At 49.2% G+C, this 57,671-nt stretch carries 51 protein-coding genes (2 of these 51 running past the window's edge); 16 read left to right on the forward strand and 35 right to left on the reverse strand.

What is annotated here, in order from left to right; all coding sequences use genetic code 11:
* Window positions 1–315 carry the start of an LCP family glycopolymer transferase gene (locus AC3RCI_RS28360; protein ID WP_318284052.1) on the reverse strand. 732 nt of this gene lie to the left of the window's left edge, so the window shows 315 of its 1,047 coding nt (coding positions 1–315); its start codon is at window positions 313–315; the stop codon falls past the left edge of the window.
* 112 nt (window positions 316–427) lie between these two features.
* Here AC3RCI_RS28360 and AC3RCI_RS28365 point away from each other — a divergent pair, with 112 nt between their 5' ends.
* The gene (locus AC3RCI_RS28365; protein ID WP_492527164.1) at window positions 428–1,402 is read left to right on the forward strand and encodes an aldo/keto reductase; all 975 of its coding nucleotides are present in this window, start codon (window positions 428–430) and stop codon (window positions 1,400–1,402) included.
* A gap of 142 nt (window positions 1,403–1,544) precedes the next feature.
* On the opposite strand, the gene AC3RCI_RS28370 is transcribed toward AC3RCI_RS28365, so the two are convergent.
* The 3 genes from AC3RCI_RS28370 to AC3RCI_RS28380 all read right to left on the reverse strand — a co-directional run bounded on the left by AC3RCI_RS28370 (window position 1,545) and on the right by AC3RCI_RS28380 (window position 3,155).
* The gene (locus AC3RCI_RS28370) at window positions 1,545–2,000 is read right to left on the reverse strand and encodes a MarR family winged helix-turn-helix transcriptional regulator (protein ID WP_336782457.1); all 456 of its coding nucleotides are present in this window, start codon (window positions 1,998–2,000) and stop codon (window positions 1,545–1,547) included.
* Between the two features lie 82 nt (window positions 2,001–2,082).
* A complete protein-coding gene (locus AC3RCI_RS28375) occupies window positions 2,083–2,760 on the reverse strand; it encodes a TIGR00266 family protein (RefSeq protein ID WP_153980388.1) in 678 nt (225 codons plus the stop codon).
* Window positions 2,757–3,155 (reverse strand): winged helix-turn-helix transcriptional regulator, encoded by a 399-nt coding sequence (locus AC3RCI_RS28380; protein WP_095290738.1) that lies wholly within the window; start codon window positions 3,153–3,155, stop codon window positions 2,757–2,759. The genes AC3RCI_RS28375 and AC3RCI_RS28380 overlap by 4 nt, the downstream gene beginning before the upstream one ends.
* A 167-nt stretch (window positions 3,156–3,322) precedes the next feature.
* Between AC3RCI_RS28380 and AC3RCI_RS28385 the strand changes: the two genes are divergently transcribed.
* Together AC3RCI_RS28385 and AC3RCI_RS28390 are read left to right on the forward strand one after the other, a co-directional pair.
* The gene (locus AC3RCI_RS28385) at window positions 3,323–4,510 is read left to right on the forward strand and encodes an MFS transporter (protein ID WP_336782460.1); all 1,188 of its coding nucleotides are present in this window, start codon (window positions 3,323–3,325) and stop codon (window positions 4,508–4,510) included.
* Between the two features lie 223 nt (window positions 4,511–4,733).
* Window positions 4,734–5,579, forward strand: coding sequence for an aldo/keto reductase (locus AC3RCI_RS28390; RefSeq protein WP_492527165.1), 846 nt, complete (start codon window positions 4,734–4,736; stop codon window positions 5,577–5,579).
* A gap of 149 nt (window positions 5,580–5,728) precedes the next feature.
* Here AC3RCI_RS28390 and AC3RCI_RS28395 read toward each other — a convergent pair whose 3' ends face one another.
* From AC3RCI_RS28395 to AC3RCI_RS28405, 3 genes are all read right to left on the reverse strand, one after another.
* Window positions 5,729–7,831, reverse strand: a complete 2,103-nt coding sequence (locus tag AC3RCI_RS28395) for a glycosyl hydrolase family 18 protein (RefSeq protein WP_492527166.1) — start codon at window positions 7,829–7,831, stop codon at window positions 5,729–5,731.
* Window positions 7,831–9,408, reverse strand: a complete 1,578-nt coding sequence (locus AC3RCI_RS28400) for a chitinase (protein ID WP_336782463.1) — start codon at window positions 9,406–9,408, stop codon at window positions 7,831–7,833. The genes AC3RCI_RS28395 and AC3RCI_RS28400 overlap by 1 nt, the downstream gene beginning before the upstream one ends.
* A gap of 393 nt (window positions 9,409–9,801) precedes the next feature.
* The gene (locus tag AC3RCI_RS28405) at window positions 9,802–10,836 is read right to left on the reverse strand and encodes a pectinesterase family protein (protein ID WP_336782464.1); all 1,035 of its coding nucleotides are present in this window, start codon (window positions 10,834–10,836) and stop codon (window positions 9,802–9,804) included.
* A gap of 167 nt (window positions 10,837–11,003) precedes the next feature.
* Here AC3RCI_RS28405 and AC3RCI_RS28410 point away from each other — a divergent pair, with 167 nt between their 5' ends.
* The gene (locus AC3RCI_RS28410) at window positions 11,004–11,783 is read left to right on the forward strand and encodes an ATP-binding cassette domain-containing protein (protein WP_154894523.1); all 780 of its coding nucleotides are present in this window, start codon (window positions 11,004–11,006) and stop codon (window positions 11,781–11,783) included.
* Window positions 11,784–11,895: 112 nt separating this feature from the next.
* On the opposite strand, the gene AC3RCI_RS28415 is transcribed toward AC3RCI_RS28410, so the two are convergent.
* From AC3RCI_RS28415 to AC3RCI_RS28440, 6 genes are all read right to left on the reverse strand, one after another.
* A complete protein-coding gene (locus AC3RCI_RS28415) occupies window positions 11,896–12,645 on the reverse strand; it encodes a class I SAM-dependent DNA methyltransferase (RefSeq protein WP_492527167.1) in 750 nt (249 codons plus the stop codon).
* A 98-nt stretch (window positions 12,646–12,743) separates the two neighbouring features.
* A complete protein-coding gene (locus AC3RCI_RS28420) occupies window positions 12,744–14,039 on the reverse strand; it encodes a glycosyltransferase family 2 protein (RefSeq protein WP_492471179.1) in 1,296 nt (431 codons plus the stop codon).
* A complete protein-coding gene (locus AC3RCI_RS28425; protein ID WP_492471178.1) occupies window positions 14,032–14,175 on the reverse strand; it encodes a hypothetical protein in 144 nt (47 codons plus the stop codon). Before AC3RCI_RS28425 ends, AC3RCI_RS28420 begins: the two co-directional genes overlap by 8 nt.
* Before the next feature lie 22 nt (window positions 14,176–14,197).
* A complete protein-coding gene (locus tag AC3RCI_RS28430; RefSeq protein WP_095360227.1) occupies window positions 14,198–15,073 on the reverse strand; it encodes a diguanylate cyclase domain-containing protein in 876 nt (291 codons plus the stop codon).
* A 113-nt stretch (window positions 15,074–15,186) separates the two neighbouring features.
* Window positions 15,187–16,305 carry a glycosyl hydrolase family 8 gene (locus AC3RCI_RS28435; RefSeq protein ID WP_492527168.1) on the reverse strand — a complete coding sequence of 373 codons (1,119 nt, stop codon included), beginning with the start codon at window positions 16,303–16,305 and terminating at the stop codon, window positions 15,187–15,189.
* Between the two features lie 101 nt (window positions 16,306–16,406).
* A complete protein-coding gene (locus AC3RCI_RS28440) occupies window positions 16,407–16,883 on the reverse strand; it encodes a MarR family winged helix-turn-helix transcriptional regulator (protein ID WP_492527169.1) in 477 nt (158 codons plus the stop codon).
* 176 nt (window positions 16,884–17,059) lie between these two features.
* Here AC3RCI_RS28440 and AC3RCI_RS28445 point away from each other — a divergent pair, with 176 nt between their 5' ends.
* On the forward strand, window positions 17,060–17,500 hold the full coding sequence (locus AC3RCI_RS28445; RefSeq protein WP_492471176.1) for a GNAT family N-acetyltransferase: 441 nt from the start codon (window positions 17,060–17,062) through the stop codon (window positions 17,498–17,500).
* Window positions 17,501–17,599: 99 nt separating this feature from the next.
* On the opposite strand, the gene rlmN is transcribed toward AC3RCI_RS28445, so the two are convergent.
* From rlmN to greA, 3 genes are all read right to left on the reverse strand, one after another.
* Window positions 17,600–18,694 (reverse strand): dual-specificity RNA methyltransferase RlmN, encoded by a 1,095-nt coding sequence (gene rlmN / locus AC3RCI_RS28450; protein WP_095360231.1) that lies wholly within the window; start codon window positions 18,692–18,694, stop codon window positions 17,600–17,602.
* Window positions 18,695–18,871: 177 nt separating this feature from the next.
* Entirely contained in the window at window positions 18,872–20,227 is a 1,356-nt protein-coding gene (locus AC3RCI_RS28455) for a sodium-dependent transporter (protein WP_095360232.1), read from the reverse strand.
* A 297-nt stretch (window positions 20,228–20,524) separates the two neighbouring features.
* Window positions 20,525–21,004 (reverse strand): transcription elongation factor GreA, encoded by a 480-nt coding sequence (greA, locus tag AC3RCI_RS28460; protein WP_095290722.1) that lies wholly within the window; start codon window positions 21,002–21,004, stop codon window positions 20,525–20,527.
* A gap of 235 nt (window positions 21,005–21,239) precedes the next feature.
* Here greA and AC3RCI_RS28465 point away from each other — a divergent pair, with 235 nt between their 5' ends.
* The 3 genes from AC3RCI_RS28465 (at window position 21,240) to AC3RCI_RS28475 (ending at window position 23,417) form a co-directional block, all read left to right on the forward strand.
* On the forward strand, window positions 21,240–22,109 hold the full coding sequence (locus AC3RCI_RS28465; protein ID WP_492471175.1) for an arylamine N-acetyltransferase family protein: 870 nt from the start codon (window positions 21,240–21,242) through the stop codon (window positions 22,107–22,109).
* Window positions 22,110–22,194: 85 nt separating this feature from the next.
* Complete coding sequence (locus AC3RCI_RS28470) at window positions 22,195–22,881, forward strand: 4'-phosphopantetheinyl transferase family protein (protein WP_492527170.1); 687 nt, start codon at window positions 22,195–22,197, stop codon at window positions 22,879–22,881.
* 221 nt (window positions 22,882–23,102) lie between these two features.
* Complete coding sequence (locus AC3RCI_RS28475; RefSeq protein ID WP_492527171.1) at window positions 23,103–23,417, forward strand: DUF2628 domain-containing protein; 315 nt, start codon at window positions 23,103–23,105, stop codon at window positions 23,415–23,417.
* Window positions 23,418–23,575: 158 nt separating this feature from the next.
* Here the strand turns inward: AC3RCI_RS28475 and AC3RCI_RS28480 are convergent, their stop codons facing one another.
* The 12 genes from AC3RCI_RS28480 to AC3RCI_RS28535 form a co-directional block, all read right to left on the reverse strand.
* On the reverse strand, window positions 23,576–23,812 hold the full coding sequence (locus AC3RCI_RS28480; RefSeq protein WP_095290719.1) for an MbtH family protein: 237 nt from the start codon (window positions 23,810–23,812) through the stop codon (window positions 23,576–23,578).
* Window positions 23,813–23,824: 12 nt separating this feature from the next.
* On the reverse strand, window positions 23,825–31,021 hold the full coding sequence (locus AC3RCI_RS28485) for an amino acid adenylation domain-containing protein (protein ID WP_492530043.1): 7,197 nt from the start codon (window positions 31,019–31,021) through the stop codon (window positions 23,825–23,827).
* Between the two features lie 44 nt (window positions 31,022–31,065).
* Window positions 31,066–32,061: an isochorismatase family protein gene (locus AC3RCI_RS28490; RefSeq protein WP_492527172.1), complete on the reverse strand. Its 996-nt coding sequence runs from the start codon at window positions 32,059–32,061 to the stop codon at window positions 31,066–31,068.
* 64 nt (window positions 32,062–32,125) lie between these two features.
* On the reverse strand, window positions 32,126–33,739 hold the full coding sequence (locus AC3RCI_RS28495; RefSeq protein ID WP_492527173.1) for a (2,3-dihydroxybenzoyl)adenylate synthase: 1,614 nt from the start codon (window positions 33,737–33,739) through the stop codon (window positions 32,126–32,128).
* A gap of 4 nt (window positions 33,740–33,743) precedes the next feature.
* A complete protein-coding gene (gene dhbC, locus AC3RCI_RS28500; protein WP_492527174.1) occupies window positions 33,744–35,078 on the reverse strand; it encodes an isochorismate synthase DhbC in 1,335 nt (444 codons plus the stop codon).
* Between the two features lie 23 nt (window positions 35,079–35,101).
* The gene (locus AC3RCI_RS28505) at window positions 35,102–35,887 is read right to left on the reverse strand and encodes a 2,3-dihydro-2,3-dihydroxybenzoate dehydrogenase (protein ID WP_492527175.1); all 786 of its coding nucleotides are present in this window, start codon (window positions 35,885–35,887) and stop codon (window positions 35,102–35,104) included.
* 141 nt (window positions 35,888–36,028) lie between these two features.
* Window positions 36,029–36,889 (reverse strand): alpha/beta hydrolase, encoded by an 861-nt coding sequence (locus AC3RCI_RS28510; RefSeq protein ID WP_492527176.1) that lies wholly within the window; start codon window positions 36,887–36,889, stop codon window positions 36,029–36,031.
* Window positions 36,890–37,167: 278 nt separating this feature from the next.
* Complete coding sequence (locus tag AC3RCI_RS28515; RefSeq protein WP_492527177.1) at window positions 37,168–38,220, reverse strand: ABC transporter substrate-binding protein; 1,053 nt, start codon at window positions 38,218–38,220, stop codon at window positions 37,168–37,170.
* Window positions 38,221–38,269: 49 nt separating this feature from the next.
* Window positions 38,270–39,484, reverse strand: a complete 1,215-nt coding sequence (locus AC3RCI_RS28520; RefSeq protein ID WP_492527178.1) for an AraC family transcriptional regulator — start codon at window positions 39,482–39,484, stop codon at window positions 38,270–38,272.
* A 276-nt stretch (window positions 39,485–39,760) separates the two neighbouring features.
* Window positions 39,761–40,510 (reverse strand): Bax inhibitor-1/YccA family protein, encoded by a 750-nt coding sequence (locus tag AC3RCI_RS28525; RefSeq protein WP_492527179.1) that lies wholly within the window; start codon window positions 40,508–40,510, stop codon window positions 39,761–39,763.
* A gap of 265 nt (window positions 40,511–40,775) precedes the next feature.
* Window positions 40,776–41,132 (reverse strand): nucleotide excision repair endonuclease, encoded by a 357-nt coding sequence (locus AC3RCI_RS28530; protein ID WP_095360246.1) that lies wholly within the window; start codon window positions 41,130–41,132, stop codon window positions 40,776–40,778.
* 856 nt (window positions 41,133–41,988) lie between these two features.
* A complete protein-coding gene (locus tag AC3RCI_RS28535; protein ID WP_154894509.1) occupies window positions 41,989–43,224 on the reverse strand; it encodes an MFS transporter in 1,236 nt (411 codons plus the stop codon).
* Between the two features lie 247 nt (window positions 43,225–43,471).
* Here AC3RCI_RS28535 and pdxR point away from each other — a divergent pair, with 247 nt between their 5' ends.
* Genes pdxR through AC3RCI_RS28550 form a run of 3 tightly spaced genes read left to right on the forward strand, consistent with a single transcriptional unit; the run spans window position 43,472 to window position 46,331 of the window.
* Window positions 43,472–44,923 carry a MocR-like pyridoxine biosynthesis transcription factor PdxR gene (gene pdxR / locus AC3RCI_RS28540; RefSeq protein ID WP_492527180.1) on the forward strand — a complete coding sequence of 484 codons (1,452 nt, stop codon included), beginning with the start codon at window positions 43,472–43,474 and terminating at the stop codon, window positions 44,921–44,923.
* Between the two features lie 32 nt (window positions 44,924–44,955).
* Window positions 44,956–45,876 (forward strand): D-alanine--D-alanine ligase, encoded by a 921-nt coding sequence (locus AC3RCI_RS28545; RefSeq protein ID WP_492527181.1) that lies wholly within the window; start codon window positions 44,956–44,958, stop codon window positions 45,874–45,876.
* Window positions 45,873–46,331, forward strand: coding sequence for a GNAT family N-acetyltransferase (locus AC3RCI_RS28550; RefSeq protein WP_492527182.1), 459 nt, complete (start codon window positions 45,873–45,875; stop codon window positions 46,329–46,331). The genes AC3RCI_RS28545 and AC3RCI_RS28550 overlap by 4 nt, the downstream gene beginning before the upstream one ends.
* Window positions 46,332–46,471: 140 nt before the next feature.
* On the opposite strand, the gene AC3RCI_RS28555 is transcribed toward AC3RCI_RS28550, so the two are convergent.
* The 3 genes from AC3RCI_RS28555 to AC3RCI_RS28565 form a co-directional block, all read right to left on the reverse strand.
* On the reverse strand, window positions 46,472–47,920 hold the full coding sequence (locus AC3RCI_RS28555) for a copper amine oxidase N-terminal domain-containing protein (RefSeq protein ID WP_492527183.1): 1,449 nt from the start codon (window positions 47,918–47,920) through the stop codon (window positions 46,472–46,474).
* A gap of 236 nt (window positions 47,921–48,156) precedes the next feature.
* Complete coding sequence (locus AC3RCI_RS28560; RefSeq protein WP_492527184.1) at window positions 48,157–48,282, reverse strand: hypothetical protein; 126 nt, start codon at window positions 48,280–48,282, stop codon at window positions 48,157–48,159.
* Between the two features lie 120 nt (window positions 48,283–48,402).
* Window positions 48,403–48,870: a YfbM family protein gene (locus AC3RCI_RS28565; protein WP_492527185.1), complete on the reverse strand. Its 468-nt coding sequence runs from the start codon at window positions 48,868–48,870 to the stop codon at window positions 48,403–48,405.
* 160 nt (window positions 48,871–49,030) lie between these two features.
* Between AC3RCI_RS28565 and AC3RCI_RS28570 the strand changes: the two genes are divergently transcribed.
* The 3 genes from AC3RCI_RS28570 (at window position 49,031) to AC3RCI_RS28580 (ending at window position 51,913) form a co-directional block, all read left to right on the forward strand.
* Window positions 49,031–49,495: a DUF4385 domain-containing protein gene (locus tag AC3RCI_RS28570; RefSeq protein ID WP_127537517.1), complete on the forward strand. Its 465-nt coding sequence runs from the start codon at window positions 49,031–49,033 to the stop codon at window positions 49,493–49,495.
* A 111-nt stretch (window positions 49,496–49,606) separates the two neighbouring features.
* Window positions 49,607–51,367 (forward strand): cellulase family glycosylhydrolase, encoded by a 1,761-nt coding sequence (locus tag AC3RCI_RS28575; protein ID WP_492527186.1) that lies wholly within the window; start codon window positions 49,607–49,609, stop codon window positions 51,365–51,367.
* Window positions 51,368–51,451: 84 nt separating this feature from the next.
* On the forward strand, window positions 51,452–51,913 hold the full coding sequence (locus tag AC3RCI_RS28580) for a hypothetical protein (protein ID WP_492527187.1): 462 nt from the start codon (window positions 51,452–51,454) through the stop codon (window positions 51,911–51,913).
* Window positions 51,914–51,979: 66 nt separating this feature from the next.
* Here the strand turns inward: AC3RCI_RS28580 and AC3RCI_RS28585 are convergent, their stop codons facing one another.
* The gene (locus AC3RCI_RS28585) at window positions 51,980–52,774 is read right to left on the reverse strand and encodes an SDR family NAD(P)-dependent oxidoreductase (RefSeq protein WP_492527188.1); all 795 of its coding nucleotides are present in this window, start codon (window positions 52,772–52,774) and stop codon (window positions 51,980–51,982) included.
* Between the two features lie 193 nt (window positions 52,775–52,967).
* Here AC3RCI_RS28585 and AC3RCI_RS28590 point away from each other — a divergent pair, with 193 nt between their 5' ends.
* On the forward strand, window positions 52,968–53,627 hold the full coding sequence (locus AC3RCI_RS28590; RefSeq protein ID WP_492527189.1) for a TetR/AcrR family transcriptional regulator: 660 nt from the start codon (window positions 52,968–52,970) through the stop codon (window positions 53,625–53,627).
* 117 nt (window positions 53,628–53,744) lie between these two features.
* Here AC3RCI_RS28590 and AC3RCI_RS28595 read toward each other — a convergent pair whose 3' ends face one another.
* The 3 genes from AC3RCI_RS28595 to AC3RCI_RS28605 all read right to left on the reverse strand — a co-directional run bounded on the left by AC3RCI_RS28595 (window position 53,745) and on the right by AC3RCI_RS28605 (window position 56,611).
* Entirely contained in the window at window positions 53,745–54,806 is a 1,062-nt protein-coding gene (locus AC3RCI_RS28595; RefSeq protein WP_492527190.1) for an LLM class flavin-dependent oxidoreductase, read from the reverse strand.
* A 174-nt stretch (window positions 54,807–54,980) separates the two neighbouring features.
* Window positions 54,981–55,793, reverse strand: coding sequence for a class I SAM-dependent methyltransferase (locus AC3RCI_RS28600; protein WP_492527191.1), 813 nt, complete (start codon window positions 55,791–55,793; stop codon window positions 54,981–54,983).
* Window positions 55,794–56,269: 476 nt separating this feature from the next.
* Entirely contained in the window at window positions 56,270–56,611 is a 342-nt protein-coding gene (locus tag AC3RCI_RS28605) for a zinc ribbon domain-containing protein YjdM (RefSeq protein ID WP_154894499.1), read from the reverse strand.
* A gap of 307 nt (window positions 56,612–56,918) precedes the next feature.
* Between AC3RCI_RS28605 and AC3RCI_RS28610 the strand changes: the two genes are divergently transcribed.
* Window positions 56,919–57,671: the 5' portion of a VanZ family protein gene (locus AC3RCI_RS28610; protein WP_492527192.1), read on the forward strand. It continues 414 nt past the right edge of the window; the window shows 753 of its 1,167 coding nt (coding positions 1–753); its start codon is at window positions 56,919–56,921; the stop codon falls past the right edge of the window.

The raw sequence follows: 57,671 nt of genomic DNA on the forward strand, positions 1-57,671 counted from the left end.
TGTATCCGAACGGCTTGGTTCATTATCCCGTTGATCAATCCCCAGCAGGAGTAGCGAGAAAGGGTCCGTGTGTTGTACCACAGGGACTTCTGCGTTCTGATCTCCAACCGGCTTGTAGGAATCATCAAGTGCTTCCTTCACCGTACCGGAGGCAAATAGGTTAAATGCCAGCAGTACAAGTTGTTTTTGGTAGACATATCCGAGTCCTCCCAGCACGATCAGCACGCTTAGGGTAATGATTAGAGGTTTCTTCCATCTCTTCTTCGGTTTCTTCGGCTTCCGGCGGGTTAAATGTGCAGCACTGTTTTCCATCATATCTCCTTTAATAACGGGTTCTTAGAATCATTTAACTATATTAATAACACGTTTTCAATAGATTACGTTATAATCTGCTATACAAGAACTGACACAGAAGGAGCGATGATGAATGGAATATCGACGTTTGGGCAACAGCGGCTTGCGTGTATCTGCACTTGGGCTCGGCACGAATGCTTTTGGTAAACGTGCAGATGACGCGGCTTCAACCCGCATTATTCATGCAGCACTTGATCAGGGAATCAACTTTATCGATACCGCCAACATCTACGCCGGAACCGAATCGGAACGGATTATTGGACAGGCCCTGCAGGGGCGAAGGGAAAACGCTGTGCTTGCAACCAAGGCCGGACTTCCCCGGCATGATGGACCGCATGGGTGGGGTTCCTCCCGCTATCATTTGCAGCAAGAACTGGAACAGAGCCTCCGGCGTCTGCAGACGGACTACGTGGATCTGTATCAGATCCACACGTTTGATCCGCACACTCCGCTGGAGGAAACCTTGCGAACGCTGGACGATATGGTGTCCTCCGGTAAAGTTCGTTATATCGGGGCCTCCAACTATGCAGCCTGGGAACTCATGAAAGCTCTCGGCATCAGCGAACTGAAAGGTCATGTGCGCTATATTTCCACTCAAACCAGCTACTCCCTGGCAGACCGCACCCCAGAGCTGGAACTTGTTCCAATGTGTCTTGATCAAGGCGTCGGAATCATTCCCTATTTCCCACTTGCGGGTGGCATTCTGACTGGCAAATATAATGGACAAGCAGGTATTCCTTCGGGCTCCCGAGCGGATACGGATCCATCCTTCAACCGGTTCCTGCTCGAGCACAATGTCAGATTAGGAGAGCAGATAAGTGAGAAAGCATTAGAATACGGCTGCTCTCCAAGTGTTCTGTCACTTGCCTGGTTGCTGGCTCGGCCAGCTGTTTCAACGGTTATCGTTGGGGCCACGCGTACTGAGCAGCTGGAGCATAACCTGGCTAGTTTAAGCCTGGAGCTTACTCCAGACATGATCACAGAGCTGGATCAACTCAGTGACTCGTTCCGTCATGGTGAGCCGTTCGCCTCGTACCGGCTCGAATAGAAGCTATTAAAAACCTCCCCGATTCACGCTCGGGGAGGTTTTCATTGTCTGTATGTAGAAGGCCAGGTGCCAACTCATCTTACCTTGCTTCGATGGGTATATCATCTATGAGTTCAATAAATGGTGGGATGCCATAGAGCGACTACTCCGATTTATGTTTGATAAGCTCCCGCATAATTTCCATATACTCTTCCTTATGATCGCTTACCAGGTCAAAGAACTGTCTGTCAGCCTCTTCAACTAGCTCGATTCCCCGATTGGCCAGTTCCGTGCCTTCCGGCGTTGTAGTAATGATGTTTGCACGGGTATCTGTTTGATGGCGACTGCGATGGATCAATCCCCGTTTTTCAAGCGCTCGAAGAACCTGAGAGGTCACATTCACATCCACGTTGGCAAAATGCGCAAGCTGAACCTGCGTTACGCCTTTCCCTTCCGTATCTCTCTCATTCAGCCATAAGCAGCCATGCAGAAGTACAAATTGCGGCGGGGTTAATCCCAAGGGATCAAGCACCCTGCGCACTTCCTTCTGCCACATCGTTGTAACCTGCCACAGCAGGTGTCCTGGACTTTCATGTGCGTTTTTATACTGTGAACTCATCTCATTTATTCCTCCATCACTGATGCCTTGGGACTTGTTGTATGCCGTGCATTGCAGAGATATTCGGATGGCTGACTGATCGTCAGCGGGAAGGGATGAATTGCTTCACCCATTGTCCAAATCCCTGCGGATTGCGGCTCTGGATCAGGACTGTGCCCTCACCTCTGAATCGGCATACCAGTCCTTCACCACTGGTCACACTGGATAACCAGCCCTGCGATGCTTTTTCGATATGATACTCCATATATTGAGGCCAGGCAACCAGATGCGCGTTATCCACAATGACTTCTTCTCCCGCTGCCAGATGAATGGCGTGAATTGCACCATAAGAAGACAGGAATACCGTGCCTCTTCCGCTGATCTCAATAATGAAGAAACCCTCCCCCGAGAAGAGGCCCTTCTTCAGGTTTTGCATTTTACTATTTACCTGGATGCCTTCCGTCCCGGCCAAAAAGCCATCCTTCTGCACATACAGCGAATAGGAACCATCCAGTTCAACAGCCTCCACACCGCCCATGGTGGAAGGTGACAGCAAAATCTCTGCAGGTCCTCCTGCAGCGGTTAACTCTTGAAAGAAGAACTTCTCCCCGCTGATCATTCTTCCAATTCCGGCAAACATGCCACCCTCCGCAGATCCCTTTAGCTGAACCGTCGGCGTCATGGATACCATGGCACCGCTCTCAGCCTTGAATCGCTCTCCGCGCTGTAAACGAACCTTGAGCATGGCAAAAGCACCTTCATGCAAAATCTCGTAATTCATTGCTTGATCAGCTCCTTGTTCTCATCCGAATCAAAATGGTTCAGCCCATTATCCTCGAGCATTGCTGATTTGTCTCCGTACTCCTTCACGATGTGCTGCTCTCCCCAATTGCATAGTGCATTCAGAATCGGCTCCAGACTCCAGCCATATTCACTGAGCTCATACTCTACCTTGGGCGGGACCTGATTATAGACGATCCGGTTCACGATTCCGTCATCCTCCAGCTCACGAAGCTGCTGGGTTAACATCTTTTGGGTAATGGCGGGCATAATACGCTTAAGATCACTGGTGCGTTTTTTGCCATGTGTGAGATGACAGAGAATGACACACTTCCACTTACCGCCGATCACCTCCAGCGTAGCCTCGACCGAGATATTGTATTTTTTTCTGTTCATTATATGCTTCCTCCCCTAATCATCTGATGAACTTGCCAAGCTTATCTATATAGGCACCAAAAAGTACGTATGGTACTAAAAAGTACGTACTATTCATTTTATACCGAATAATTCATAATAGCATTTGCCGGTACGTAAATCTACATTCGGGGAGTTGAACAAGAAACATGGTACAAGATTCAAAACGCAGCACCTGGGCCCTGCTCGCACTGGCCATTAGTGCGTTTGCCATCGGCACCACTGAGTTTATCAGTGTTGGACTGCTGCCACTCATTGCGGGTGACCTGGGCATTTCCGTAACTACAGCGGGACTGACCGTTACTTTATATGCGCTCGGTGTAACCTTCGGGGCGCCCATCCTGACCTCATTAACCTCAACCGTGTCACGCAAGACGCTGTTGATGGCCATCATGGTTGTTTTCATTGCAGGCAATACGATGGCCGCGCTATCAAGTGGCATCACCATGCTGCTTATAGCCCGGATTATTTCAGCCCTGTCACATGGGGTGTTTATGTCCATTGGTTCCACCATTGCAGCTGACCTCGTGCCAGCAAACCGTCGGGCCAGTGCCATTGCCATTATGTTCTCGGGCCTGACCATCGCTACAGTGACCGGCGTGCCTCTGGGTACGCTGATCGGGCAACATTTAGGCTGGCGTGCTGCCTTTATTCTCATTGTTATTGTCGGCATCATTGCCTTTATTGGTAATATGGTACTTGTTCCTTCCACCCTGCAGCGCGGAACACGCACAGCATTCCGGGACCAATTGAAGCTTGTAACAGGAGGAAGGCTGCTGCTGGCGTTTGCAATCACAGCGGTCGGGTATGGAGGCACATTCGTCGTTTTCACGTACCTGTCTCCGCTTCTGCATGATATCAGCGGATATTCCGAGAAAACCGTGGCAGCCATTCTGTTGTTATACGGAATCGCCATCGCGATCGGCAATATCATTGGGGGCAAAGCCGCCAACCGTAATCCGTTGAAGGCATTATTTTATATGTTTATCGTTCAGACCATCATTCTGGGCATACTGTACTTTACCGTACCATTCAAGCTGGCAGCACTGCTCACCATTCTCGGCATGGGTCTGCTTGCCTTCATGAATGTACCCGGACTTCAGATGTATGTCGTCACACTTGCAGAACGCTATGCGCCACAGGCTAAGGATGTGGCTTCTGCCTTCAACATCGCTGCCTTTAACGCGGGTATTGCCATAGGCGCCTACCTGGGCGGGGTCATTACGGACTCCATTGGGCTCGTGCATACGACTTGGGTTGGTGCAATTATGGTTCTTGCCGCCGTTCTTCTTACAGGATGGGCCAGAGTACTTGAACGCAGATCATCAGCTGTATAAGCATTCGATATAAGAACAGGCTGCACCTGAAAAAATTGAGTTCCCAGACTAATCACGTTCAGTGACTCATGAAGCCCTTATTTAAAGGAACCGGTTTCGCATGGTATAGTATTATAGTACGTTGGACCCTATTTAATCTACCCTCATTTAATTTTGGGGGATTGGATTGAACGATTCGAGAGTTACTTTCTGTGAATTACGAACACACTTAGGAGGACATCACATGACAGCACAACACTTACAATCTACAGTAGCTTTGCATAACGGCGTTCAAATGCCTTGGTTTGGACTAGGGGTATTTAAGGTAGAAGAAGGCGCAGAATTGATCGAAGCGGTCAAAAAAGCAATCCAGCATGGCTACCGCAGCATTGATACTGCCGCTATATACGGTAACGAGTCCGGTGTTGGACAGGCGATTGCCGAAGCGTTGAAAGAAAACAACCTGAAGCGCGAAGAACTGTTTGTTACATCCAAAGCCTGGACTGCAGACCTTGGATATGAAGAGACTCTTGCAGCCTTCGATACAACTTTGAACAAGCTCGGTCTGGAATATCTGGATCTGTACCTGATTCACTGGCCAAAAGCAGGCAAATACAAAGGTGCATGGAAAGCGATGGAAGAGCTCTATTCTGCAGGCCGAATCAAAGCGATTGGTGTAAGCAACTTCCAGATCCATCACCTCGAAGACCTGATGCAGGATGCCAAAGTGAAACCGATGGTTAACCAAGTTGAGTATCATCCTCGCCTTACTCAGGTTGAACTGAAAGCCTTCTGCGAGAAACATGGTATTCAGCTTGAAGCCTGGTCCCCGCTCATGCAAGGTCAACTGCTGGACAACCCGGTGCTTACCGAGATTGCTTCTGCCAAAGGCAAATCCGTGGCACAAGTCATCCTGCGCTGGGATCTGCAGAACGGTGTTATCACCATTCCGAAGTCCACTAAGGAAAATCGGATCATTGAGAACTCTTCTATCTTCGACTTTGAATTGTCCAACGATGAGATGGATCGGATTAGCGCCCTCAACGAAGATGTTCGTGTGGGACCAGACCCGGACAACTTTGATTTCTAATTTAAATGAAGCAAAAAGCCTCCATTCCCTCGCTATATGCGGGGTATGGGGGCTTTTGTGTGTTGCGGTATGGAATCCTTCGGGTATGATGGAAGGCTTATTACATAGAAGACGCTCCCAAGTTTATCAGGAGTGTCCTCTTTTACAGGTTACGATTGAAGCTGCCACAATGCAGCCACATTGGAAGGCTCCCACCCCGTTAAGGAGGTATGGGATTGCAGGCATTTATACGTTTTTCCATTATACGTAACCAGCTGCCCTACGACATAAGCCGTATTTGCCTGCCAAGCGGAAAGGCCAGGATTCGTCGTACCCACTTCTGTTTTCACCGTCAAGGCACCGCTCGCAGCAGACAGGTTGCCTGCCGCATCCTTCGCTTTTACTGTGAACGTATAAGAGGTGTCTGCCGCCAGGCCTGTAACAGTCGCCGATGTTCCACTAACGGTTGTCACCAAAGCGGTTCCGTTGTATACCTCATATCCGGTTACACCAACGTTGTCCGTGGAGGCTGCCCAGCTAAGGGTGATCGTGGATGAGGTTTTTGCAGTTGATGTGAGGTTCGTCGGCACGGTTGGTGCTTGGGTATCTCCCCCCGGCTGAACAGTAGTGCTTACTGTAACGCTATTACTAGCTGCGGATAGATTGCCTGCGGTATCCTTTGCTTTTACTGTGAAGGTATAGGAAGTACCTGGTGCAAGCCCGCTAATTGTTGCGGTTGTTCCAGTAACGGAAGTCACAAGATTAGTGCCATTGTAGACGTTATAACCGGTAACGCCAACGTTATCCGTCGAAGCATTCCAGGCCAAGGTTACCGAGCTTGCCGTTACTCCTGTCGAACGGGCATTGCCCGGCACACTTGGTGACGTCGTATCCGCAGGAGGCGTTGTACCCCCGGTCGACAGATCCGATTTCAACTTGTTTTGGAGTGTCTTGTTGCGGTCCCCACTGAGCTCCCAGAACATCGCTCCGCCAAGCCCTTTGCTCTTGATATATGCGGTTTTGTGTCCGATGGAATCCGCATCGTCATAGCTGATGAAGCGCTTGTTGGAGGCGTTATACAGAAACGGTACCTTGGCTGTATCGTTCCAATAGCGTGTGTATCCATTTTTATTAATGTAGTTGGCTTCCAGATCATAAAAGTCAAAGGAACCTGCCTCCCAAGTTCCTATAGAAGAACCACCCGAACACGTTTGATACTGGCCGTTATTCGCCTGTGCGCATCCATCCCAGCCTCGACCGTAAAATGGAACACCCAGCACGAGCTTGGCAGCCGGTACTCCTGCATTCAGATGCCCTTGTGCTCCGGCAGCCACATTAAAAGTATTGCTATCCGGTACCCCTGCACTTGAAGCGGCAGGATCCGCATTCAGCGGTGCATTGTGTGCACTGATTTTCTGCCAGGCTCCGTTAAAATCGTAGGTCATGATGTTAATCCAGTCAACAATGGAAGCAATGTTCGCAAGCTCCGTATTGGCAGCATAGGTTGGAGATGCTCCGCTTGCAATCGTAAGCAGGTACTCTTTGCCGGAGGCGGCTTCCGCCGCATCCAGCTTCTCGCGGATTTTGCTCAGGAGAAGGGTATAATTTTGCTTATCTTCAGGACGTTTACTGTTACCGTCCAACCCGCCTGATACCGGGTATTCCCAGTCGAGATCCACCCCGTCAAAGTTGTATTTCCGCAGGAAATCGACGGCAGAGTTGGCAAAGACCTCACGGGTAGCTGATGTTGCGGCTACATCAGAGAAACGGTTGGACCACGTCCATCCTCCAACGGAGATGATTGTTTTCAGATTCGGATTGATCTGCTTCAGCTTGTTGAGCTGATTGATATTCCCTGCATAGGGCTGATCCCAGGTGTCCCCTGCAAATTGTTTGCCTGTGTCGATCCAGGGGTCTCCAAGAACAATCGTTCCATTCGGTACGTTGATTGTCTGGCTCTTCTCATTCTGGCAGCTCCAAGTCACCGGATTGGGACCAGAAGGATCTGGATTTCCATGAATGCCGTTCCAGCAAATATCGGCAAAGGCATAGTTGATATGTGTCACCTTGGTGGGATCAATATCCGTTACATTGTAGTTTCGTCCGTATGCTGCCCAGGCAGGATAGTAACCGACAATTTTATAGGCATCTGCTGCTTCGGCCGTTCGAGATTGAAGTGTAAAAGAAGGGATGATGACAGATAAGAACAGGACCAGACCGAGGAGAACCTTACCGACTTTTTTGAAATCCATGTGTATGGTTTTATATGACATTAGTACACAACCTCCTTCGTTGTTTGCGTGCTGAGCCCGTTCAGATACGACCGATGTGCGTTTGAAAATTGATGGTTCGTATATGCATCCCAGTTAATGGACCAGGTCATGATGCCCTTAAGGCCCGGATACCCCGCGGGTTGGTGCAAGGTATAAGAACCGCCGTAGGATACACCCTTGATCAAGTAATTCAATGCCTTCTGCAGCTCGGCAGGTGATGTATAGCCCCCACCGGCTGCCTGCTGGGATGCCGGTACACCGATCGCAATCTGATCCGGACGCAATGGACTGAAGAATGAACCCGAGCTTCCACCTACTTGAAAGCCCTGAAGCAGCATCTCGGCCATGGCTACATGGAAATCTGCTGTGCCCTGAGCATAGGAGCGCCCGTCCAGCCCGACCATGGAGCCACTGTTGTAGTGCTGCACGTGGAGCAGCGTCAGGTCATTACGCAAGGCATGAATAACAGGCAAATATGCTCCCCAGGGACCGCCATAGGACAGATAACCACCTTGGACATAGGCCGTCTCCGGTGCTGCTGTAAGTATGAACTCACTGCCAAAGTGTGACTTGACCGCCTTGACACCCTGGATGAGATTAACAATCTTGGGTGTCGTCGGATTACGGAAATCGGTATCCCCTGCATTCAGGGAGAGGGAGCTTCCTTCTAGGTCGATATCCAGACCATTGAAACCGTAAGTTGAAATAATGGATTTCAGTGACTCCTCGAACTGCTGCCTCTTGCCTGCATCGGTAAGCTCAATCGTTCCATTGGCTCCTCCCATGGACAGCAGTACTTTTTTTCCCTGACTCTGAAGATAGGCAATATCCGATTTGAATTCGGCTGTTGTTGCGTTATATGGAGTAAAAGCGAGCGTGCCGCTGCCGTGCGAAACCGGTTCGGCAAAGGAGACATTAATGATGTCGTAGGCTGTGGACACGTTGCGAAGTCTGATATTGGTAGAGCCATTGTCGAAGTTGTGCCAGTAACCGATCAGCCATTTGTTACCGATTGGCCCCGGATTCGGAGTTCCAGTGGAAGTTGTTACACTCAGGGGATTGCTTGCAGCAGACACATTGCCTGCAGCATCTTTTGCTTTTACTGTAAAAACATAAGCCGTGCCGCTGGTTAGCCCACTTATTGTCGTTGTTACAGCTGAGGTACTCGTCACAAGAGCCCCATTTTGATACACGTCGTATCCGGTCACCCCCACATTATCCGTGGATGCGTTCCAGGTAAGCTGGACTGAGGTCCCCGTGATCGAGGATGAGGCTAAGCCTGCAGGAATGGAGGGTGGGGTTGTATCCGGAACAGGTGTCTCTCCTCCTTCCCCGGGACCATCCCCTACATAAGTCCACAGTGCAGGAACTAGAGGAGGCTCCCAGCCATTCAAAGCCGTATGGGACTGAATGCATTCATAATTCTTGTTTTGATATGTTACGAGGTCTCCTTTCTTGTATGCGGTGCCGGCCTGCCACTGGGCAGCGGCGTCTGCTCTTGGTGCAAACCACGAAATGATCAGAAGAAATGCCAAAGCGACTATGATAACCGGGCGGACTCGAACAGCTTGATTCAAGCAAAATCCCTCCTGTACTCAGCTTGTTTTCACCTTGCAAAAGCTTCTCCGTGCACTGGCATGTGATCTGCGACGATAGGAATTTAATTCGTGATCCAGATTTGCGTTTGCAGCTTCCCCCTCTCTCTTCGACATCGGATCTGCCCTCCATTTACGTTTAAGATTAATGACATCCAGATTTTACAGGGAATTTACAGATCCTCATCTGTATTTAATCAGTAAACTGCAAATGAGATAAGGGATAAATTATTCTTTTGGAGGGTGAAAATTGAATATGCTGCAAAAAAAAGACTGTCTGCCAAGCCCCTAACGGACTTGAAAGACAGCCTTGCATAAGCTCCTGCAAACAGGCAGTAAAACGTTGCCCCCTGAGGCACTAGGGATTGTTAAGCTTCAGCCAAAGGGTTGCCATTCATCCTCTCCGAATAGCACGCGAGATAATGAATATTCCTCTGCCTGCTGTTCATTCAGAATGGTTGCCCACGGCACTCGCCCCGCCCCGCTCCCTGCTCCCGGACCCTTATTGTTATATTCGGCGAACACCACGCTGGCCTCTGCATCAGGTTTGTTCCAGTTATGCCAGCCCTCCTGCTTCACATGAGCACCCATCCAGCAATGCAGGAAACATACTTTGGCGTGATTTCTCCACGGCCTGCCGAGGTATACCGATTGCGGAGGTGCATCGCTGGTCAGGGAACAGTCGATGAACACATAGCCGTACCGGACATCTTCCGGTGTAGAAGCCGCAGTGATCCAGCCATGAACTTCCTCTGCAGAGGCAGTAGTGTCATCAAATGAGCGTTTCTTCGCAAAAATCTCACAACCCTTGAATACGGCTGTAGCCGAGCCGAAAATGAAATCGATATCCCCCTCAATATAACAGTCTTCATAATATTGGCGCAGCTTCCGCCTCTCTGCCCCGTCACGCGGACCACCGAAGGAACTTCTGTCGATCGGCTGTTCCGGGAGCGGCCCGGTGAAGATCGTATCCTGATGTCCGATGAAACGACATTTGCGAAAAGCGGCCCGGTCCCCATCCACATACACGGCAAGAGCCTGCCCAACATCCTTGCCGGGACCGGCCGAATTTACAAAGGAAAGCCCCTCTGCAGTGAAATCATCCGCGCCAACGAAGGCTGAATACGAATGAAATGTATGATAGGGCTCCCCGTTAGGGAACGTCTTGAGTGCATAGTCGTCATATTTAACAATGGTCTGTTCTGCTCCCTCACCGATGAGATGAACCCATGGCTTCTCGATATGCAGCTTCTCAACATAGACACCTTGTCTAATACGAATAATGAATGTCTCGGTACAAGGTTCCGGTATGGCGTCGATTGCAGCCTGGATAGTGGGGAAATCACCGCTCCCATCGAGTGAAACCGTATATAAGCGATTGTTCTTATCCTTGGATATCGGCACTTTCATGACCATCGGCCTCCTTATTTTTTAAGGTCCGTACACTTCACATTGAATGCGTTCACAACAAATTTGTCCCATCTTAGCAGAGTCCACTTGGCTTGACAATATTAAAATATCTGTGACTACAATACTAATAGGATATACAAGCGGAAAACAGAAGGAAGGAATACGACATGATTATTGATGTACAACACGTGACTTGGAAAAGGGGACCGATCACCCTGCTGAACGATGTCAGCTGGCGGGTTAATGATGGAGAACACTGGGCACTGCTTGGCCTCAATGGCTCCGGCAAGACCACGCTGCTTAACATGATCACCGGTTACCTCTGGCCTACCGAAGGCTCGATTTCGGTGCTTGGACATCCGTATGGAGAGGTCGACCTGCGTGAACTGCGTAAAACCATCGGTTGGGTTAGTTCTTCCCTCCAGGAGAAATTACATGGGACGGATCGTACTCAGTATGTCGTCATTAGCGGCAAGCATGCCACGATCGGTTTATATGATAAGTTATCCGATGAGGATCTGGATCAGGCCCGGGAACTGATGACCACTCTTGGCTGTCAGCACTTGTGGGATCGCGAATATCGAACCTGCTCCCAGGGCGAGAAGCAGAAGCTTCTTATTGCCAGAGCCCTAATGGCGAATCCGCGTATTCTTATTTTGGACGAGCCCTGCAATGGGCTTGACCTGTTCTCCCGTGAGCGGCTGCTGGAGAGTATCAGTGAATTATCACAAAGACCAGACTCACCTTCTCTAATTTACGTAACCCACCATACCGAAGAGATTCTGCCCGTATTCAGTCACAGTCTCCTGCTTCGGCGAGGTGAGGTTGTGAGCAGTGGGTTAACCTCTGAGGTGATGAACACCGAAGTGTTGAGCGATTTTTTTGAAGCGCCTGTAGATGTGGAACATCATGGGGATCGTGTCTATGTGAGGGCTGCCGATAAATAAACAGCTCCTCTGCACACAGCCTGAGTACTTAAAAAGCCAAGAAACTTATCCACATGTGGATAGGTTTCTTGGCTGCTTTAGGTTATTCCATCTATCCACAGCATGCTGTGTGTTATTTGCTAGCCGAGAGGAACAAAAACAGCGGAATTCGCTGTCTGCGCAGATAGGTTTCCTCATTCACGAAATATCGGCGCTGAGGGTTGGACTCTCGCAGATGCTGTACCTGAAAGCCCGCCTTCTGCAAGGCCATATAGTACGATTCAATGGAGCGATGCATCTTTTTCACTGAACCTCCCAGCCATTGCTGCTCACGATATCCCTCCACAAAATACTGATCGACAATCCAGTTGGTTCGCATCCCGGATGGCTGCAGTGTGGATGTAATCACCGGGTGTTCCACCGAAAATATGAATCGACCGTTCTCCTTCAACGTGTTATGTACGTTGTGAAACAATAGGTCCGCATCCTCTACATAATGAATAGCCAGTCTGGATATGACCACATCATACTGATTCGGCGGGTACGTCCAGTCTTCCATAAATGCCTGTTCAATCTGTGCATTTTGGCCCTTAACGGTCTCTACGGCTGTACGGAACATATTGTCCGATCCCTCAATCCCCGTGTAATCCGAAGCGCGATGCTCAGGACCAAGTAAATCAGCCCCGAATCTCGCATCGCCACAGCCCAGATCCAGGATGCTTTTGCCTGCAACGTCTCCCAACAGCTCCAGCATAACGGGTTTTTCCAGCGTATCATTGGCATTCTCCTGCCACTGGCGACGTTCCATATATTTTGCAAAGTTGGCGTTATTGTCATAAAAATCGGATCCATGTTCGCTCACTGCACAGCCCTCCGTTTCCATTCTCCGAAAGATTATACCTATTGTACGAGTAATCTTCCATAACAAAAAGACTGCCTCTGAACAGATCAGAAACAGTCCTTATCATAGTATGAATGGACTCAGCCGAATCGCTGCGTTTTATACCATTTACTCTCCCGCCTCTTAATCTTATCCATTATTAGCGAGTAGAATGCCTTAAGCGATATGAGAATAAAGAGCTGTGCATAGGTGAAGTAGGAGACACAAGCATAGATGAAATTAAGTGTATTACTCTGCCCAATATCAGCCGCAAGGGCAAGATTGATCTGAAGAACATAAATATAATACATGAATGCCCAGCCAATCACGAGATACACATATGCATCTCCAGCGAACTGGAATGGCGAACTCACCTCAGGTTTGAATATGGCGATGATCTGATAGACCAAATTAACGAGAAAGATAATATCCGAAACAATGATTGCTAGCATGAACCAGAAATAACTGACCGCATAATAAACAACGAGAAGTTTGTTACGCCAACTGGAGCGGTTAAACAGGTTATGAATATTATCCAACACAACCTGATAGTTTCCTTTCGCCCACCGTTCACGCTGTTTCATATATACACTGAGCTTCTCAGGTTCTTGCTGATAAGCTTCTGCTTGCGGGGCAAGAGCTACGAATTGCCCCCGATTTAAAATTTCAAACGATAACGCTGTATCCTCGGTGATGGCTGTAACGTCCCAACCGCCAATATCACGAATTAATGCCGTTTTAATAATATAATTGGTTCCAGGGATGGAACCCAGCTTGAACAGTTCCCATAGGCCCGTGTGGTAAACACGCTGTGAAGTGATAATCTCTAAATTGATACATTTGGACAGGAAATTTTGTCCTCGGTTCCGTGCCTTATTTCTTCCGAAAACAACACCATATTGCTCCGGATTCTCCAAAGACTTCTGAGCCAAAAACATAAGAGAGTTTCGTTCAGGAGCTGCATCTGCATCGAATATACAGATCCACTCCCCCGTAGCCATTTCCAAACCATCATTCAATGCCCCAGACTTACCGCCCGTACCTTTACGTTCCATTACAGTCACATTACGATGGGCGTAACTGGTTTTTCCAAGAAACGCATGAAGCTTCTCTGCCGTATCATCTGTACAGTTATCCGCAATGACAATGACTTGAACCTTATCCTCAGGATAATTTAAGCGTAAAATATGCTCCACTGTAGCTACAATAACCAAGCCTTCATTATGAGCAGGCACCATGACAGTCACCGTCGGGTAATGATCCATATTTTCAGGAATCTGAATTCCCTGCTGTTCCTGTCTATGAATAAACCGAACAGCACCAGCCATGATAACAATAGACTCAAAAACGGCAATCCAGATACTAAATATGGATAGTAGCAATAAAAAGTCAGCCACTTAGCTTCCTCCGATCATACTTCCGATTGACTCTGGATCGGAATCGTAGGGTCGCAATCGTCAAGAGAATCGTAAACACTGCAAATATGCAGCTAACGGCAATGCAGATCGGGATAAACCAAGTTAAATAATTCACCGGACTATGCCTCCTCCTGCATCTAGATGTATTCTCCAATGAGATCTGTCTCTGTATTCCGTTCGAGCGCAGCAATTACAGCATCGATATCCTCATACTTACTGAACTGTTCCTTTTGAAAAACAAGTGCCCCGGAGCGAATAACCGTCTGCAGCTCGTTTCCCTTTTTATCGATAAATTGCAGATCCATCATGGCCTTTTTGATCCGTGCTGTAAGCACAGGCAAATATTCCACATTGGTCATCGGACAGAGAATGACGAACCGTCCCCGGTCTACAAAAAATTTATAATCTTCGAACCGAATTTGCTTCTGAATGGTGTTCGACAGTTCAAGCAGGAACTGTGCATACCGAACGGATCCGAGTGATTCAAGGACCAGCGGCAGAAATTCAATCTTGAACATAGCCATGCTGAACCCATATTGCTCCGAGTATCTTCTTGCCAGGTTACTCTGCTTGATAACCGTATCTGCAAGGGCCTCCTTATTGCCGAGGGTGGTGTCCAGATCCAGCTCCGGATTGCGGTCCTGCAGTTCCTGCAGCCGCTCCATCACACGTGCGCTTCGAACCAGACTGGCTTTAATAAAGGCAGCAACTGCCACATTGGCCGGAATCAGCAGCCACCATGAGAACGTCAGTACATCCACGTTCGCGTAGGTCACAAGCCATACAAAATAAGAAACCAGGTATACAAACCCGGCAACAACAGACACTCCGACAGGTATCACAAAACCAAGGACCAGCGCGCCAAGCGACACAATGCTGAATATGACATCAAGCGTGGTAAAACTCTGATTCATGTAGATTTTGAGATAAATGACGAGCTGCTGAATAACAGCTAATCCAATCAGACTGGCATATCCCCATGCGATACGTTGGATAGGTGCTTTGTTTCTCATAGTTTCCTTCTCTCCGATGGTTTAAATTATGTCTTTTCGTAATCCGCCAATTTATGACATCATTAGACAATGGTATCCTACCATATCTATACCCAAATAAGAATACAAATCTATTACTTTTTAAGGAACTTCTGTAATTCAGTTTCTCCTAGCAAAGGGAACAGATTATCAAACATATGGGTGTTTCCATCAAACACATATCCTCCCGGATAAGCCACATCCTGACCACGCATCGTAATCATATGGTTATACAGCTGTTTGGCCCATTTTGGATCACCGGTGCGCACGGCAAGCAAGATGGCGAGTCCATATACGGAAGGCGATTCATAGTTTACCGCAGGTGTACGATTGTTACGAACATACTGTCCGGGCAGCTGATGACGGTCTTTGAATTCCTTTTTCAAAAAAGAAATCAGCTTGTCCGGTTTCCGACTGGTCTGGGCAAGGTGATTCGCTACGATGAGCTGATCGATCAGGTTTACTTTGTCATCATATGTATACTCCTTGGTTACAACGTTGAATGTTTTGGGATAAAACACTCCGTCACCTGGCATGTTTTGAAGCAAATGCTCATACTTGGCGTATGTTCCAGGCTGCAGCATCTCGTGCTTTTCCATCTGCTCGAGTGCCGGCAAGTCCACATATACCAAGCTCAACGTTTCCGGGGAATACCCTCCTGCAAAGTCATGAAAATCAACAAAATATCCTTCATTCTGTACAGATTGGCTCAAGGTACGGGAGATCTCGGCAGCCGTGGTCAACTTCGCATCTCTGCCCTGCTGCCATTGATCCGCAGCTTTCAATAAGGCGTCTACAATTCGAAAATCATCACCAAGTGCATTCGTCGTTACGTGGGACTTGCCTTCCTTGTCCAGTTTCCAGGCAATATACTTTTGAGGCATTAGAAAATAAGTCTTCAGCAGTTCGTAGCTCTGTTCAAACAATGACTGATCGTTCTTGGCCACCGCATATTGCATCCACAAACCCAGTGATTCCGACAATGCCTCCCTGCCGGCAACAATGTCTGCCTGCTCTGAAGCAGCATCCTGCAAATAGGAAGCCAGCGTGCCATTCGGATTGGTCATATGGTTCTGGACAAATGCCGCCGTCGGGGACACCTCGTTCATCACAAACCTCTCCTTCATGTACAGAAATGACAAGGCAATAATACTGACTGCAATAACGGATAGTGCCACCAGCCACGTCAGTCTTCTACGCTTGATGCTCTTCATGATTGCCTCCTGTGCGATTAATCCTGTGGAATGTTGATTCTTTTCCTTGAAATAAACTCGGCTATGGTCTGGGATGTAAGGATCAAGGATAGGGGCTCTGCTCATTCGGACTCGTTCATGTAGGCCCGGCGGCCGCCTTTTTTGACAAACTTCCAATCGACTTCGATATTATGGCGCATCCGCCGCAGAAGGCCGACCGCCAGCTCAATCTCTTCCTCTGTCAGTCCTTCCAGGGTTACCTGGTCAGAATGCACTCCCTCTTTTTGAATAAAAGCCCAGGCATCCAGTCCGGCCTCTGTTGGATATAATTGCTTGTTCTTTTTATTACCCAATGCTGACTTCTTGACGATAAACCCGTCTGCTTCCAACTTGCTGATCGCTCTGGCTGCCGTGGTACGGTCCACTTTGATCATCTCAGCCAGCTGGTTAGGAATGATGCCAGGGTTCTCGCATATGCGATACAGATATAAATACTGTCCACGAGAGAGGTTCAAATGTTGAAATTCAACATTGCTGATGGAATCCAAACAACGTGCGATCATGCCGATCTCGCGCAGCACTTCTTTTTTCTCAGTCATTGTACGCACACCCTCTTATCATTTTGTTGCATTCGCAACATAATTAGTGATATAACTAAAATTAACTCATCTTAAAAGTGAACGATGAAATTTTGCTTCTTTTGAGAATCTTATTTGCTTTTGTATCAGTTTACCATGCCAGAATGACATTACTATCGGCCAAAGGAGAAACATTCATGAATACCACTATTGTAGAAGTTGATAATCAGGAACTGCTCGATGCCTGCTTCACCATTCGAACCGCGATCTTTGTGGAAGAGCAAGGGGTTCCTGCCGAAGATGAATTCGACGCCTATGATGCGCTAGGCACTGAAGCCCGTCATATTCTCCTCTACGTGGACGGCGTACCTGCCGCTTCCTCCAGATTGCGTATTGTGGAGAATGTCGCCAAGCTGGAACGGATCTGTGTGATGATGGATTACCGCAAACATGGCCTCGGCCGTGTGCTGATCGATAAACTCGAGCAAATGGCTCTGGATCAAGGGCTGAAGAAGGCCAAGCTGCATGCGCAGGTTCAAGCTTCCGGGTTCTATGAACGTCTTGGATATGCCGCAGCCTCCGATGTGTTTATGGAGGATGGCATTCCCCATCTGTTAATGACCAAACAGCTCAAATAGATATTAAAAAACGCCTCTGTACTCACTTTTTCAGTGAGATACGGAGGCGTTTTGCCTACGTGCACTATTACGATGCCGCACCAATCATCTCAAGGGGAGTTACCCCATAGCCAGGCGGTCTGGCTGTGATTCAGCGGCATTATTTTTCATCTGTTTACTGCGCAGTTGACCGCAGGCAGCATCGATGTCGGTACCGTGTTCCATACGTACCGTGGAGTTGATGTTATTTTTCTTAAGTGTGTCATAGAAGCCCAGAATCGATTCTTCCGTACTCCGCTGATACTGACTATGCTCATCAACCGGATTGTATGGAATCAGATTGACGCTAACCATGCTCTTACGGCTGGACAACAGTTCAGCCAGCTCGGCTGCATGCTCCCGTTGATCGTTAACATCCCGAAGCAAAATATATTCAAACATGATGCGTTTGTTCGTGGTAGCCAAATAATAATCCACTGCATCCATCAGCTGCTCAATCGGGAAGGCCCGGTTGATCTTCATGATGTGTGTACGCAGTTCGTTATTCGGCGCATGCAAGGAGATTGCCAGATTAACCTGCAAACTGCTGTCTGCAAATTCCTTAATCTTGTCAGGCAGTCCACTTGTGGATACGGTAATACGCTTGGCAGCAAGGGCTAGCCCCTTGCGATCCTTGATCACTTCGATGAAATTACTCATGTTCTCGAAATTATCAAACGGTTCACCAATCCCCATCACGACAACGTTGGTTACCCGCTCGCCTTGACCCGCTGCATCCAGGTGCCGCTGTACATGCATGATCTGTTCCACAATCTCTCCTGCGGAAAGGTCACGGCTTTTCTTAATCAATCCGCTCGCGCAGAAGCTGCAGCCAATATTACAGCCCACTTGGGTCGTTACACAGACGGTAAGACCGTATTTTTGACGCATCAATACCGTCTCAATCAGGTTGCCGTCCTGCATCCGCAGCAGAAACTTCACCGTACCGTCTGCCGACTCCTGCTTCACGTGTTCACTCATCGAGTTCATCGTGAAGTGTTCGGAGAGAACATCCAGACATTCCTGACGCACATCGTTCATCTCGGGAAAATCATGTACGCGCTCTTGATATAACCATTCCCAGATCCGGGAAGCACGGGATTTCTTCTGCCCATGCTCCGGTAACCAGGAACGAAGCTGCTCTAATGTTAATCCATAAATGGATGATTTGTTCATTGTATAGTCCTCTTTTCGCAAAAAGCATATGGCTTATCGGTCCTACCAAAAAACCTCTACTCTGTATTGTCCCAAAATTATCGAGGGAACACAAGGGCTTTTGCATTTCTTCCAAGAGGTTTTAGCTATGGCAAATCTGCACAATGCACATCGTTTCCCCTTACCCGGTCTTCACGATTAGAAGTGAATGATACCGGATGTGTGCAGCAGCACGAGAACGACGAGAATGGGTGCCACATAACGCAGCATGAACAACCAAATCCGGAACCAGCCTGCATTCAGACCTGAAGCCTCTGCAGCCTTTTTCCAGAAGTAACCCGCAAAGATCGTCACAAGCAATCCGCCGATAGGCAGCAGAATGTTGGACGCTACAAAATCCATCCAGTCGAACACACTCTTCGAACCAATGGTCCATTCAGGCAGCAAGCCCAGCGACAGTACGGAAGGCAAGCCAACGATGAAAACAGCCAGTGAGATCACCCATACGGCACGGTTTCTGCTCCAGGACAACCGTTCCATGAAGTATTTCACCGGAACTTCAAGCAAGGATACGGCTGAGGTCAGTGCTGCGATTGCCAGCAGGATGAAGAATAGTCCACCAAACAGGAACCCGAGCGGCATAGCCGAGAACGCAGCTGGAAGAGCTACGAAAATAAGCGAAGGCCCTTGGTCCGGTGCAATACCAAACGAAAATGTTGTTGGAAAGATGATCAGACCAGCAATAAATGCATAGATCAGGTCACCCGCGCCTACAGCGACAGTTGCCGCACCCAGCGATTGATTTTTATCTACATAGGAACCATAAGTCACCAGGATACCCATTCCGAGCGACAGGGAGAAAAAGGCATGTCCAAGCGCTACCAGCGCTGATTCAGTCGTGAGCTGCGAGAAATCGGGATTCAGGAAAAAGGAAACTCCCGCACCAGCTCCAGGTAGAGTCACTGCCCGAATCATCAGGATAATGAGCAGAACCAGCATGGCTGGGATCAGCACCTTGTTGAATTTCTCGATCCCGTTGGAAACCCCTTTGGCTACGATCCAGCCCGTAATCAATACTGCAAGCAGTTGCCACATGATCGGCAGATATCCGCCTACAAAGGAACCAAACTGCCCGGCATAATCCGGATTGTCGAACAACCTACCGCTAAACGTGGTCACAGCATAGTGCAGCGTCCACCCTGCAATAATAACGTAGAAGGAAAGGATGATAAACGGTGTCAGTACTTGCAGTAAACCTGCCGCAAGCCAGCCCTTATGTCCACCAGCCTTGATAAATGCCGTAGCGGCGCTGCCTCTGCCACTGCGTCCGATGGCAAGCTCTGCAAGCAGAACGGGCAGACCAATAAGCAATAGACAGACGATGAAGAGCAGGAAAAACGCAGCTCCCCCATTTTCCCCCGTAATATAAGGGAATTTCCACATGTTGCCCAGACCAACCGAACTACCGATCGCGGCTAGGATAAACCCGGCGCGTGAGAAGCGCTCACCTTTGCCAGTATTGTCTTGCTCCAGGTTTGACTTACTAAAATTCATCGTATCTACTCCATCACTTTAAAGTTTTCCCGTAATTATATAACACTCCTCGTGTCAGGTCATTCGAAAATCGAAATTTATCGAAATGTTATTTATTTACATTCGAGAGAGAGCTTATTTTTATTACATATTCCCCTACTTATCAGTATGGGATAAATTCATACACTCCAACCCCTTGCATTATATTACACATCATGAAGACTTCCGATAACCTTTTAAATGACTGTTTTTGGGCACAAAAAAAGGATTGCGCCCGCCATTCACATGGCAGCAACGTAATCCTTATTTGATCAGTTGTTAGTTCGATCTGATCTCAAGCAACTCATATTTGATAACACCCATCGGTGCATTAACATGAATGACGCTGCCTACTTCTTTGCCCATAATCTCCTTGCCGAGTGGGCTTTCGTAGGAAATTTTGTTATTTGCCACATCGGCTTCGGCTGGACCAACCAGTTGATATTCAATCTTTTCTGCAAATTCAATATCATTCAGCAGCACGATTGAGCCAATGCTCACCTTGTTGGAGTCGATATTATCCGAACTAATCACTCTTGCCTTGGTCAGCATCTTCTCCAGAATCAAAATGCGGGTTTCCATAAATGCCTGATCATCTTTGGCTGAATGATACTCACTATTTTCCTTCAGGTCACCGTAACTGATCGCAAGCTTCAGACGCTCGGCCAACTCTTTACGCTTCACCGTCTTCAATTCCCTCAGTTCGTCCTCCAGCTTTTCCAAGCCTTCCTGTGTCAAAATTACTTCATCATTAGCCATTTTTCCATCTCCTAATCCTGCTTTCTATCTATATTCTAACCTATATCCACTCCAAACGGTTAACATACCCCCGAAAAAGAATTTCATCCTCGACTAAACATATATGCTGTCTCAATTGTACCGGTACAATCCGAGTAAACCTGAGTATCCATTTTAACTGTTCACTCCTACAATAAAATCATGGCCTTTTGCTTCCTTTAAGAATGGCCGACTAACCGATTTGAGGTGATTCCGCTTGAACACATTGACAGATTCAGAACTGAAGTCCTATCTGAAACGGATCTACATTGATGATATTAAACCGGCAACATTGGAATTTTTGTCAGAACTCCATCGTGCACATGTACAATACCTTTCATGGCAAACGATAGATATTTTTACAGGACGCCCAGAGGCAATCGATCTTGCCAATTCAGTCCAACTTGTCCTGCAAGGACGCAGCGGGTACTGCTTCCATCTCAATGGCGCATTTAGCATCCTGCTTCGTTCTCTCGGCTATGAAGTACAGTGGCATCGCGCGGGAGTGCAGCCCCATGGAGAGCAGCCACGTGTGAATTCGTTCCATCTTGGGCTGTCCGTACTCCTACCTGAAGCTGGACCTGAGACCGAACGCTGGATCGTCGATGTTGGCCTGGGTGGCATGCCCTTCGAGCCTCTGCCACTTCGTTATGAGGTTTATGGAGAGGCTCCTTTCACCTACAACTTAACCTCATCCAGCGTTGCTTTTGAGGGATGGCGACTTGAATACGAACCTCATGGACCCAGTGAGGGCGTAGACTATGCTCCAGAGGTGCTTCTTACCCTGGATGAGTTTATCCCCAAACATCACTTCTACAGTCAATCGGCCGAATCGCCCTGGCATAATGTTTTCCTGCTTCGCCAGCGGAATGCTGTAGCCAGCAACGAGCTGCGTGGATGCATGCTGCGAACCCATACTGCTAAAGGCATTCATAAAACCGAAATACAGAGCTATACCGATTGGAGAGAGTTGTTGGACGAAGTCTTTCATGAACCGTTAGTACGCTACAGTGAACTGGAGCGCGTGGAAATGTGGGAACGCATTCGAGCTGGACATGAGGAGTGGAAAAGAACTAAGCAGGTGTAAAAGCAGGCGATAACTCGTTTGGAGAACGAAGGAATATAAAGGGAATTCTGCTGAACATGCCGAATATCTCGTCAGGTGATAAATCATGATAAACATTCAAGTTCTGCGCATTCCTGCAGAAATCCCCAATGAAGTTTGGCATTCGCTCCTCGCGCTCGTCTCGGCTGAGCGGCGGCAGCAAGCGGCACGTTTTGTCCATCAGGCCGATGCCTATCGTTCAGTGCTTGGGGAGGCGCTGGCTCGTGTGACACTCAGCAAGTGGACTGGTGCGAGACCGGGCGATCTTGCCTTTATCCGCAATACATACGGTAAGCCTTCACTTATCAGCCATCCTGACCTGCCCTTCAATGTATCCCATTCCGGTGATTGGGTTACCGTCATTTCAGGAGGTCACGCTCCACTCGGTGTGGATGTAGAGAAAATATCCCCCATCGATATGGCGATTGCCGAGCGTTTCTTCTCTCCATTGGAGAGCCGAAATCTGGCAGCAGAGCCCGCGGATCAGCAGCTGGAAACCTTCTATCAGCTGTGGACGCTGAAAGAAAGTTATATCAAGGCCATCGGAATGGGGCTATCCATGCCGCTAGACTCCTTTTCCATGCTGCGTGGCATGGGCGGTCACTGGTATTGTCCCGAAGCACCGACGTATCAATTCTTCAGCCAGCGTCTGGATGAGGGCCATATGCTGGCAGCCACCGGTTCCGCGGCAATGGAGCTCCCAACCCAGCCTGATGTGATTACGATTGGGGAGTTATATTCATTCATACTGTGAAGGAGGGAATTTTCATTCCTTCCTTCTTTTTTTATTTTCACCTTTTAACACATAAATTTTCAAAAAAATGATTACACCTTGTCCAATTAATGGTACTATAGAACCACTTGGACGAGAAATAGGAAAAACAGATCAGGCTTTTATAACTAGATTATACCTTACATACTTTTGTCGATCCCCGATTCTCTCTCCGATTCATTATTTTAGAAGGAAGTGGACAAATGCATATCTTTTTGCAAAACAGTGCCGGTGTAACCAAAAACGTCAAAGTTGGTTTCAGCTGGACAACATTATTTTTCGGGTTTCTCCCTGCTCTGTTCCGTGGTGATTTGAAATGGGCTGTTATTATGTTTCTAATCGCTGCAGCTATCGGAGCCTTCACTTTTGGTATTGGGGCTTGGGTTAGCGGAATCGTATTCTCGTTCGTCTACAACAAAATTTATATTAAAGAATTGCTCGAAAAAGGCTACCGCCCCGCAAATGCTGAATCTCAAGCCGTTCTTGAGAGAACTCAAATTGTTGCCCCGGCAGCCTAATCTATCCTTTAAAAGAAGCTTAGCAATACCATTTTTCTAGACTCAACTTGTAGATAGTAGAAAGTAGATATGTAGAAACACCAAAATCCCTGGCAAATAAGCCAGGGATTTTTGATATTTATTGATACTGACAATGGCCTTGGGATGCAGCCGGAGTCTCATCCGCCAGCCTCTTGGACCACACCGGGCATCCCCGTTTCATCACAGAGGCTTAGTGGCTTCAGGTCCGTCCACTGTTCCGCAATATAATCAAGGCACACCCGGCGTTTGGCCTTGCCCAGCATCTGGGTCCAGCCTGCAGGGACTGGAATGGATGCAGGCCAGAGCGAATACTGCCCTTCCTCATTTATTAATACCAGATAATTGCTGTCTTCCTGTTCAAAAGGGTTGCTCATCGGCTTATCCTCCTATTTAAGATGAACTTGACGCTGATTCAGCATCTCCAGCTTGGCCGTCAGCGTCCGGCATATTTCAGCCAGTGGTCCAGGCTGGCAGAGATCCTTGTGGCGGCAGGCAATATCATGCCTTTCCATTTGGCCTCCAATATAGGCATTCCACATCTCTGGTTCAATGGGGTCAAACCAGTCCGGAATGACAGTAGAACGGAAGAAAATCAGATCCCCTTCGAATCGGGAAGGCGTGTATGCTCCCAAGATCCGCACGGAATTTTCATATGTTTTCCGCAGTTTCATGATCGTCTCCTCATCCAGACTGGCCAGCGCACTTCCTTCACTGCGCAGAATACGCATGGCTGCAGCCATATCCAGCGGACCTTCCCCAATACTGTCCGGATCATATCCACCAAGGGCAAGTAAGGCGGTCAGCGCCTCTTCCTCATCCGGTTCCCCGCGAATCGGAAGATAATGACTCGGATAGGCGTCCAGCATGGCAAGAAACTCTACCTCTTCCCCTTCCGACTGAAGCTGTACAGCCATGGCCTGAGCTACATTGCCTCCAAGAGACCAGCCCAGCAATCGGTAAGGTCCCTTAGGCTGTATCGAGCGAATATGACGAATATAATCTGCTGTCATGTCCTCCAGCGTAGCTGGAAGATCCTCGTACTGGGCAATGCCGCGAGCCTGTAATCCATAAATCGGGTATTCCATACCCAGATGCTTCATCAACCCGGCATAACACCAGCTTAATCCTCCGGCAGGATGAACACAGAACAGCGGGAGGTGGGCTCCGTGAGTCCGAAGAGGCAGCAGCACTTGCAGCGAACCTGTTCCCGTATCCGAATCCATTTCAAGCCGTTCGGCCAGTCCGGCAACCGTTGCCGTTTCAAACAAAATGCCAATCCCCGGTTCCTTGCCCATAGCCTCCCGTATTCGGCTCATCAAACGAACAGCGAGCAGGGAATGTCCACCAAGGTCAAAGAACCCATCATCGATGCTAACACTTCGCAATCCCAGCACTTCGGCAAACAGATCACACAAAATCTGCTCTTGCGGATTACGCGGTGCCCGGCCACCGGAAGTCAGCTGCATTTCCGGTACAGGCAAAGCCTTACGGTCCAGCTTGCCATTGGCCGTTAGTGGTATAGCCTCCATGGTGACCACCGCTGATGGAACCATGTAATCAGGCAGACTCGCTGAAGCATGACGACGAAGCATAGCCGATTCCGGTTCGTGCCCCATCTTCGAGTTTGGCACAATATACGCCACGAGGCGTTTATCTCCCGGTTGGTCTTCGCGGACGATGACCGCAGCTTGTGCAACCTCGGGATGTCTGGCCAGCACCGCTTCGATCTCGCCAAGCTCGATGCGGAAACCGCGTATTTTTACCTGCTGATCCGCCCGGCCCAAGTAATCAAGTGACCCATCATGAAGTCGTTTGGCCAAATCTCCCGTCCGGTACATGCGTGTTCCTGCAGGACCGTATGGATCTGCGACGAAACGCTCTGCCGTAAGATCCGGTCTGCCCCAATACCCGCGGGCAAGGCCTGCCCCGGCCACATACATCTCACCTGTCACACCTGCAGGCACAGGCTGGAGATGATCATCCAGCACGTATACGCGCAGATCCGGAATGGCACAGCCGATCCAGCTGCTGGCTCCTTCTGCGGCACTGCCTGCATGCAGTTCCTGATAGCTGACATGCACGGTGGTCTCCGTAATGCCATACATATTAATCAATCTTGGTGCATCATCTGGATGGCGACCATACCAATCTTCCAACCGACCGAGTTCCAGTGCCTCTCCTCCAAAGATCACGTAGCGGAGTCCAAGCATCTGCCCCCACTCTGGACGCTCCCGATCTGCCTGCATCAGCTGGTAGAATGCTGACGGCGTCTGATTTAACACCGTTACCTCTTGCTCGGCAAGCAGCTGCAGGAAGGCACCTGGAGAGCGACTAATCTCATGCGGCACAACGACCAGCCGACCCCCGTGCAGCAGTGGTCCCCAGATCTCCCAGACCGAGAAATCAAAGGCATAAGAATGGAATAGCGTCCATACATCACTCGCATTAAATTGGAACCAGTGGTGTGTAGCCTCAAATAACCGGATCACATTGGCATGGGGAATAACCACTCCCTTTGGTTTGCCTGTGGAACCCGAGGTATAGATCATATAAGCCGGACTGAGATGAGATACGCATCCATTGCGTTCACCATCTGCGGGATTTCGTTCATCCTGAGCAGACAGCCGCTGAATGGTTTGAGAATCATCCAGGTTTAACCGTTGTACGGATTCCATCTGAGGCAGTAGGAACGCTACTTCCTCGTTTGTAATCATCACGCCCGGCGCTGCGTCTGTCAGCATATGCGTCAATCGGTCTGATGGATAATTCGGATCAAGCGGAAGATAGGCCGCCCCTGCTTTTAACACAGCCAGAATACCGACCACCATCTCAGTGGAACGTGGCAGTGCAAGAGCAACCATCTGCTCTGGCCCCACACCTTCCGCAATCAACAATCTTGCCAGCCTGTTGGCTCTTGCATTGAGCTCTTGATAGTTAATGACCGTGTCTCCAAAGCTCACAGCCGGTGCATCCGGGGTAGCCGCAGCCTGAATTTCAAAGCGTTCAACAATAGTCATTCCAGATAAAGAATCTTCATCCCCTGCGGTAAAACACTGCTGCTCCAGGAGGGCACGTTCCTTGGGAGTTACCACGTCAAAGCAGCTAATGTGTTCATCCGTATGCTGGACAGCATCCTCCAGCACCTGGATCAATCGGACCACCAGCTCTGCTGCCGTTGATTCCCGGAAAAGATCCGTACTGTACTCCAGCACACCTTCGACTCCCGCTGGTGAGCCATTGTTTTCACGTTGTTCCGTGAGCTCCACAGTCAGGTCGAATTTGGACGAGCCCACGCCCTGCATACTCGTTTGGGATACCATACCTGGCAGATCCAGCTGAACGTCTGGCGTATTTTGCAGGACCAGCATCACCTGAAAGAGTGGATGCTTGGAGCGGGACCTGGACGGATTCAGCACTTCAACCAAACGCTCAAAAGGCAGATCCTGATGTTCGTAAGCAGCCAGATCCACTTCCCGCACACGTGCCAGCAGTTCACGGAACGTCGGATCCCCGGAAGTGTCTGTACGCAGCACAAGGGTATTGATGAACATACCCACCACTTCGTCCAGTGCATCGTCGCTCCTGCCGGCAATCGGGGTTCCAATCGCAATATCCGTACCCGCTCCCATGCGGGTAAGCAGTACCGACAATACGGCATGCAAAACCATGAAGAGACTGACCTTGTTTTCCCGGGCCACAGCCAAGAGCTGTTCATGCAGTTTCCGACTAATGGTAAAAGGGATCGTTCCGCCCCGGTAGCTGGAGACCACCGGACGCGGATAATCGGCTGGAAACGTCACTTGTTCCGGCAAGCCTTCCAGTTGACGGCTCCAGAACTCAAGCTGCCTTGCAATCAGGCTGTCCGGCTGCCCTTCGTCTCCAAGCAGTCGATCCTGCCACACCGCGTAATCGGCATATTGAACGTGCAGAGGTTCCCAGGAAGGCGCCGCCCCCTGAACACGTGCCCTGTATGCTTGGGACAAGTCCCGCATCAAAGGCGACAGGGACCAACCATCTCCAGCAATATGATGAAGCAGTAACAACAGAACATGCTCGTCCGGGCCGGATGTAAACAGCTCCGCACGGATACCCGGCTCGCTTGAGAGCTCGAAGCTGTACCGGGAAGCTTCGGTCAGAAGTTCCGACAGCTCATTCTCTGCAGCGTAGCTTGCATGTAAGTTCACACGAACGTCTTCGGCATCCAGAATGGTCTGGCTTGCAGAACCAAGCTCTGGCGGATATAACGTTCTCAACGTCTCATGGCGATCAACAATGTCCTGAACGGCGGCTTGGAGCGCAGGTATATCAAGTTTGCCGGTTAACCGCACCACAAGCGGAATATTGTACGTAGGACTCGGTCCTTCCAGACAATACATGAACCAGAGCCGCCGCTGTGCAAAGGAGAGAGGAATCTCACCTTGACGGGCAGCAGGCTCTATTACTGGTCGGACTGACCCCACCTGATCTAATCTCTTGGCGAGGCCTGCTGCAGTTGGTGACTCGAATACACTGCCAATGTTCAGCTCTGCTCCAAACACATCCCGAATCCTTGCTGTTATACGGCCTGCGAGCAGGGAATGTCCACCCAGCTCGAAGAAATCATCGTCGATCCCTACACGAGCGACACCCAGAATCTCAGCGAATAAACTGCACAGCATCTCCTCCTGAGGGGTTCTGGCCTCACGTCCGCTGGCATGGGACTGTACGGAAGGGACAGGCAGCTGCTTGCGGTCGATTTTTTTATTGGGAGTCAGCGGCATTTCGGCAAGGTTCATGAAGGCAGCTGGCACCATGTAATCCGGCAGTTCATCCGCCACATGTGCCCGAAGCAACGACAGATCCAGGGCTGACGAGTATTCAGAGGTTGCAACCACATACGCGGCCAGACGCGGATTCCCAGGTTGGTCCTCCCGTGCCATAACAGTAACCTGGGCTACGCCCGGATATCTGGAAATGACGGATTCAATCTCACCCAATTCGATGCGGAATCCTCTGATTTTGATCTGGTGGTCTGCCCTGCCCAAATAGTCAATCGACCCGTCAGGCAGCCACTTCGCCAAGTCTCCTGTACGATACATGCGGGAGCCTGCTTGTCCGAAGGGATTCGCAACAAAACGCTCGGCGGTCAGGTCGGGTCTTCCCAGATAACCTCGTGCCAGCCCATCTCCCGCAATATATAATTCTCCGACAACACCCGGTGGGACTGGATTCAGACTCCCATCCAGCACGAATAGCTGCGTGTTTCGAACCGGTCCGCCAATAGAGGGTTTACCCGTTGATTCAGCAACCATCGCAGCAGCCGTTGAATAAATCGTGGTCTCCGTCGGTCCATATTGGTTATGCACGTGACATCCCATCTCCTGCAAGGAAAGCTTCAGTTCCTCAGAGAGGGCTTCACCGCCGGTAATGACCGTTAAACCGTCAAATGTCCCAGGCTTGCTGGTCACCAGAGACTGCCACAACGTTGGTGTGGCTTGCATGATCGTTGTCCCCTGCCGTCTCATCTGTGCAGCCAGAGCCACCGGATCAAGAATGGTTTCTTTGCGAGCTATATCCAGCCTTGCTCCGGTCGTAAGAGGCAGAAATACCTCAAGAACAGAAATGTCAAAAGCAATTGTAGTGACCGATAACCAGCAATCCTGCGGCCCAACCTTCAGTCTCAGCTTCATGTCTTCCAGCAGATTGGACAGGCCGAGATGGGTAACGGCAACCCCCTTCGGTTTACCTGTTGATCCGGAGGTATAGATGATATAGGAGGGGTTCAGCTGCGAGGCAGCTTTTATGAGATCCTCTGGTTCGGGATTGCTCCCGGACTGACGGCCTAATCTCGCCGCAACCTTCGGTTCATCCAAGGCCAACATGGGGACATCGGACATGTGCTGCAAATGGGACAGATTGTGCCTCACCGTAATCAGACATGCCGGTCTGGAATCCTCTAGCATGTAGGTTAGTCTCTCTTCAGGGTAATCCGGGTCCAGCGGAAGGTAAGCTGCTCCCGTCTTATGAACAGCCAGAATGGCAACCACGACCTCCAGAGATCGCGGCATGGTAATGGCTACGATCTGCTCCGGTCCCACTTTATAATGCTGGATCAGCTCGTGAGCTAGACGGTTTGAACGCTCGTTAAGCTCGGCATAGGTCAGAGATTCAGCTTCAAACGTTGCAGCCATGGCAGATGGGGTGCGCCGAACCTGCTGTTCGAACATGGCTGCCGAGTTCCGCTCAGGAGCCTTGTGCTGTGTCTGATTCCACACGTTCAGGACCTGGTCTCGTTCTTCAGGTAACAGCACTTCCATTTGACCTACGTATTGCTCTTCGATTCCTTCCTGCATCATTGCATTCAGCAGCTGCATATAACGGAGCCGATGACTCAGCAGATCCGATTCGCTGTAGACGGAAGGATTGGCATCAAAGTCAATCCGAAGTCCATGACCGTGCCCTTGGTCCACGACATGAATGGACAGGTCATCGACCGGACCCGTAGACAAGTTATGGATCATCCCGCGCTGACCCGCGAAATTCAGCTCATGGTGGAATGGCATGACATTGATCATAGGCCCGAATAGTCGGCGATTCTCCCCCAGCAGCTTCAGATCACGCCGCAGATCCTGGTGCCGGTAACGTTGATGCTTGCGAACGGCACGGATCTCCCGCACAATCTGTTCGGCCAGGGCAGATATACGCATATCAGACTCCACTTTCAAGCGCAGCGGGAGCACGTTCATAACCATGCCTGGCACACGCAAGGCTGTCGATCCCAGCCTGCACATGACAGGCAAAGCCAGTATCACATCTCGCGTACCAGTGATCCGGTGCACATAAATGGCTGCTGCTGCAATAAACAGATCAGGCCAGGTCACCCCGTACCGGGCGGCCGCACCCAGAAGGCGATCCCGATCAAACTGTGCAACTTCAAACCTCTCCCGCAGGAAATGATCCGCTGTCCGGGGAGCCTTTTCGCCCAAACTTACGACGTCCGGTTTCTCAGCATATCTCTCCAGCCAAAACGTTCGATCCTGCTCCCTTGCAGCAGACTCATGATAAGCCTCATCCTCCTGAATGACAGAGGACAGCGGTCCAAATGCTTGTGTTTCCAAGATACTCTCAGCTGATCCACCCTTAACCCTGGCAGTATACAAACTTGCTACCCTACGGGTAATCAGCGATACGCCGTATCCGTCAATTGCAATATGATGCACACGCTGGTACCAGTAGTAGCGCCCTTCACTCACTTGGAACAGGGCTTCTGCAAATACCGGTCCAGTTGCAAGATTGACAGGGCTGGCGAGATCCTGATGCATCCAGGCCATAGCAGCCGCATGGGGATCCTGTTCGCCGCGAACATCCAGTACATGAAACGTCCAATGGTCACCCTTCTGGTTGAGGGTCTGGTAGGGGCCGTGTTCATTTTCACCATAAACCATGTTTAAGGTTTCGGCCTCCTCGACGGTTTGACGAACACTCTGTTCAAACTGTTGTACATCAACATTCCCGTGAATGACCACGTATTCGCCTGTATTGTACATAGGATTGTCCGGATTCAGCTGATGAGCAAACCAGATCCCGGACTGGGCAGCCGACATGGGCCACGTTCCATTCCGACGCTGCGACAAGTTCACCGCCCCGCTCAAAAGTAATCTCCGTTCGGCATGACCCTGTGAGGCTGTGCATTCAACAGCACCGCCCACGAGGCTAGCGTTGGCTGCTCGGCCAGATCGACAAAGGTTACCTCTGTTCCTTCCACCCGAAAACGCTCCGCCAGGCTCATAATGCGTATGGAATCGAGCCCCCAGATCTCAATGAGGTCATCATGCTCCCCGATCAGGGCTGGTTTCTCCTGCAGCAGTTCGGCGACCTGTAACCGCAGCGCGTCAAGTCTCGCCTGAGCACCGCTGCCAGTACTCGCCTCAGCAGACTCCATCGCTGCAGCAGTGTGTGATCTTGCCTCCGAGAAGTTTGCCCCGATCGAATCGCTTCCTTTAGCAGAGGCATCGAGCGATTCAAGCAATCGCCCGGTGGTCAGCGTTACTGCGCAGCGCTCGGAAGCATAGGTAAGTGCCATACGGTGCTTCTCAGCTGAAAAATCAGCAACCGCATCGGCAACCAGGAAGGCCTGAATATCCTTCATAAATGCCTCACAGGAGGTCATCAGACAACCAATATGAGCATAGATGCCGCATACGATCAGCTGATCCCGGCCCTGCTCCTGCATCAATTCAAGCAGTTCCGTCTTCTGGAAGGCGCTGTACCGCCATTTGGTCATAAACGTATCCTGCGGAGCAGGTGTCAGTGGTTCAATGATTTGCTTTTGCGTAGGTCCCCCATTAATGCCCGCTCCCCAGAAGTCCAGCTGCAGTCCGCGCTGCTCCGGTGTCTGTCCACCCGGCTGGGCAGAATACACCACAGGTATGTCCAGTTCATGACACTTTGCACGTAGTTGTCCAATATGATCAATCAGCTCCACTACAGGTGATTCCCCTGCCGTAAAAGCATCCACGAAATATTGCTGCATATCGTGAATGAGTAGTACTGCACGCTTCGCATCCGGCGTCCACGCTACCTTATTGACCGGAAGCTCCGACTCTGCAGGCATTGCATATGACTTAATCACTGGAAGTGCCATCCATATCCCTCTTTTCAGCGTTATTTATTTCAAACCGTTTCAACGTAGCCCTGCATCAAGATCGTTATATGGGCTGCTTCATCGTCAACATCTCGCGGAGTGCCTTCTTGCTAACCTTGCCCACACCCGTCTTGGGAAAAGATTGGACAAACTCAACCCGATCTGGGATTTTGTAGCTCGCCAGGCCGCGACTGCGCAAGTAGGACTTGATTTCGGCAGCAGTCAGATTCTCGCCGCTGGGTACGATAAACGCACAGGAGCGCTCGCCTAGATATTCATCTGGCATGGACACCAGTGCTGCATCATGAACCCCCGGATGAGCCAGCAGGTGGTTCTCCACCTCCTCGGCAGCCACTTTGTCACCGCCACGGTTAATCTGATCCTTCGCCCGGCCCTCCACAACGAGGTAACCCTCGGGTGTTAAGCTCGCAATATCTCCTGTACGATAGAACCCATCTGTAGTGAAGGATTTCGAGTTATGTTCTTCGGCCTTGTAATATCCGCGAATGGTATAGGGGCCCCGGGTCAGCAGATGCCCGGATTGCCCCAACTCCACTTCAATGTCCTCGTCATCTACAATTCTTACCTCGTCATATGGGGACATCGGTTTGCCCTGTGTGTTAATAATGAGGTGCTCGGGATCATCCAAACGGGTGTAGTTCACCAGCCCCTCAGCCATGCCAAAGACTTGCTGCAGTGTGCAGCCCAGGACAGGTCTGACGCGTCCAGCCACCTCCGCACTGAATTTGGCTCCACCAACCTGGAGAACCTGCAGGGATGTCAGCTTGGTTCCTCTCGCAGCGGCCGCGTTCAGCCAGATTAGGGCGAGCGGCGGCACCAGCGCCGTGATGGTCACCTGATGCTCCTTCATGAGCGGGAAAGCTTCATCCGGGCTTGACCCCCGTGACAGCACAACCGTACCTCCTGCATAGAGCGTGCCTAGTATTCCTGGTGAACTTAGAGGGTAATTATGCGCTATAGGCAGAACAGCCAGGTATACACTTTCCGGGCCGAGTCCGCAGACCTCGACGCTTCTCCGCAGACTGTAGATATAGTCATCATGGGTGCGCGGGATCATTTTGGACAGTCCGGTGCTTCCACCAGACAACTGAAGAAAGGCTACATCCGAAGAGACAGGTTGATCATCCTTGAGCTGAACGGGATCAATATATAAATCCTCCAGATTAGTAAATGCACCGGCTTCTCCTGCCACGATGATATGTCTAAGGCTCGGCACCTCTGCCTGAACTTCTGCTGCAAGTTTTCGATAATCAAATCCCCCATCCTGATCCGGGATCAGATAAGCAACAGCCTCAGAGAAGCGGGCGAAGTACTCGATTTCACTTTTCCGATGCAAAGGAAGTGCAAACACCGGCAGTGCTCCCAAACGGAACAGGGCAAAGATCACCTCAACAAAAGCTGGCATGTTCGGCAGCTGTACAATAACGCGGTCATATTTCCGTATTCCCTTGGCATACAACCCTGCCGCCAATTGGTCGACTCGTCTGTCCAACTCTGCATAGGTTAATTGCTCTCCACCGCTAATAATGGCAGTACGATTGCCATAACCATCCGCACGCTGCCGGAGCATTTCTCCAAATGTAATGCCCTCCCAGCAACCTTCCTGACGATAAAGCTCTGCAAACTCTTCAGGCCAAGCCTGATATCCTGGCAGCATCTTTTTATTCCTCCTTCAAACGGGATACGTTGAAATCCAAACCCATGGCAAGCAGCATTGTTCTGAATTTGGCGGAGGTCTCTGCCAGTTCCGCTTCCGGTGTGGAGCCCGCTACGATGCCTGCCCCAGCGAATAATCGAAGTTCATTGCCTTCCACTTCCGCACAGCGGATGGTCACAGCCCATTCCCCGTCTCCCTCGCTGTCGCACCAGCCAACCATGCCGGTAAACAGTCCGCGATCAAACGGTTCTTGTGACCCAATGGCCTCTCTGGCCGTTAATACAGGCGTTCCGCAGATAGCCGGGGTCGGATGGAGAGCAAATGCCACCTCTAGTGACGAAATATCTTTATCCAGCAATTCTCCATGAATCTCGGTAGACAAATGCCACATCGTGCTTGTCTGGATCAAGGAGGGCTCTGCCGGAACGATCAGTTCTTTGCAAAGAGGTCGGAGTGCCGCGGAAACAGCATCAATGACGACAGCATGCTCATGCCGATCTTTGGCTGAAGCCAGCAGCGCCTCTGCACGGCGGCGATCCTCAGCAGGGTCATCACTTCGGGCAGCGGAGCCAGCCAGCGGATTCGCCCGTATGGTGGTACCTTTTCGAGTAACCAACAGCTCCGGGCTTGCGCCAATGAACGTACGTGTGGCTTGGTGATCGAGTTCATAATCGTTGCGATTTATCGTTGTTATAGTACTTTTCGTTTCAGGAACTTTCCTCATGGGAACTGCAAACGTATACCCGTGTGCATTATCCCTGAACAAATTACGCAGAAGTTGATGTGTGTCTACGAGATCATCTGAGATCACACGCAGTGTGCGGGATAACACAACTTTGTCGAGTTCTCCATGTTCCATCTGCCTCAGCACATGAATGACACTTCGTTGATACGTCTCGGCCCCAGGCACTTCCTCAATCTCACAGCCAGCCGCTGCCGGGCGCCTCTCGTATGATCCGTTCAGATCATGGCTTGGAGGTTCTGCCCATTGCACCGTTTCCGGAATTAACAGCTCGGCTGAGGATTGACTCGGATCAAAAGGTATCGCTCCCACCACAATTGGTTTCCGATGGCCCGTTTGCTGCGCTTTCTGAATCATTGTGCGAACCTGTTCAATAACAAAATGTACTCCTTCCACGTGGTTACCAGGGGCATGATCCATGTTTCCTGAGGAATCAGATACCACCTGCTGCTGAACAGCGGAGACAGGAAACCTCATTTGCTCGCCTTGAGCGAGCAAGGTATGTTGCGGTGAAGACCAGAAAAAGGACGTCCCCTCCCGATATTGTTCCAGAAGGTGTAAGGCGGAGGTTGCTGTGATTGCAGCCGCTTTTGACATATTCATCATCTCCTTATCTTGATTCAGACGCCGAGTGTGGCGCCTCCATCCACACACAAATCATGCATGGTAATATGTCTCGCCTGGTCTGATGCCAAAAAGAGTACGGCATCCGCGATATCGGAAGGCAATGCCATCCTGTTCAGAGGAATGCCGAGACGGTACGCCTGCTGCGATCCTGCAATGACGGCCTGCGCGCCATGTTCATCCTGCCACAACGCACGCTGCATGGGGGTGTCCGTCGATCCTGGAGATACAATATTGCAGCGGATATGCTGCTCCGCATATTCAAGCGCAAGACATTTGGTAAACATGGTGGACGCCGCCTTGGAGGCTGCATATGCCGACATGTGCATCCGGGGTACGCCTGAAGCGTTCGAGCCAACAGTAACCACTGTTCCCGATTGGCGCCTTGCCATATTTCGTACAACTGCACGTGACATATAAAATACACCGTGGGTATTAACGTCGAATGTCCTTGTCCATTCCTCGTCGCTCAGGGCTTCCACTGTACCTGTATGCAGCACACCAGCTGCATTTACCAAAATGCCAATCGGTCCAAGTGTTGCCTCGATTCGCTGTACGGTATCGTCTACCGATTGGCATTTCGCAATATCAGCAGGATAAGCAGCCGCCTGATGGCCTTGATGATTTAGATCCACAGCCAGCTGACCGAGCTGCTCTTCCCGAATATCTACTGCCGCTACAACTGCACCCTGTTCAGCCAGAGCTCTGGCAACCGCTTCGCCGATTCCCTGTGCTGCACCGGTGACCAGAGCTACTTTTCCATGAATTCCTGTATAACTCACGCTGTGTACCTCCCCTGACTTACTGCCTGTTGAACGTTGATTCATTGTTGAACTCGATTGGATCATCCATGTTATCTCAGCCAATCGAAAAGCGGCCAATCCCGTACCTGACTCAAGCAAACATCTTATTCTTCCACCCACCTACGCTTCAGGACTGCAGGCCAAACGTATCGCACGACTGATCAGAAACGGCAGCACCGAGACATGATTCTCTTCCTCGAACTCGGTATATTGGATATCGAGGCCCGGCTGTTTCAGCGCAGATAGGCGTTCCGTTAAATCCGATGCCTTCTCATTGTTGCGGGCAGGATGGTTCTTCTCCTGTTCGCCCATGCCAATCCAGACCTGAACGTTGACCGGATGCTGCTCCAGACCTGCGATGAACTCCTGTTCCTCAGCCAGCATCACCTTCTGGTTCCAATGAAGCGAAGGGCTTCCAGCAATGTAGTAACGGAAAGCATCCGGCTTGGTAAAAAGGGTGTGCAGAACGAACAATCCGCCAAGTGAATGGCCAAAAATGGCCTGTCTGTTCCGATCGATGTTGAACTGCTGCTCCATGTCAGGCTTCAGTTCCTCTTCAATGAATTGCAGAAAAGCATCCGCTCCCCCCTGCTCAGGCAGAATTGTCCCATCCGACTTGTGGGTATATTCCGTCGTGGCCTGCGGAGTAAAATCGTAATACCGATGAGGCGAGAACGCGGCGGCAGTCGGGTACCCGATTCCAACGATGATGGCCGGGAGTGCCCCGGTCTTCTCTGGTCTGCGTCCCTGTATGCGAGCCGCTTCCACCATCGTGCCGAAGACAGAGTTAGCGTCGAGCAGGTAGATCACAGGATATCCCGACGGCGGGGCGGCCTCTGCGGGTTGATATACCATGATCTGATAAGCATGCTTCCCCGCTCTCGATTTCATCGTCCACTGTTCTGAACGGGGAATGGGAACAGCACTGCGTGTCATCTGCTCAAGGGTCCCTGAGGCTGATTGATTATGCTGAAACGTCATTACGGATGGATCCTCCTCGTTGTTCAACTCACATTGCTATGTGTATATAGATCATATTGTTTTATATGAGATTGATTCTCATTACCAATTATAAAAGAGTGATTTCGGCTGTCCCATGGACGATATCCAGAATTCATTTTGATTATCTCCATATGTACATATTTTTCTTGATTGATTTTATGCCTTGGCAAAAAAACAACAGCTCCTCCCCGTGACACCTCGAACTCAGAAATAAGATCCGGTTCGGGACACTCCGAGAAGGAGCTGATTCATCGCTATTATTGGGTCAATGCCTTCAGTGTATCGTCAATGACATGACCATAGGCAATCAATCCGCCGCCCAGCCATGGTGCTGGATCGACAGCATATACATTTCCCGCTTTAACAGCAGGCATGCTCTGCCACACTTTGGTATCCGTCATCTCTTTCATGCTGCCTGGCCCCTGTTCAACGGTGAAAATATAATCCGCGTCAATCTCGGGCAGCACTTCGGTGGAGACAATCGCGCTGTTCTCCGTTTCGACAAGTTTGGGCTTGCCGAGTCCCAACTGTTCGTATACGACATAGCCGCTGAAGTAGTTTCCGCCCATCATGCTGATTCCGCGGGGAGCAAAGCGGATAATGGCCGCTTTCTTACCGTCCGCTACCTTGGCGATCTCTGTCTTCGCAGCGTCTACCTTGGCGTGGTATGTCTTGATGGCCTGTTCTGCCTCAGCCGTTTTGCCAAGCAGATCGCCAATGATCTCCAGTGACTTCTCTACATCCCCCGATGCATTGTTAAATACATAGGTTGGTGCAATCTTCGAGTAACTCTCATATACACCATTTTCGGCATAATTCGCCGTGTGCAGGATAATAAAATCAGGGTTGTAAGCCATCAATGCTTCAGGCGAAGGCAGCCCACTCGAGAAATCGAGTGTAGGTACGTCACTTAGCTGATCCTGCAAGTAAACATGCCCTTGGGTGCCGCTTGCCCATTGAGCAACGGGCTTGACGCCGAGTGTAAGCAGGGAATCCTCGAGATAAGGTGCAAATACACGCTCCACTTTGGCAGGAACCACCACATCATGTCCCATTTCGTCTTTTACAGTTCGTTCGCCAGTCGCAGTTTCTGCAGTCTCTTCTTCTTGTACGGCCGTTTCTGATGAGGCTGTTGTGGAGGCCTCGGCTGTCTTCTGCTCCTGCTGCGCTGCTCCTTCATGTTCTGATGTGGAGCCACAGGCTGCCAGTAATCCAACCATTAATACGAGTACAATCAAGGCTGACAGCCGATGATTAATCCACCTTCTTGGAGCGAAACGTTGCCCGTTCTCTTTTTGCTGCTGATGCATGATAGTTCCCCCTTGATAAACATTCTCATTTAGATAGATGGATTATATGTCATGTCGCCCGTGAATCACCATGGACGTTATCCAGATATATATTTGGACAATATCCCGTGAAAATGAGCAATGCCTCATCCAGCATACGCATAACGCCTACTGCAGAATAATCGAACCAAGGATCGCCAGTGATCAGGTGTGTCTGATACTGACGCACAGCGTTCAGCTGTCTCCATACTGGCGAGTGCTGCAGACTGAGCCAGTATGCCCGCGATACGGCCTCGGGACATACCATAATCAGGATCCGGTCCGGATTCATTACATTTAATTGTTCCAGCGTCAGCGGTGTATTGGTGCTGGCATCGGGGAAGGTCTCCAGCTGCAATGCCCCATAGAGCACCTCCTCGATTCCCGGATTACTATAGAGATAGAGGCGCTGACCATATACCCGGATCACAGCCACCTTCTCGCATCCTACTTGCTTCTGCACGGATTCCCGCGCTTTCTCTACCCGCTTGTTATATAGTCCAATCCACTGTTCTGCCTGTTCCTCCCGTTCCAGGAACGCAGCAATCATGCGCAGCTGTGCACGCCAATCGGTCTGATGCTGGGGTACAAAACAGCAAGGCGCAATCTCAGCAAGTCCAGCTTGATCCTCTTCACTGAGTTGATCGGTACCAATGATGGCATCCGGCCGTATGTGCACAAGCCGCTCTACGTTCGCTTCGAATCTCCAACTGGTATATGGATCTGTTAGTTTAAGATGGGACTGGATTTCGGTGCGATGCGCGTTATAATAATACGCTGTCCATTTCGGATCGATGGGCGCAGCAATGGGCATGACATTGAGGGCCAGCAGATGTCCGATGACGCTGGAGGAGCAAGTGGCAATGCGTTTTCTGGCGTTCTTGGCATAATCGGAAGGAGAAACGCCGACTTCTTTTTTGAATTTGCGGCTGAAATAATATTCATCGCTGTATCCGACTCTGAGCGCGATATCACGCAGTTTATACCCGGATTCCTTCAGATAACGCTTGGCCCGGTTAATACGGAGATCTGTCAGATACTCCATCGCGCTGAGACCGTAGGTTTTTTTGAATAGATCAACAAAATACTTCGGACTGATATTTGCTCTCTGAGCAAGATCGGCAATAGACAATGCTTCATTGTAATGCTCGTCCATATAGGTTTTTACTTCAGCAAGGTCCGTCTTGGGGCTGCGACTCATAACGGGGGCTCGCACAGCACGGTGCAATTCATTCTCCAGTAACATGAGGCCACTCCTCTCGATCTGTTTGATCATCTTAATATGAAGCGTACAGCGTACGTTGAGGTCAGTTGACTGATTCATCATTTACCGACAATGATAATCATTATCAATTAAAGTATCATATTCTTTTCCTCTCAGTCAATCCATATATGGAAATATGTGCACCCGTTTCAGTTCAAATGATCCTCGCCATCCATATGTATAAAAAAGCCAACGACGTGACGATGCACGCGTTAGCTCTTGAATTTGATCTGTTATCTCAATTGTTTTTATTCGTTCCTAATCCCGGCTCCGCAGCTTGCTGAGCAGACGTAAAATCTCGATATACAGCCATACCAGGGTAACCATAAGCCCAAATGCGCCGTACCACTCCATATATTTTGGAGCACCTTGTTCAGCGCCGTTCTCAATAAAGTCAAAATCAAGCACCAGATTCAGTGCCGCTACGATAACGATTACGACAGAAATCCCAATTCCGATCAGACTGTTGTCATGCAGATAGGGAACGGTAATTCCGAACAATCCCAGCACGAAACTGAGCAGATACATGATCATAATACCGCCAGTTGCCGCTACCACTCCCAGCTTGAAGTTCTCCGTAGCTTTGATCAGTCTCGTTTTGTAAGCGACCAGCAGGGCAATGAACACTGCCATAGTCAGCAAAGCAGCCTGCAAAGTGATTCCGTTGTACAATGACTCGTAGGTTGCGGAGAGTGCGCCAAGGAACATGCCTTCCGCGATGGCATAGATGGGAACAAGATAGGGTGCTGCCACAGGTTTGAACGAGATAATCAATGCCAGAATAAATCCGACGATGGCACCTCCGATGGCGAGAGGAAGCACTTCCTGACCGTTAAAGAACATCATCCATGTCGCAAATGCACTGCCGAGCAGGATGACCAGCGTAATGAATGACTTGTTCACTGTGCCGTTAATCGTCATGTAACGCTGGTACCGGTCATCTCCATATCCACCGGCATTTTCAAATGTACTGTCCTTGAGTGTGGGGTTACCACTGCGTCCGATCAAAACAATCACCACTTCTATGTATTGGGTCAATCTTTGAAACCAATCTTTACGTTCTTTGCTTTCTACATGTTCTACTACATTTCTAGTGATCTGCTATTCATATCTTTCGATGTTCAAGTACAGACTTGGATGCAATCGGTCGATCACATCCTTATCCATCGTTACACCCCTGTAGGACATATGTCCCGGGCTGTAAAATCTCTTTTTAACTTGATACAGACTTTTTTTAATGCTAGTTGTTGCTGTAGTTACCTCAGCAGAAGACTTAGTTATAGAACACTTTGTCTACATTGTATTTCGCACGCATCGTATTAATGATATAGGTCTCATAAATTTCACGGTCTACGGCATCTTCCACCAGACAAACCTCAATGGTCGCCACTTCTTCCCGGTGATTCTTCATTGGAGAAACGGTATCCTCAAAATGCTTCTTGATCCGCGGTCTCAATTTTCTTGCTTTCCCGACAAATAACAGCTCTCCATCGGCATTGTAAAACATGAAGATTCCACCCTTTTCACGCGTGATCAGGTGAAAATCGGTGAAACCATAGATGTGGCTAAGCTGCGGGTTTTCCTGCTTGGTGATGGTTACATCCGGCGTTGGTACGGTAATCTGAATCATTGGGCTCACTTCCTCATTATCTATAGGCTTACATCCTATCATACATTATTACAGGAAACCATTTCATCCTATAAGATGCACAATTCACGCTATTTTCAACTATTACGACAATAATTTCAAAAAAAAGGTTAACTTCCCTGATTCAAAGTGGTACTATAGGGGTATGAGGAAGAAATTGGGCACTAAGACATATGTCTTTATATCTACTTCCGTCTATTGTACCCTATGAATCATGATCTTTTTCATACTGAATTCTGTAATGTGCGCACCACAACAAGAGGACAGTTAGCACGTATTGCAAGTCTGTAGCTTTTAGGATTCATCATCAATACGACCCTTGCAGCAAGCAAATGTAGAAAGAGATTCATTGTAGATTGTAACGTAGAAAAAGAAGTAGATGTAGAAGTAAGAAGTGGATTTGAATTAGAAAGCCTGCAATTCCAGTCAGCAAGGACCAACGAGATCCACGTAGAAGAAACGATAGCTATCGATCCTAGAAAAGAGAAGAATGGTCATGCCATGCAATCTTAGTAAGTCATAACTTCATAACAGCAGATCTATATAGAATTGGATCAAGCTACACCCACAGCCCGGCACGAAGCCAGGGCTTTTTTACGTTGTCCCATTGATATCCCAACCCCTCGTAATCAACCGATCATCGTTATTTTTCATAAGCAATTCCCCCCTGCCTTAAACCATTGATAACTGCCCCCGTATACTCCTATCTACCTTCATTGAATCTTGAGTTCGCAGTATATTTAAAAGAAAAAAAGAGACGCCGACCAAGCGGCATCCCTTAAACTACTTCAGAAAGGTCCATTTACGAGCGGTGATCGCGGAGGGAACCTCAGCTTCCCTACAGGTAAGCCTTTCCTCTTCCTCGACTCAAATAAATCATCAAAAACACAAACGCCGCGGCAAAGGACGCTGTAATGATCCAGATCGGAATCCGCGGATCGAGCGCGTATGCCCAGCCTCCCACGATACCGGCCGGGGAAGTAAGCAGCAGGATGACGACGGAAAGCATCGAGAATACCTTCGCTCTTTTTTCGTCGTCAATCGCGTTCTGGACGGCCGCTTCGAGGTACGGCGAGCTGATCATCAATCCGACGGCGGCAAGCACGGTACTTAAACCAATCCAGACCAGGTTCGACGTCGGCCACAGCACCAGCATCACGTTCGAAAGCAACGACAGTACAAAACCAGCCATCATCGAGCGCGTTTCTCCTTCGGCTGGAATCTTCGGCATGATGAACCACAGCGCGAGCAGCATAATAATAGAGGAAACGGCAGGAACGAGCGAGATTAGTCCGCTGTCCACTTTCAGATAGTCGGCCAGATACAGCGATAGATAGGTCGTTTTTAGCGTCATTTGAAAGTTGAACAGGATATAAACGACGAAGATCAGCATCAGACTGCGGCTGGCAAACAGATCTCGGATCGCGCCGCTATAATCGATCAAACTCTTTTTGAGACCGAGTTCCTTCGTCTCTTTCATTTTCCGATAACCCATTTCCGTTTCCTTCGTGGTCAGGTGCCGCCCGATGAATTGGAAGGTCATGAGCACCGAACACAGCACATACATGATCCGAGTGCCATCCACCAGTCCGTAATGATCGACCAACAGACCGCCAAGCGGAGCGAACAAACCACCGACGACGCCGATGATCTGAAGCAGTGTGAAAACGTAAGTCCGGTCCTTTTTTGGCGTATCCTCGACGATCAGACAGTAAAAGGCGATATGCGGAACACGCTGAAGCCCGTTGATGAATGTCGCGATAACGAAAAACCAGACATTTTGGGAAAAGGCAAAGATCAGCATCGCAACGCTCCAACTAAGCACGTCGAAGGTGAGGATGGCGCGTTTGCGTCCCATTCGGTCGGTCAAATACCCGCTCATGAATGATGACAGCACCTGCACGATAAGCCCGAGCGTCGTAATCCAGCCAATATTGGTCTCGGTAACGCCCAGCTCATACATGTACAGCGTAGCGTAAGTTGCCATCATGCTGTACGGAATCAAGAAAAACGGTTCAAAAGCGAGACAGCCCCGGCTGTTGCCGCGAAGTCTCGGGAAAAGCGTTCTTGCCATGCGGGATTTCCTCCGGTGTCGTCATATTGGAATTAAAGCATTTTGGGTCATGTTCAAATATAGGTTACTATAGAAAAATCATGAAAAATAGAGGTGTTGAAAAAAAATTAACGTGACTAAAGGCAGCTGAACGGATCGACAGCTATCGGTTCCCGGTTCCAACCACCTCGTGATGGAAACAGAGGTATCGTGGTTCTTTCGGTGGAGTTTATAATATGGCAAGATAGCAAACAGAGGGAGTGATGGGATGTATTCCGATCTGCAACTGACGGAGGACCGCCCTGTATATATACAAGTCAAAGATTATATGAAGCGATTGATGCTCAAAGGCGGATTGCAGGCAAAGCAAAAGCTGCCTTCCACCCGTGAACTCAGTACACTGATGAAGGTTAGCCGCAGCACCGTCCTGCTCGCTTATGCCGAGCTAGAAGAAGAAGGTCTGATCTATGCGGTGAAAGGCAAAGGCAACTACGTCAGCCCCATGATTGAAGCGCCTGAGCCAACCAATGGCTGGCAGCTGGATTGGAAAAGCCGCGTAAGCAACTATGCGATTCAGGCGGAACAATATGATCTCATGAAACATGGTTCCGGTGCAGAACGTGGCGAGATCTCGTTTACCAGTATTGCCCCGGATGAAAAGCTGTTCGATCTGCATAATGTGAAACGGGCCTTCCTTGATCGCATGTCTCTCGAAGGCGAAGTGCTGCTGAACTACGGATATGCACAAGGCTACCGTCCTCTGATGAACTATCTGCTCCGGTACATGGAGAACAAGGGTGTTGACCTGACCGGCAAGGATATTCTAATTACCAACGGATTCACGGAAGGCTTCGATCTGGTGCTTGGTGCCTTGCGCAGACAAAGCGGCAGAGCTCTATGCGAGAACCCTACCCATCATACGGCCATCAAAAATCTGAAGCTTCATGAGTTCAACCTCACAGGCGTGGACATGGAGCCGGACGGGTTGAACCTGCAGCAGTTGGAACATGAACTGGTCACAAGTTCGTATGATCTGGCCTATTTGGTACCTTCTTATCACAATCCAACCGGAACGGTGACTTCTCCTGCCAAACGGGCAGAGATTATCCGGTTAATGAATCAGTACGAAGTGCCCATTATCGAGGACGGGTTCAATGAGGAACTGCGTTATTCCGGTTCCCACGTCTCCCCTCTCATCGCTAGTGCGGGCAAGGGTAATGGACTCGTCTATCTGGGCAGCTTCTCCAAGGTACTCTTTCCCGGGCTGCGGGTAGGCTGGGTCATTGCAGATGCAGCACTGATTGATTATTTGGAAAGCATGAAACGGGCCCGCAGCATTCACACCTCAACACTGGACCAATCCCTGCTCTACCAATACTTGAGCAACGGTAATTTTGAGAAGTATCTGAAGCGGGCCCGCACGGAATATAAGCGGAAATATGAACTGGTCGTGCGCTGCTTGCGCAAGCATCTGCCCATGTGCCAGATCTCCGGCGAGGGTGGTTTGCATTTGTTTGTGCAATTTCCTCCGGGATACCGAACCCGGGAATTGCTGGCTGCCTGCAAGGTGAAGGGTGTGACCTTCACGCCCGGCGATACCTTTTATCTGGAACCAGGTCAGGGGTTAAATACGATGCGCCTGGGCTTCTCCAGGGTCAGCGATGACAATATTCGCAAAGGTATCCGTATCATTGGTGAGACCACGGCTCAGATGAGCTGAAACGGCTGAATAACAACATGGGAGGATTACACATGAAGGTTGGCGTGATTATGGGCGGAACATCTTCCGAGCGGGATATTTCCCTGCTCACCGGACAGGAGATGATTGCCCATCTGGATAGAAATAAATATGAAGTCATTCCCATTGAGCTAAGCAGCAAACGGGATCTGATCGACAAATCAGCGGGTATTGATGTAGCCTTACTCGCACTGCATGGCAAATACGGCGAAGACGGTACAGTTCAAGGTACCCTGGATTCGCTTGGCATTCCATATACGGGTTGCGGTGTCTTGTCCAGCAGCGTATGTATGGATAAGGACATGTCCAAACAGCTCATGCACCATGCGGGCATACCTACTGGAGCGTGGGTGCAGGTGCACCATCTGGAAGAACTGTCATCTACGGTGGTGCAGCAGTTGACATATCCGGTCGTTGTGAAGCCCAACTCAGGCGGCTCCAGCATTGGCACCCAGGTTGTTCAAGAGGCTTCATCTCTTCAAGCCGCGGTTGAAGCTGCACTCAAATGGGATGGCACGGTCATGATTGAACAATATATCGCAGGGGATGAAATTACCTGTGCCATTGTAGATGGCAAGATGCTTCCGATCATCTCCATTCGTTCAAGCGCCGAGTTCTTCGACTATAGCTCCAAATATAATGACGGCGGAGCCGAGGAACAGGTGATTCAGCTGCCTGCCGACATTCACCAGCGCGTGGAAGATGCCGCACTGGCCTGTTACCGTGTGCTGAAATGCAGCGTCTATGCCCGCGTGGATATGATCATCCGTGATGGCATGCCTTATGTACTTGAAGTCAACACGCTTCCAGGTCTAACCCGCAACAGTCTGCTGCCCAAAAGTGCAGCCGCTGCAGGTATTTCCTTTACAGAGCTGCTGGATACCATCATTGAACTCTCACTGAAGGAACGAAATAAGGAGGCACAGCTATCATGAGCCAGGATGTAACAATACGCAGCAGTTCAACGGAAGATCTGCAGGATATGGTCATTCTCATGGACCAACTGGGCTATCCCACGACGTATGCTGAAATGCAGGAGCGTTATGCCCACATTGCGGCTGATGCAAATTTTAATACGTTCGTCGCCGAGGTTCGTGGACGTGTGGTCGGATTGATTGGCATGCAAACCTCTTACCTGTATGAGAAAAACGGCCAGCACTGCCGCATCCTTGCACTCATCGTGCATGACCAGTTCAGAGGCACCGGGATAGGCCGTCAGCTGATTCTGGCAGCAGAGCAATGGGCCGCCAGCCAAGGCATAGACTCGCTCTCCTTGAACAGCGGTAACCGTCCCGACCGTGAAGCAGCTCATGAGTTCTATCGGCAGATGGGCTTTACCGCAGGGAGCACTGGATTCAGCAAAAAGCCGCAGGCTCTTCAGTATGCCTAATATTCGCATCATACTAATAAAAGCGCCTGTCCCCAACAACTTGCTGGGAACAGGCGCTTTCTGATGACGGAGATTACAAGGAATCTGGCATACTCTGAAATCCCCTCTCGCACATACAGATGTCGTACAGATGTTATAACTTATGGCCGATCGATAAAGATCCAGCCGGTTTCACTTTCCTTATCCACCGTTGCTCCAAGAGACTCAGCCATGAAGCGCAGTGGAACGTAAGTCTTACCGTTTTTGCCCACATAGGCGGATTCAACCATGGTTACATCCTTGCCTGCAACCGTTGCATTCTTGGAACCCACAGTCAGGACAATTTCATTGCCCGTAATGTCGTCAGTAACAACGATGGTATCCGATCCCTTGGTCCATTTCACTTCAGCATCCAATTCCTCGGACAGGTAACGCAGAGGAACGAATGTTGTATTTTTTACCGTAATGGCACCGTAGGTCTCATCTTCCGGATACAGCATAATGCTCTTCCGAGTGATGCCGGCTTCGTCTTTCAGCAGCTGATACACGACAGAATTGGAATCAAAGTTGCGCAGCATCTGTCCAGGAGTAATATCTTCCTTCATCAGATCGATTACGCCACCTGTTGTGTCAACCGCATCCACGGTTACCGCTCCACCGATATTCCACTGCTCGCTGTCTGCGTATAGAGTCACGGATTGCAAAGGCAGATCCTCGGAGGCAGGCAGTGCCACTTTCAACTCAGCATTTTGCTTGCGGATGTTCAGCGCACTGTCGAGATAGAAATCGAGCTTAAACGTTGTATCTGTGCCAAATACCGTCTTCAGTTCGGGCACTTCATTCAACAATTCGTTCAACCCTTGATCATAGTTAACCAGAAGCTCGTCGAGTCCTGCCTTGATCATCGGGTACATGGTTGCAACAGCTGCCTCTTTGGATTCTGGCATTAAGGAGGTCATGGCTCCTGTGTCCACTTCTTCCACCTGATTTATTGCTGTCAGCAGTGGATAGAACACCTCATATAGATCGCCGATCAGATCCTTGAGTCCTTGCTCATCCTTGGAAACACTTGTCAGAAACGGTTTAACCATGGCAAGAATCTCTTCTCCAGTGATCTCCATATGGAGCTTGGAGAGGTTGAGGGACTCACCGTTAACCGATTCCTGTACAGGCGTAACAGAGATATTTTTCGGATTGGACAGATGCTTCAGGACAAAAGAAAGCAATTTGGGAGAGAGCTCCTCGATCTGCTTTTCCAGAGCCTTGGTGTCCATCATCGGAAGTGTTTGCGCGCCTTCCAGAGCCTCAAGTGATATGTACAGCGGCTTCTGCGCACCGTCCAGGTCGATCACCATTTGAGTTTCATCCATGGATAGATGGAAAGGCAATTTAGTTCCTTGGAAACTCACAGAACCTTGGATCGATGCCGTTTGGGCATCCTTCACTTTGGCATTTTCAATGTCCAGGGATACGGAATTAATAAGTTCAATCATTTCGTTGTCTTTCTCGGTAGCGAATTCTTTAGCCGGCTCTATGTTAATGTGCATGGACTGTTTCGATTCACCGGATTTTACGTTTGTACTGTTGGCCATGGCTTTACTAATATCCACCCCACCAACAGCCTGACATCCCGTAAGCGCCACCATCATCAAAACGAGTGGTACGGCGATCCACTTGGCTAACCTTCGATTTTTGATACGATCTCCTCCTTAGGAAAAATGTGGTTCATTCCTATTATGAGGCCATCAGGTAAATGTTGTAAACCGGGTGGATCGTAAAAACGCCAAAAAAGGCCGGAAATGTGTCCGACCTTTGGATAAGAATTTATTTTAAACGACTTCGTACATTACTCTTTGGTTTCCTCGTTAACCTCTTCAGTCGGTTCATTGTCCTCTGTCGTTACAGGGGTTTCAAATTGATCCGGCTCGTCGTCTTGAATGGCTTTGTTCTCTTCATTCTGGTCCTGTGTCATATCGCAATCCCTCTCTTCTAGCGGATTTTCGTGATTATCTTCAAGGCATTAGCCTTGTTCTATCAATAACCCGTACCGAAGCAGCTTAAACATGAAGGCGCGTCATCTTTATGAACCGTTTCAGAAAATATAAAAGACGATTCCATTCCCGGCGGCTGCAGTTGCCTGATATAGAGCCTGAACATCATTCATTGTCTGAACGATCTCCCTGAAGGTCTCCTCTGCATCCCAGCCTTCCATGACCGGGTAGACACCTTCCGTAACCATTTGGTCCAGGTCAAAACGTGCCTTCAGTTCATCGGGGTCCAGCTGCTCCAGAGCCATGTAAGCTTCCAGCACCTGTTCGTTCGAGAGCAAAAACAGATCCATGTCCGAATAATTCCCCAAATATTGTTCCCCTGACATCGGCACCACATATCCGAGAGGCGGCTCTCCTTCAGCCAGGTTACCGGTTAAGGTGAACTGAAGCATCTGCCACGTTTTATCAATATCCAGATCGACGGAACAATCATGCACACTGATCTCGCCTGACTTGATCGATTCAATCAACTCGTCGGTCACCACTAGATATCTACCGGACATTCCCATAACATGATCCCTCCTATGGTTTTACTTCTCTGTCCCCCATTAACCGTGTATGTTCCAAAAGAATCGGGGTAAAAAGAGGTAGAAGTTATATTACGATTACAAAATCCCATGATCAAGCATGGCGATACCATACATGATATCTTAAGGGGGGACCACACCGATGAAAAAATTCGATTACACCCTGAATTACGAAGAGCTCGATTTGCGCAAACATCCAGAGCTATATACCGTCGGACGGGGAGAGCAGGGCGTGCTGATGGTGGAACCCTACAAGAGCGAGATTCTGCCCTATTGGCGTTTTAAAACACCAGAGATCGCGACCGAATCATCGGAGAAGATCTACGAGCTTTTTTTGGAATATAAGAAAAAGGATGATTTCGTTGGCATGGATATGGCGCGCAAGTTTCTGCAAATGGGGTACACGCGAGCCAGACGTTATACGAACCATAAAGGCGGACGCAAATATTCGAAAGAGGACGGTTCGATCCTTCCCTATCAGAATGACAAAGTGAAAGCGGAAGCCGCAGCTATCTTCAAGGCGCAGTGGGAGATTGCCAAGACTGACCCGGATTATATTGAAATGAAGAAGCAGCACCGGGAAAAGTACGAATCGGAGAACGAATAGGCACTTGGGTAAAAAATAGATGGCTCATCCTGATACTCCTTTTGATATAATGCTTTACGTCGATCTACAGGACGAAAACATAATGAGATCACTCAAGCTAAAGGAGCCTTCATGAAATTACCTAGTCGCCCTATCTCCATCACACTGACATGCATCGCGATGTATCTGTTCGTCTTGCTGCCATTACCTGCGTCTGCAGCCCAATCCGAGCTTGCGAGGCAGCGTGAAATGACCGCCTTCAGTCCACTGCAAACGGTTGTGGATCAGATGCAGCCCGGATGGAACCTCGGCAACTCATTGGATACGGTAGGTCCGGATGAAACCTACTGGGGCAATCCACGCGTTATTTCGGAATTAATCGGAAACATTGCCGCTCAAGGATTCAAAAGTATACGAATCCCCGTTACTTGGGACCAGCATATTGGTGCCGCCCCGGATTACCGGATAGACCCTGCTTACATGGCACGGGTCCAGGAAGTGATCAAATGGGCACTGGATGCGAATCTGTACGTTGTGTTGGATCTTCATCATGATTCTTATCTCTGGATCAGTCAGCTGGAAACCGATCATGACCAGGTACTCGCTCGTTACACAGCAGTGTGGACCCAAATTGCGAATCAATTCAAGGATGCTCCACTGCGGCTGATGTTCGAAAGTGTGAATGAACCGCGCTTCAATCGTGGAATCACTCAGGCGGGTGATATGGGGGCAGGAAGCAATATGGATGAGCCAAGGCAGCTTGCCCTTCTGCATGAATTAAACACGGCGTTTGTGAAGCTGATTCGCAGCACAGGCGGCAATAACGAAGAGCGTCCACTTTTGCTGCCTACACTTGAGGGTTTACCGACACAGGCAAGGCTGAACAGTTTGAGGCATACCATCACTGAACTGAAAGACAAGAATCTGATTGCAACCTTGCATTACTATGGTTACTGGCCATTTAGCGTCAATATCGCAGGACACACCACGTTTGATACCGAGACCAAGAATGATGCAGCCAACACGTTTAACAATATATACAGGACACTCGTCACGCAGGGGATTCCAGTCATTCTCGGCGAGTATGGACTTCTGGGATTCGATAAACATACGGATGTTATTGAACAGGGCGAGAAGCTAAAATATTTCGAATTCATTGGGCATGAGCTGAAGGAGAAAAAGATCGCGTCCATATTGTGGGACAATGGCCAGCATCTGAACCGGGAGACGTATGTGTGGTCCGATCCGGCTCTATTCGAGATGATTCAGGCAAGCTGGACAGGCCGTTCTGCTATTGGAGATCGTGATCTGCTGTACCTGAGACAAGGCTACCCCATTCAGGATACGAAGCTGACAGTCAAGTTAAATGGAACCAAACTCGTATCGCTCTATGCGGGTGAGCAGCTGTTGAAACAAAACGCAGACTATTCATTCAGCGGGAGTAAGTTGGTTATCCAAGCAGATGCATTATCCCGTATGGTTAGCAAGGGAGACCAGCTCGGCAAACAGGCCATCATCACGGCGAAGTTCAATCAAGGCGCAGACTGGACATGGAAGCTCGTCGTATCGGCCAAGCCCGAGCTGGAGAATGCATTCGGTACTACAGAGGCTTTCTCCATCCCAGCGCTCTTTCATGGCGATCAGCTTGCTACCATGGAAGCCGTCTATTCCTCTGGAGAGTTTACTGCTCCGCAGAACTGGACTCCTTACAAAGAATTCCTGACTACATTTGCACCTTCTTATGAAACAAATCAACTGATTCTGCAGCCGGAATGGCTCAATGAACTGCATATTGGGCAGATTGATCTGGCCTTCCATTTCTGGAGCGGTGAGGTCATTCACTATACGCTGTTCAAAAGCGGGAACCATATAACAGGGAAGGCACTTCATTGATGAACCGTACAGCCAGGCGTAGAATGGACAGCATGGTATGCTCTGCGAGCGGGAAGTTCGCAAGGCTGTGAAGAAGGTGATGACATGTTATGGGTAATTGGGGTCCTCGGTATCGTTCTACATACGCTGTGCACGACAGGAGCCGGTGTAGGAATGGTGATAGGCTTCGTTTTTTTCCTGGTTGGTTTCGGGGAGATGAAGAACAAGTCACGGACGCTTAGCAGTCTACTGCTGAGCAAGGATACACTGATGATTGTGGGAACGATGGGCGTTGTGCTTGTTTATTTTCTTCTCTCCTACTGGAATCTGAAAATGATTGGTGATGCAACCTTTCCGGGTCTGCTGGGTTCCGCAATCAGGGAAATCTCCGGGAGACAGCTGCTAACTGCAGCAGTCTTGTACGCGCTCTGGACAACAATCAGCCTATACTGGCTGCTTCCGAAAGTATTCAGCTTTAATGGATTAGCCCTGAAAATTCAGCTGATTGCACTCGGTGCAGCAGGAACCAGCATTCTGTATGGCATTATTAAAATGGTTATGACATAAACGCTGACAGCAAGGATGTTTGCTGCCAGCGTTTTTCCTATCGATTCAGGCCCATGCCCTTTGTGCTTATCCATTCTGAGGACGCGGAGTCAGCATTCCTCCAACCACTCGCAGGATCTGTCTGCGTGGTAAAACACGGGCCAATTGAGCCGTCCAGTAATTCGATGCACCCGGCACAGCGTAGGGCTTACCCGATTTCAATGCCTTCATCGCCACTTCTACCACATGCTCAGGCGTATCCCGTTTTCCAACAGAGGCTTCTTCAGCGTTTACAACATCAAAGAAGGACGTCTCTGTCGCACCGGGACATATGGCCAAAAAGCGAACTCCACGCCGTCTATTCTCTTCGTATAATGCTTCTGTGAAGGAAAGAACGAATGATTTGGTTGCCCCGTATACAGCCATAAACGGATCAGGCTGAAAGGCTGCCGTGGAAGAGACATTGATCACCGTTCCATTGCGCGTTTGCAGCATTGCCGGCAGGAATAGATGGGTCATGTTTGTTACAGCCAGTACATTAAGCAAGATCTCCTCCTGCTGGCGCAAGCCATCCACCTGTTCAAACCACCCATGTGTTGCAAAGCCTGCATTATTGATTAAGGTATCCACACGTATGCCCCGATTTTTACATTCATCATAGATCTGCTTTGGTGCATTCACTTCAGAGAGATCTGCTACGATGACCTCTGCTCTCACTTTATATGTTCGTTCTATGCGTTCTGCCAGCTGCTTCAGTTTTGCTTCCGATCTGGCCACAAGCACGACATGATGTCCCTTTGAAGCCATTTCCAATGCAAAAGCCTGTCCGATACCCGAGGAAGCTCCAGTGACTAGTGCCCATTGATTTTGAATTTTTCTCATTTTTCATCCGCCTTTTATACATTCGTTTTTTATTGGAAACATTGTTTCCTAATGAAAACATAGTATCCCCCTTTTTTTATCCTGTCAATTCACATTTGGAAAATTGACGATATCAGGCACGAAACAGTAGAATACTCATAAGAAACGCAGTTTCCGTTAAAAAACAAATATAACGCTACGAGGATGAACATAAATGAAAGATCACTCATCAAATTCTAAGGAGTCGATTCATACGGTAACGACTTTTCAGGAAGCAAGACTCCAGCATTCCGAAAATCTGCGACAAAATATTGTGCATGCTGCTGCTGCACTATTACAGGAACATGGGCCTGAAGCGGTTACGGTTCGACGTGTGGCAGAACGGATGGAGTGCTCCACCAAGATCATCTATAACCTTTTTGGCAAGAAAGAAGGGTTGGCTAAATATCTCTATTTGGAGGGTTGCATACTCCTGTCTCAGTCTTTTGAGGCCGTGCCGCAGCAAACTTCATACCAACAGCACTTTCGCGCGCTTGCCTATGCCTACTGGGATTTTGGCATGACGCAATCCAGCTTCTATCAGCTGATGTTTGGTGGATCATTTGCCGAGTTCAAACCGGATGCAGAGAGTCTGGAGGGAACCGCAACCGCGATGAAGCAGCTCATTAATTTGGTAGAAGCAGCAAGTAAGCAGGAGATGCTTCAGGAAAAGGATTCCCTGCTTGCCGTTCAAATGATCTGGGCCCCCCTGCATGGTGTCATTCATCTGTACCTGGGAGGCCACTTGGAGAGTGAAGCTGCCGCCAAAAATCTCTATGATCATACGCTGTCCATGATTGTTCAATCTCTCTTTGGAACAAACACCAAAAAATAATTATTGTCCATAGCACAAAAAAGGAGTGAGGCCCAACTTGTTATGCTGAGCCTCTACTCCTTTTGTTACGTTAAAATAAGTGATGTTCTATTTTCTCTGATCGACGAACGGGCAGAATTAACGCGCTTCACCATTCTCCGCTTCCCAACGTGCAATTTCATTGCGAACGATTGGAGCAACCTCTTTACCAAGCAATTGAATGGCTCTCATCACCTCATTATGCGGCATCGTGCCGAGAGGAGTGTGCAGCATGAAACGAGTGATGCCAACTTCCTTGCGCAAGTAAATAATCTTCTGAGCCACGGTCTCTACGTCACCAACGTACAATGCGCCTTCAAGACTGCGTGCAGCATCAAATGTTGCACGGCTGTAGTGCCCCCAGCCACGTTCACGGCCCAGCATGTTCATGACAGCCTGAGCAGGTGGGAAGAATTTCTCAACAGCCTCATCCATCGTATCCGCGATAAAACCGTGAGAGTGTGAGGCCACCGTCAGTTTGGAGGCATCATGCCCTGCATGAGCTGCTGCTTTTTTGTACAGCTCCACCAGTGGAGCAAATTGAACCGGACGACCACCGATAATCGCGAGTACCAGCGGCAGACCGAGCAGACCTGCGCGTACAACCGATTCCTGGTTACCACCACTACCGATCCATACTGGCAGCTTCTCCTGCACTGGACGCGGGTAGATGCCCAGATTATTGAAGGAAGGACGATGCTTGCCTTCCCAGGTTACCTTTTCCGAATCACGCAGCTTAAGCAGCAGATCCAGTTTCTCATCGAATAACTCGTCGTAGTCGTTCAGATCATAGCCGAATAGAGGGAAGGATTCGATAAATGAACCCCGGCCTGCCATAATCTCCGCACGTCCATTCGAGATGCCGTCCAGCGTTGCAAAATCCTGAAATACCCGTACCGGATCATCCGATGACAGTACAGTTACGGCACTGGTCAGCCGGATGCGCTTGGTCTGTGAAGCCGCTGCTGCCAAAATCACTGCCGGGGATGATGCTGCATAGTCAGCACGATGATGCTCCCCTACGCCGTATACATCCAGACCGACCTCGTCAGCCAGGACAATCTCTTCTACAACATCACGAATACGCTGTGCGTGACTTATAAGTTCTCCGGTTTTCACATCTCGATTTGTCTCGACAAAGGTACTAATTCCGATTTCCATGTTCTGTTCCTCCCTGTTTATGAAGCGATCCGTCGTTCATCTAACCTATTGTAAGTAGATCACCTTTTGTTATGTATCTTAATATTGAACTATTTTGAAGAAAAACACAAGAGCCCTCTTTCTCCAGAGGGCATGATTTTGACATATTATTCTCAATTTCTGTGACATTCATGATTATTTCTTGGTCCCGATGTACAGCAGGTGAGAGGAAATCCCCAGAATTGTAGGATCTGCTGCCTTCTCAATCATGAATTGGATTAGCTCCTCATACTCCCCGCGCTCTTTCCAATACTGCTGCTGTTCTGCTGTGAGCATGGCTCCGAGGCTGGATGATCCAATCAAATTCACCGTTTCGAATCCGTGCTGCTCCATGAATGGTTGAATGTCCTGAATGTTAAAATAGTACGCTCCTGTGAATCGGCCCTGATCCTGATGGTCGAATGTCCCCTTTTCCATAAAAGCACGAATGGCACCCATATGATCATTCGGTTTCCAGTGCTGGGGAGACTGCAGCGAGTTAATGCCCATTCGCATTCGGCTTTGCATCGCGATGTATACCATGCCGCCTTGCTTCGTTACCCTGTGCAGCTCCCTTACAGCCGCTACCCGCTCCTGTTCAGTCTGGAGATGATACAGCGGTCCCAGCATCAGCGATGCATCGTATGTATCGTCAGCCAGCCCCTCCAGACGGGTTGCATCCAATACGTGGAATCCCTCGAACTGCTTCGTCAGATTATACTCCTTAGCCTTCTGCCTTGCGATATCCACGGAAGCAGGTGTCAGGTCTGACAGGGTTACTCGGTATCCATTTCTCGCAAGCTCCATCGCGTATTTTCCCGGTCCTGCGCCATTATCCAGAATAAGGCCAGTTGCTGGGAGATGTGCCCTGATGTAATGCATGTTAATGATGAACTCCAGCGGCTCCCGCTCCAATCTTCCCCATTCGTCAAACCCGGAATAATAGTCAATAATGCGTTCTCTTGTCATTCATTCGACACCTGCCTTTTTTTCATTTAGGGTCAAAAATGCAAAAAACCTGCCACCTCAACTAAGAGGCGACAGGTATGACCTTCGCGGTACCACTCTTCTTCATCCATGGACCATGCTAATGACAGATCTCTCCGTATCTACTGGGCCACAGAAACTCAGGAACACTGATGACGGAGGTTAGCCCGTCAGGATCTAATCTCAGTCCGTCTGAATGACTGCTGCTCAATCCTGCCGCTCACAGGCGAGTTGGGGATAGGTTGGACTGCCTTGCACCATGCAGCAGTTCTCTGGGCCAGCCTTAGTCCTTAATACTCCTGATCATTGCGTTTACCTGTTAAATTTCAGAAAGTATATATCATCCATATATTTCCTGTCAATGCATCTCGAAAGATTCTTACAACACGAAATACATGTACCTCATTATATACGCTCACGCCTTGTTCATTCTGTTACATCCTTAAATATGTAACCTTCTAGATCTTTTTCACAAATTCAGACTTCAGCTTCATTGCACCCAAACTATCGATTTTGCAGTCGATATCATGGTCACCGTCAATCAATCGGATATTTTTGACTTTGGTCCCCTGTTTGACAACCAGCGAGCTGCCTTTCACCTTCAGATCCTTAATGACTGTCACGGTATCTCCATCATTCAGAACATTCCCGTTCGAGTCACGTACTATTTTGGTTTCTTCTGCGTGCTCGGTTTCGGATTCCAACGTCCACTCATGCGCACATTCCGGGCATACCAGCAGATTACCGTCCTCGTATGTGTATTCGGAATTGCATTTGGGGCAGTTAGGTAAATTGGACATATTGTTTGAACTCTCCATTCCTTTTTTGGGCTTCTCGCAAGTATACGGGATTCCTCATGTTCCTTCCAGCGATTTGATCACGATAAATCCATGTTAGCCCCATTCTGCGTTCGGTTAATGGAATTTAAACGAAATTTAAGGTTCGCCTCTCCTTACTTTAAAACGCATCCTATACGATATACCTATCCGGGAGAGATTCCCGAAACCCATCCAGATTCCCAATCATTTCAGATTCGTATTTGTTCAAATACATTGAGATCGGGCTGCTGCCCGTCCGTGAAATATTTTTCCAAAGGAGTTCCCTGTTATGTCCATGTCTATGTCTTCTTATATTTTCCCTGTACAAACGGCTTTCTTTATCTTCGTAATCATTGCCATGTTTTTGCTTATTCCGTGGCTCATTTATGGCTATCGCAAAGACGGCTTCTTTAGCTGGTCTCGCTTTGCCGTCAGTTTTTCATTCATCTTTTATATTCTCGCTGCGTATTGTCTCGTCATCCTACCCTTTCCGACCACCCGCAATACGTGTGCCCAGCAGGCAGCCGATACGGTATATTACAATCTCGTTCCCTTTGCTTTTGTAAAAGATATTATGAAAGAAACACCGATTGTATGGTCCCAGCCGTCCACCTACATGGGGATGATCCAAGGCAGAGCTTTTCTGCAAATTCTGTTTAATGTGCTGCTGCTCATGCCTCTCGGCATATATATCCGTTATTTTTTTCAAAAGAGATCCTACTGGAAATATGCCCTGCTTGGCGGATTTGGACTTTCCCTGTTTTTTGAGATAACGCAAATCACCGGATTCTACGGCTATTACAGCTGCCCTTATCGACTGTTTGATGTCGATGACCTGCTGTCGAATACGTCAGGAGCGGTACTTGGATTCTTCGCAGCCCCGATCCTGCTTGCCCTATTCCCGTCACGTGCCAGCATTCAGGCGAAAAGCGAGCAAATTGTGGAGCAAAACCAAGTGTTCCCGATCCCTCAGCTGCTTGCACTCATCATCGACGGTGTTGTGGTGGTATTCCTATCCAATCTGCTCTCGATATTCAGTCTA

It is taken from the genome of Paenibacillus sp. MT124, assembly GCF_058792755.1.

What these genes read in the sequence shown, in the direction of transcription:
- dhbC (WP_492527174.1), bottom strand. Translation starts at nt 35,078, where the DNA reads ATGTCAAAAGCGGCTGCAATCACAGCAACCTCCGCCTTACACCTTCTG.
- AC3RCI_RS28365 (WP_492527164.1), top strand. Translation starts at nt 428, where the DNA reads ATGGAATATCGACGTTTGGGCAACAGCGGCTTGCGTGTATCTGCACTT.
- AC3RCI_RS28385 (WP_336782460.1), top strand. Translation starts at nt 3,323, where the DNA reads ATGGTACAAGATTCAAAACGCAGCACCTGGGCCCTGCTCGCACTGGCC.
- AC3RCI_RS28535 (WP_154894509.1), bottom strand. Translation starts at nt 43,224, where the DNA reads ATGGCAAGAACGCTTTTCCCGAGACTTCGCGGCAACAGCCGGGGCTGT.
- AC3RCI_RS28470 (WP_492527170.1), top strand. Translation starts at nt 22,195, where the DNA reads ATGATAAACATTCAAGTTCTGCGCATTCCTGCAGAAATCCCCAATGAA.
- AC3RCI_RS28405 (WP_336782464.1), bottom strand. Translation starts at nt 10,836, where the DNA reads ATGAAAGTGCCGATATCCAAGGATAAGAACAATCGCTTATATACGGTT.
- AC3RCI_RS28600 (WP_492527191.1), bottom strand. Translation starts at nt 55,793, where the DNA reads ATGACAAGAGAACGCATTATTGACTATTATTCCGGGTTTGACGAATGG.
- AC3RCI_RS28375 (WP_153980388.1), bottom strand. Translation starts at nt 2,760, where the DNA reads ATGAATTACGAGATTTTGCATGAAGGTGCTTTTGCCATGCTCAAGGTT.
- AC3RCI_RS28415 (WP_492527167.1), bottom strand. Translation starts at nt 12,645, where the DNA reads ATGGAAACGGAGGGCTGTGCAGTGAGCGAACATGGATCCGATTTTTAT.
- AC3RCI_RS28605 (WP_154894499.1), bottom strand. Translation starts at nt 56,611, where the DNA reads ATGTCCAATTTACCTAACTGCCCCAAATGCAATTCCGAATACACATAC.
- AC3RCI_RS28380 (WP_095290738.1), bottom strand. Translation starts at nt 3,155, where the DNA reads ATGAACAGAAAAAAATACAATATCTCGGTCGAGGCTACGCTGGAGGTG.
- AC3RCI_RS28390 (WP_492527165.1), top strand. Translation starts at nt 4,734, where the DNA reads ATGACAGCACAACACTTACAATCTACAGTAGCTTTGCATAACGGCGTT.
- AC3RCI_RS28545 (WP_492527181.1), top strand. Translation starts at nt 44,956, where the DNA reads ATGAAGGTTGGCGTGATTATGGGCGGAACATCTTCCGAGCGGGATATT.
- AC3RCI_RS28490 (WP_492527172.1), bottom strand. Translation starts at nt 32,061, where the DNA reads ATGGCACTTCCAGTGATTAAGTCATATGCAATGCCTGCAGAGTCGGAG.
- AC3RCI_RS28435 (WP_492527168.1), bottom strand. Translation starts at nt 16,305, where the DNA reads ATGAAGAGCATCAAGCGTAGAAGACTGACGTGGCTGGTGGCACTATCC.
- AC3RCI_RS28410 (WP_154894523.1), top strand. Translation starts at nt 11,004, where the DNA reads ATGATTATTGATGTACAACACGTGACTTGGAAAAGGGGACCGATCACC.
- AC3RCI_RS28480 (WP_095290719.1), bottom strand. Translation starts at nt 23,812, where the DNA reads ATGAGCAACCCTTTTGAACAGGAAGACAGCAATTATCTGGTATTAATA.
- AC3RCI_RS28590 (WP_492527189.1), top strand. Translation starts at nt 52,968, where the DNA reads ATGAAAGATCACTCATCAAATTCTAAGGAGTCGATTCATACGGTAACG.
- AC3RCI_RS28475 (WP_492527171.1), top strand. Translation starts at nt 23,103, where the DNA reads ATGCATATCTTTTTGCAAAACAGTGCCGGTGTAACCAAAAACGTCAAA.
- AC3RCI_RS28560 (WP_492527184.1), bottom strand. Translation starts at nt 48,282, where the DNA reads ATGACACAGGACCAGAATGAAGAGAACAAAGCCATTCAAGACGACGAG.
- AC3RCI_RS28370 (WP_336782457.1), bottom strand. Translation starts at nt 2,000, where the DNA reads ATGAGTTCACAGTATAAAAACGCACATGAAAGTCCAGGACACCTGCTG.
- AC3RCI_RS28395 (WP_492527166.1), bottom strand. Translation starts at nt 7,831, where the DNA reads ATGTCATATAAAACCATACACATGGATTTCAAAAAAGTCGGTAAGGTT.
- AC3RCI_RS28550 (WP_492527182.1), top strand. Translation starts at nt 45,873, where the DNA reads ATGAGCCAGGATGTAACAATACGCAGCAGTTCAACGGAAGATCTGCAG.
- AC3RCI_RS28530 (WP_095360246.1), bottom strand. Translation starts at nt 41,132, where the DNA reads ATGATTCAGATTACCGTACCAACGCCGGATGTAACCATCACCAAGCAG.
- AC3RCI_RS28570 (WP_127537517.1), top strand. Translation starts at nt 49,031, where the DNA reads ATGAAAAAATTCGATTACACCCTGAATTACGAAGAGCTCGATTTGCGC.
- AC3RCI_RS28585 (WP_492527188.1), bottom strand. Translation starts at nt 52,774, where the DNA reads ATGAGAAAAATTCAAAATCAATGGGCACTAGTCACTGGAGCTTCCTCG.
- AC3RCI_RS28430 (WP_095360227.1), bottom strand. Translation starts at nt 15,073, where the DNA reads ATGAGAAACAAAGCACCTATCCAACGTATCGCATGGGGATATGCCAGT.
- AC3RCI_RS28440 (WP_492527169.1), bottom strand. Translation starts at nt 16,883, where the DNA reads ATGACTGAGAAAAAAGAAGTGCTGCGCGAGATCGGCATGATCGCACGT.
- AC3RCI_RS28445 (WP_492471176.1), top strand. Translation starts at nt 17,060, where the DNA reads ATGAATACCACTATTGTAGAAGTTGATAATCAGGAACTGCTCGATGCC.
- AC3RCI_RS28455 (WP_095360232.1), bottom strand. Translation starts at nt 20,227, where the DNA reads ATGAATTTTAGTAAGTCAAACCTGGAGCAAGACAATACTGGCAAAGGT.
- AC3RCI_RS28580 (WP_492527187.1), top strand. Translation starts at nt 51,452, where the DNA reads ATGTTATGGGTAATTGGGGTCCTCGGTATCGTTCTACATACGCTGTGC.
- AC3RCI_RS28575 (WP_492527186.1), top strand. Translation starts at nt 49,607, where the DNA reads ATGAAATTACCTAGTCGCCCTATCTCCATCACACTGACATGCATCGCG.
- AC3RCI_RS28515 (WP_492527177.1), bottom strand. Translation starts at nt 38,220, where the DNA reads ATGCATCAGCAGCAAAAAGAGAACGGGCAACGTTTCGCTCCAAGAAGG.
- AC3RCI_RS28520 (WP_492527178.1), bottom strand. Translation starts at nt 39,484, where the DNA reads ATGTTACTGGAGAATGAATTGCACCGTGCTGTGCGAGCCCCCGTTATG.
- AC3RCI_RS28485 (WP_492530043.1), bottom strand. Translation starts at nt 31,021, where the DNA reads ATGTCGGCTGCCCAGTCCGGGATCTGGTTTGCTCATCAGCTGAATCCG.
- AC3RCI_RS28565 (WP_492527185.1), bottom strand. Translation starts at nt 48,870, where the DNA reads ATGGGAATGTCCGGTAGATATCTAGTGGTGACCGACGAGTTGATTGAA.
- pdxR (WP_492527180.1), top strand. Translation starts at nt 43,472, where the DNA reads ATGTATTCCGATCTGCAACTGACGGAGGACCGCCCTGTATATATACAA.
- greA (WP_095290722.1), bottom strand. Translation starts at nt 21,004, where the DNA reads ATGGCTAATGATGAAGTAATTTTGACACAGGAAGGCTTGGAAAAGCTG.
- AC3RCI_RS28595 (WP_492527190.1), bottom strand. Translation starts at nt 54,806, where the DNA reads ATGGAAATCGGAATTAGTACCTTTGTCGAGACAAATCGAGATGTGAAA.
- rlmN (WP_095360231.1), bottom strand. Translation starts at nt 18,694, where the DNA reads ATGAACAAATCATCCATTTATGGATTAACATTAGAGCAGCTTCGTTCC.
- AC3RCI_RS28495 (WP_492527173.1), bottom strand. Translation starts at nt 33,739, where the DNA reads ATGCTGCCAGGATATCAGGCTTGGCCTGAAGAGTTTGCAGAGCTTTAT.
- AC3RCI_RS28510 (WP_492527176.1), bottom strand. Translation starts at nt 36,889, where the DNA reads ATGACGTTTCAGCATAATCAATCAGCCTCAGGGACCCTTGAGCAGATG.